Annotated in this window: 42 protein-coding genes and 1 pseudogene (1 of these 43 running past the window's edge); 17 read left to right on the top strand and 26 right to left on the bottom strand. The window is 37.2% G+C overall.

All coding sequences use genetic code 11. The features are described 5' to 3' along the window. On the top strand, positions 1-308 hold the 3' end of the coding sequence (locus tag BLV53_RS12340; RefSeq protein WP_090301314.1) for a histidine phosphatase family protein. Its footprint begins 475 nt before the window's first position; 308 of the gene's 783 nt are visible here — the last part of the coding sequence; its start codon lies off the left edge, out of view; the stop codon is at positions 306-308. 63 nt (positions 309-371) lie between these two features. Here the strand turns inward: BLV53_RS12340 and BLV53_RS12335 are convergent, their stop codons facing one another. The 4 genes from BLV53_RS12335 to BLV53_RS12320 form a co-directional block, all read right to left on the bottom strand. After that, positions 372-4,658: a GH32 C-terminal domain-containing protein gene (locus tag BLV53_RS12335; protein ID WP_090301312.1), complete on the bottom strand. Its 4,287-nt coding sequence runs from the start codon at positions 4,656-4,658 to the stop codon at positions 372-374. Between the two features lie 367 nt (positions 4,659-5,025). Beyond that, a complete protein-coding gene (locus BLV53_RS12330; RefSeq protein ID WP_090301309.1) occupies positions 5,026-7,584 on the bottom strand; it encodes a bifunctional diguanylate cyclase/phosphodiesterase in 2,559 nt (852 codons plus the stop codon). A 252-nt stretch (positions 7,585-7,836) separates the two neighbouring features. After that, positions 7,837-9,228, bottom strand: a complete 1,392-nt coding sequence (locus BLV53_RS12325) for a glycoside hydrolase family 32 protein (RefSeq protein ID WP_090301307.1) — start codon at positions 9,226-9,228, stop codon at positions 7,837-7,839. Positions 9,229-9,242: 14 nt separating this feature from the next. Next, a complete protein-coding gene (locus BLV53_RS12320) occupies positions 9,243-11,108 on the bottom strand; it encodes a PTS sucrose transporter subunit IIABC (RefSeq protein WP_090301305.1) in 1,866 nt (621 codons plus the stop codon). Positions 11,109-11,370: 262 nt separating this feature from the next. On the opposite strand from BLV53_RS12320, the gene BLV53_RS12315 reads away from it, so the two are divergent. Further along, the gene (locus tag BLV53_RS12315; protein WP_090301303.1) at positions 11,371-12,351 is read left to right on the top strand and encodes a LacI family DNA-binding transcriptional regulator; all 981 of its coding nucleotides are present in this window, start codon (positions 11,371-11,373) and stop codon (positions 12,349-12,351) included. A 153-nt stretch (positions 12,352-12,504) separates the two neighbouring features. Further along, the gene (locus BLV53_RS12310) at positions 12,505-13,542 is read left to right on the top strand and encodes an ATP-binding protein (RefSeq protein WP_090301302.1); all 1,038 of its coding nucleotides are present in this window, start codon (positions 12,505-12,507) and stop codon (positions 13,540-13,542) included. Positions 13,543-13,629: 87 nt separating this feature from the next. On the opposite strand, the gene BLV53_RS12305 is transcribed toward BLV53_RS12310, so the two are convergent. From BLV53_RS12305 to BLV53_RS12285, 5 genes are all read right to left on the bottom strand, one after another. Further along, complete coding sequence (locus tag BLV53_RS12305) at positions 13,630-14,496, bottom strand: carbohydrate ABC transporter permease (protein WP_090301300.1); 867 nt, start codon at positions 14,494-14,496, stop codon at positions 13,630-13,632. Beyond that, positions 14,496-15,551, bottom strand: coding sequence for a carbohydrate ABC transporter permease (locus tag BLV53_RS12300; RefSeq protein WP_090301364.1), 1,056 nt, complete (start codon positions 15,549-15,551; stop codon positions 14,496-14,498). The genes BLV53_RS12305 and BLV53_RS12300 overlap by 1 nt, the downstream gene beginning before the upstream one ends. A gap of 88 nt (positions 15,552-15,639) precedes the next feature. Next, positions 15,640-16,944, bottom strand: coding sequence for an ABC transporter substrate-binding protein (locus tag BLV53_RS12295; protein ID WP_090301298.1), 1,305 nt, complete (start codon positions 16,942-16,944; stop codon positions 15,640-15,642). A 54-nt stretch (positions 16,945-16,998) separates the two neighbouring features. After that, entirely contained in the window at positions 16,999-18,666 is a 1,668-nt protein-coding gene (locus BLV53_RS12290) for a glycoside hydrolase family 13 protein (RefSeq protein ID WP_090301296.1), read from the bottom strand. Between the two features lie 123 nt (positions 18,667-18,789). Next, positions 18,790-19,803, bottom strand: a complete 1,014-nt coding sequence (locus BLV53_RS12285; RefSeq protein WP_090301294.1) for a LacI family DNA-binding transcriptional regulator — start codon at positions 19,801-19,803, stop codon at positions 18,790-18,792. A 105-nt stretch (positions 19,804-19,908) separates the two neighbouring features. Between BLV53_RS12285 and BLV53_RS12280 the strand changes: the two genes are divergently transcribed. Continuing rightward, positions 19,909-21,582, top strand: coding sequence for an alpha-glucosidase (locus BLV53_RS12280; protein ID WP_090301292.1), 1,674 nt, complete (start codon positions 19,909-19,911; stop codon positions 21,580-21,582). 79 nt (positions 21,583-21,661) lie between these two features. Here BLV53_RS12280 and BLV53_RS12275 read toward each other — a convergent pair whose 3' ends face one another. Further along, on the bottom strand, positions 21,662-22,639 hold the full coding sequence (locus tag BLV53_RS12275) for a diaminopimelate dehydrogenase (RefSeq protein ID WP_090301291.1): 978 nt from the start codon (positions 22,637-22,639) through the stop codon (positions 21,662-21,664). Between the two features lie 163 nt (positions 22,640-22,802). Here BLV53_RS12275 and BLV53_RS12270 point away from each other — a divergent pair, with 163 nt between their 5' ends. Both BLV53_RS12270 and BLV53_RS12265 read left to right on the top strand, forming a co-directional pair. After that, entirely contained in the window at positions 22,803-24,392 is a 1,590-nt protein-coding gene (locus tag BLV53_RS12270; RefSeq protein WP_090301289.1) for a Y-family DNA polymerase, read from the top strand. Between the two features lie 23 nt (positions 24,393-24,415). Next, positions 24,416-24,622, top strand: a complete 207-nt coding sequence (locus BLV53_RS12265) for a hypothetical protein (protein ID WP_090301287.1) — start codon at positions 24,416-24,418, stop codon at positions 24,620-24,622. A gap of 49 nt (positions 24,623-24,671) precedes the next feature. Here the strand turns inward: BLV53_RS12265 and BLV53_RS12260 are convergent, their stop codons facing one another. The 9 genes from BLV53_RS12260 to BLV53_RS12220 all read right to left on the bottom strand — a co-directional run bounded on the left by BLV53_RS12260 (position 24,672) and on the right by BLV53_RS12220 (position 41,179). Continuing rightward, positions 24,672-26,093, bottom strand: a complete 1,422-nt coding sequence (locus tag BLV53_RS12260) for a response regulator transcription factor (protein ID WP_090301285.1) — start codon at positions 26,091-26,093, stop codon at positions 24,672-24,674. Positions 26,094-26,110: 17 nt separating this feature from the next. After that, positions 26,111-27,928 (bottom strand): sensor histidine kinase, encoded by a 1,818-nt coding sequence (locus BLV53_RS12255; protein ID WP_090301284.1) that lies wholly within the window; start codon positions 27,926-27,928, stop codon positions 26,111-26,113. Beyond that, entirely contained in the window at positions 27,891-29,477 is a 1,587-nt protein-coding gene (locus BLV53_RS12250; RefSeq protein WP_090301281.1) for an extracellular solute-binding protein, read from the bottom strand. The genes BLV53_RS12255 and BLV53_RS12250 overlap by 38 nt, the downstream gene beginning before the upstream one ends. A 75-nt stretch (positions 29,478-29,552) precedes the next feature. Next, positions 29,553-30,380, bottom strand: coding sequence for a carbohydrate ABC transporter permease (locus tag BLV53_RS12245; protein ID WP_090301280.1), 828 nt, complete (start codon positions 30,378-30,380; stop codon positions 29,553-29,555). Positions 30,381-30,383: 3 nt separating this feature from the next. Next, positions 30,384-31,307: a carbohydrate ABC transporter permease gene (locus tag BLV53_RS12240; RefSeq protein ID WP_242879099.1), complete on the bottom strand. Its 924-nt coding sequence runs from the start codon at positions 31,305-31,307 to the stop codon at positions 30,384-30,386. Positions 31,308-31,368: 61 nt separating this feature from the next. After that, complete coding sequence (locus BLV53_RS12235; protein ID WP_090301278.1) at positions 31,369-32,769, bottom strand: ABC transporter substrate-binding protein; 1,401 nt, start codon at positions 32,767-32,769, stop codon at positions 31,369-31,371. A gap of 103 nt (positions 32,770-32,872) precedes the next feature. Beyond that, on the bottom strand, positions 32,873-35,938 hold the full coding sequence (locus BLV53_RS12230; RefSeq protein ID WP_242879098.1) for a hypothetical protein: 3,066 nt from the start codon (positions 35,936-35,938) through the stop codon (positions 32,873-32,875). A gap of 11 nt (positions 35,939-35,949) precedes the next feature. Then, the gene (locus BLV53_RS12225; RefSeq protein WP_090301274.1) at positions 35,950-38,670 is read right to left on the bottom strand and encodes a GH36-type glycosyl hydrolase domain-containing protein; all 2,721 of its coding nucleotides are present in this window, start codon (positions 38,668-38,670) and stop codon (positions 35,950-35,952) included. Between the two features lie 103 nt (positions 38,671-38,773). Then, entirely contained in the window at positions 38,774-41,179 is a 2,406-nt protein-coding gene (locus tag BLV53_RS12220) for a glycoside hydrolase family 3 protein (RefSeq protein ID WP_090301273.1), read from the bottom strand. 300 nt (positions 41,180-41,479) lie between these two features. Here BLV53_RS12220 and BLV53_RS12215 point away from each other — a divergent pair, with 300 nt between their 5' ends. Continuing rightward, positions 41,480-41,695: a DUF6465 family protein gene (locus BLV53_RS12215; RefSeq protein ID WP_090301272.1), complete on the top strand. Its 216-nt coding sequence runs from the start codon at positions 41,480-41,482 to the stop codon at positions 41,693-41,695. Between the two features lie 239 nt (positions 41,696-41,934). Here BLV53_RS12215 and BLV53_RS12210 read toward each other — a convergent pair whose 3' ends face one another. The 4 genes from BLV53_RS12210 to BLV53_RS12195 form a co-directional block, all read right to left on the bottom strand. Next, positions 41,935-43,380: a replication initiation protein gene (locus tag BLV53_RS12210; RefSeq protein ID WP_090301269.1), complete on the bottom strand. Its 1,446-nt coding sequence runs from the start codon at positions 43,378-43,380 to the stop codon at positions 41,935-41,937. Between the two features lie 1,128 nt (positions 43,381-44,508). Then, positions 44,509-45,480, bottom strand: coding sequence for a hypothetical protein (locus BLV53_RS12205; RefSeq protein ID WP_090301267.1), 972 nt, complete (start codon positions 45,478-45,480; stop codon positions 44,509-44,511). 1 nt (position 45,481) lies between these two features. Then, positions 45,482-46,270, bottom strand: coding sequence for a ParA family protein (locus tag BLV53_RS12200; RefSeq protein WP_170830849.1), 789 nt, complete (start codon positions 46,268-46,270; stop codon positions 45,482-45,484). A gap of 331 nt (positions 46,271-46,601) precedes the next feature. After that, positions 46,602-47,240, bottom strand: coding sequence for a hypothetical protein (locus BLV53_RS12195; protein WP_090301263.1), 639 nt, complete (start codon positions 47,238-47,240; stop codon positions 46,602-46,604). 287 nt (positions 47,241-47,527) lie between these two features. Between BLV53_RS12195 and BLV53_RS12190 the strand changes: the two genes are divergently transcribed. Together BLV53_RS12190 and BLV53_RS12185 are read left to right on the top strand one after the other, a co-directional pair. Next, the gene (locus BLV53_RS12190; protein ID WP_090301261.1) at positions 47,528-47,830 is read left to right on the top strand and encodes a Dabb family protein; all 303 of its coding nucleotides are present in this window, start codon (positions 47,528-47,530) and stop codon (positions 47,828-47,830) included. 108 nt (positions 47,831-47,938) lie between these two features. Beyond that, positions 47,939-48,406 (top strand): NUDIX hydrolase, encoded by a 468-nt coding sequence (locus BLV53_RS12185; RefSeq protein ID WP_170830848.1) that lies wholly within the window; start codon positions 47,939-47,941, stop codon positions 48,404-48,406. Positions 48,407-48,453: 47 nt separating this feature from the next. On the opposite strand, the gene BLV53_RS12180 is transcribed toward BLV53_RS12185, so the two are convergent. Then, a complete protein-coding gene (locus BLV53_RS12180) occupies positions 48,454-49,488 on the bottom strand; it encodes an aldo/keto reductase (RefSeq protein ID WP_090301257.1) in 1,035 nt (344 codons plus the stop codon). A gap of 188 nt (positions 49,489-49,676) precedes the next feature. Here BLV53_RS12180 and BLV53_RS12175 point away from each other — a divergent pair, with 188 nt between their 5' ends. From BLV53_RS12175 to BLV53_RS12165, 3 genes are all read left to right on the top strand, one after another. Next, positions 49,677-50,441, top strand: a complete 765-nt coding sequence (locus BLV53_RS12175) for an HD domain-containing protein (RefSeq protein ID WP_090301255.1) — start codon at positions 49,677-49,679, stop codon at positions 50,439-50,441. A gap of 101 nt (positions 50,442-50,542) precedes the next feature. Then, positions 50,543-50,917, top strand: coding sequence for a PH domain-containing protein (locus tag BLV53_RS12170; RefSeq protein ID WP_090301253.1), 375 nt, complete (start codon positions 50,543-50,545; stop codon positions 50,915-50,917). A gap of 300 nt (positions 50,918-51,217) precedes the next feature. After that, positions 51,218-52,999: a sensor domain-containing diguanylate cyclase gene (locus tag BLV53_RS12165; protein ID WP_090301251.1), complete on the top strand. Its 1,782-nt coding sequence runs from the start codon at positions 51,218-51,220 to the stop codon at positions 52,997-52,999. Between the two features lie 23 nt (positions 53,000-53,022). Here the strand turns inward: BLV53_RS12165 and BLV53_RS12160 are convergent, their stop codons facing one another. Further along, positions 53,023-53,643, bottom strand: a complete 621-nt coding sequence (locus BLV53_RS12160; RefSeq protein WP_090301249.1) for a formate/nitrite transporter family protein — start codon at positions 53,641-53,643, stop codon at positions 53,023-53,025. Between the two features lie 147 nt (positions 53,644-53,790). Between BLV53_RS12160 and BLV53_RS17855 the strand changes: the two genes are divergently transcribed. Further along, on the top strand, positions 53,791-54,513 hold the full coding sequence (locus tag BLV53_RS17855) for an AAA family ATPase (protein ID WP_139298961.1): 723 nt from the start codon (positions 53,791-53,793) through the stop codon (positions 54,511-54,513). Here BLV53_RS17855 and BLV53_RS12155 read toward each other — a convergent pair. Beyond that, positions 54,411-54,968, bottom strand: a complete 558-nt coding sequence (locus BLV53_RS12155) for a GNAT family N-acetyltransferase (protein WP_170830847.1) — start codon at positions 54,966-54,968, stop codon at positions 54,411-54,413. The genes BLV53_RS17855 and BLV53_RS12155 overlap by 103 nt on opposite strands. 223 nt (positions 54,969-55,191) lie before the next feature. Between BLV53_RS12155 and BLV53_RS12150 the strand changes: the two genes are divergently transcribed. The 4 genes and pseudogenes from BLV53_RS12150 to BLV53_RS17590 all read left to right on the top strand — a co-directional run. Further along, positions 55,192-56,187 carry a helix-turn-helix transcriptional regulator gene (locus BLV53_RS12150; RefSeq protein ID WP_090301245.1) on the top strand — a complete coding sequence of 332 codons (996 nt, stop codon included), beginning with the start codon at positions 55,192-55,194 and terminating at the stop codon, positions 56,185-56,187. A gap of 106 nt (positions 56,188-56,293) precedes the next feature. Beyond that, positions 56,294-56,944 carry an alpha-L-rhamnosidase-related protein gene (locus BLV53_RS12145; RefSeq protein WP_090301243.1) on the top strand — a complete coding sequence of 217 codons (651 nt, stop codon included), beginning with the start codon at positions 56,294-56,296 and terminating at the stop codon, positions 56,942-56,944. Between the two features lie 136 nt (positions 56,945-57,080). Next, a complete protein-coding gene (locus tag BLV53_RS12140; RefSeq protein ID WP_170830845.1) occupies positions 57,081-57,332 on the top strand; it encodes a hypothetical protein in 252 nt (83 codons plus the stop codon). Positions 57,333-57,433: 101 nt separating this feature from the next. Further along, a pseudogene (locus BLV53_RS17590) lies at positions 57,434-57,671 on the top strand (UPF0236 family protein); the annotation flags it as partial.

Genomic DNA, 57,671 nt, shown 5'->3' with positions numbered 1-57,671 from the left:
AGAAAAATGGTCTAACATATACCGTAAATACGAATAATGAAAAGACCATTGCATTCTTCTGCCATTACGGAATTACCAGTGTACTACTGTCCCATCTATGGAATGTATCACCGTTTGTTCCGCTTCAATTTACAGCATTAGCACCTACATCTATCACAGAAATAGCTACAGAAGAACGCCAGAAAGGGATTGCAATATTTAGAACCCTAAGACTTGGCGACATCAGCCATCTTTCTATAGGAAATGAAGAACCTTCGTTTTCTGCACGTTTCTGTGAGACATATGAGAATATGGAACAGAGGCATTAAAAACAGGAGTGAAATCCACCGATTTCACTCCTATTTTTATTCTTAGCAATATTATTTTTTATATTATCTTCTATTTCTCTTTCTAAGTGATAATGCTGCTACACCGCCGATAACTGCAACACCAATTACAGCTAATACTGCTTTAAGTGGTGAATTTTCATTTGTAGCGGTTGCAACAGATGATTCTACAACAGGAGACTCATCTGCAGACTGTTTGTCTGTGTTTACACCAGCTTTTGGAACGTCGGTATCTTTTATTTCTTCTGATACTGATTCTTCAGCAGGTTCAGCATTTGTTTCTACATTTTCTACCGCTGTTTCTTCTGTTTTTTCAATAGTGCTAGCAGGCTTGCTCTGTTTAGTAGAAGCTTTTGTAACTGATTTGCTTGCTGTGGTTAATCCTGGCAATGCCTGTGGTGTCTGGGAATCAGGTATAGTAACCTGTGCTACACTTTCATTAGCACTTGAAACAGCTGTAGTCTGTGATGGCACTGACTGCGTGCTTGATGATGTACTACTAGAAGTGCCAGTACTTGCAGTAGTTCCTGATTGTGTTTCATTTTTAGCTGGCTCTGTCTTAGTAGGTTGTGCCTTTGGCGAATCCTCCTTTACAGGCTCAGTCTGTTGCTTATCATCTGTTTGATTTGGTGTAGGAACTTCCTTTTTCTGATTTTCTGTAGATGGCTGCTCTGATGGTTTTTCTGCTGGCTCTTCTACATCAGGCTTTTGTGGTGCAGGTTCCTCAGAAGATGGGTTTTCAGCGCCTTCATAATCTACATAGAAAGTCTGTACATTAAGCTCTCCATCCCAAAGTCCTAAACCTACGTAGCCTTCAGCCATGTCTGTAGCTCCATCTATTGTGTACTCAAGGCTGTTTTCATTATCCACCAGAACAGATACGGTTGTGTCTTTCTTTACGATTTCAATGTCGTGATATTTTCCATCACCAATAGCTTTACTCATTCTGCCTCGATACATGTCATCGCGACCAAATCTGAACAATCTTATGTCTAAATTGTCAGGAGCGAACTGGATAGAATAAGCACCTTCACCATCTAGTGGATTCATGTTCTGACCAACTAAGAAAATGTTAATCAATCCCTTTTTAAAGGCGATTTTAGTCTTTAAGGTGTAGTCACCGCTTATCTTGTCTTTGGTCATGTAGTAATCATTCTGAGCAACGTTAGATACAGTAAGTGTTTCATCATCTACTGACCAATTTCCAGAAAGATTTACGAATTCTTTCATGTTAGTTTTGAAATTGTTTTCGTATACTTCGATGTTAAATTCTCTGGTGAGTTCAGGATTTGCCTTGCTTGTGGCAACTACTATAGCCTTTCCCTTCTTTAATGCCTTAATCTTTCCGTTCTGAGATAACTCAATGTAATCCTCGCCAGATTGGATGCTCCATTCTATTTCCTGATTAGCGCTAACTGGTAAAATATATACATCAATCTTTGCTTCTTCGCCACAATTCATCATTGTCTTTTTAGGGAACATTGAATTGATTGCATATGCTTCATCTGTAGACTGCTTGTCACCCCAGATGCTCTCTAATGGATAAATATCTATATCTGCCTTTGCTGCAGCGCCTTCTACAAAGACTTCGAGCCCAAGGCTGAATGGGTTAGGGAAAATCTGAGCGGCACCGCATACCTTATCATCTGAAGAAAATACTTCAACGCTTGCTTTGTCCACATATATGTGTAAATCTACAGTACCATCTTCGTTAAGACTCATATCCTGTGAGCAAACCTCTGCAAATTTGCCGCTTATAATGATACCTGACTTGCTTCTGTCAATATATAGCTTTTGACTAGCTAAATCATAAGCAACTACAGTTTCTTCATCTGCACCTTTTCTCAATTTGAAGCCGACCTTATTTGTGCCTGCTTCTGGTTTAAAGGTAGCGCAAATTTCATAAGTATCGCCACTAAAATCTTTTAATAAGTCACTGTCATCTGTAACCTTTTTATCCTTTAAATGTATGGCACTTGATTTGTCTCTAAGGCTCTTGTATTGTTCTACAGGTGTCTGCGTTAATGAATATGTATCGCCAGTCTTTTCTAAGCCAAGTGCAAGATTTAAATTAAATGTTCCATTGAAATCCTGACCTGTTTTTGCTGCTACTGAATTGCAGTAATCATCCCATGTATTCATCCAGTTTAACTCTACAATTTCTGGAATAACAGGGTTTTCAGCAGTACCAAAATCCTGAACATAATATGTCATTGCAGCGTATGAATCTCTACCGAAATTCATAATTCCATCTCTATCAACGTACTCTGCATCCGGTACATAAGTCCAGTTGCCATCGACATTTACCAAATCACCTACTTTGTAAAAACGACCGCCTCTGGATAAAACCCACTTGAGTGTTCCATCTTCAGCCTCAACAGGGTATAAATCTGGACATTCTGTGTGTAAATCAGGATAAGTTGACTCACATTTCCAATTTAATAAATTGTCAGAAGAGTATATTCTAAGTGGACCACCAGCTACAACCATAAACCATTTATTTTCCCATCTAAACACCTTAGGGTCTCTGAAGTCGCGAGAGTGTAATGGATCATTTGTCCAATCTGCAGCCACTTTGTCAAGCTTCTTCCAGGTTTTTCCTTCATCTTCACTGTAAGCCACCTTGATTCTTTGGCCATTTCCATCGGCAGTTATAAGAGCAACTAAGCCGCCATTTTCAGAGTCGAATAGGCCTGAGCTGTTGTTTGTGTCTGCTACGATACATCCTGAGAACATGGCACCATTAGCATCTGGATAGAAAGCGATTGGTTCATCTGTCCAGTGGATTAAATCCTCACTTGTGGCATGAGCCCAATGCATTGGTCCCCATTTGATGTCATCGAAAAACTGATAGAAAAGGTGATATTTTCCATTGTAATATACAAGTCCATTAGGATCGTTTGCCCAGCCTTCCTTTACCGAGTAGTGATACTGATCTCTGTACACTTCGTTGTAATATTCAATAGCTGGCTTAAGTCTATGGACATTAATTCTATATACTACAGAAGCCTCGTAATCATCATCTTTAACAGTAGATTTCACTGTAAGATAGTTAATACCTTGTTTTACAGGAATGTGTCTACCATCTTCATAGACTGTTCCATTCTCATCTTTGACTTCAATTGTGGCATTTTCGCAAGCCTTTTCAACCTCTACATTTATTTCAGATGCATCATTATCAACATACTGCAACATCATAGGCTCTGTTGAAACAAATCTTGCTTTCTTCTGAACAGTTCCATTGTCGGATGTTATTTTGATATTTTCCAGGATAGGTAAAAAATCATCATTTAATTCTTTGAAATATGTGTTTTGATAAATTACTTTGCTGTTCCAGTTGAGAAGACCAAATACTCCTTCATCAATGTATGTGTCCTGTCCTAAATCACCAGGCTGTAAATAGTAGTCACCAGTGCTTGCAACAAGCTGGTCATTGACATAGTAAAGAATCCATGAATCATAAGCAACTACCTTAAGCTCATATGTTTCGTCCTCAGTAGCTGGAACTGATTTCTCGTCAATCAGCTGAAGTGCATCGTTTCTCTGCCATCTGAAAAATTTGCACTTATGATTTGATGCGTCGATATTTACAACGTAGCTTTCCTTATCATCGGCAGTTCCATTACTTCTGAAAAGTAAAGCAGCAGCGCCTCTATTTTCCAGGAATTTAACCTCTGTTGAATAAACAAAGTTTCTTCCTTTGGTCTTGGAGAATGCAAAGCAATCACCCTTGTCGATGGCATCGCTTAGCATACCATCTTCTGTGGCTTCCCAAGTACCCTCGCCAGCATAAGTTAGTTCACCGATATTATTTTTATAGTTTTCTTCCTTTTTTATTTCTTTCTTTACTTTTTTCTTTTTTGACTTCTCTATAGAATTCTTTTCATCATCGAGATCTTCGTCATCCTCAAGTTCTTCGTCTTCATCAAGCTCCTCGTCGTCTTCGAGTTCTTCCTCATCTTCGAGCGCTTCTTCGTCTTGAAGTTTCTCGTCGTCTTCAAGCTCTTTTTTGTCTTTGATCTCTTTCTCATCTTCGGAGGTCAAATCATCCCCTTTTTCATCGTCCTCCTCAGACTCTGCTTTACTTTCAGGAGCTTTACTCTTTTCAGATTTCTCTTCTTCAGCTGTCTCCTTTTTGTCACTTGTATCTTCCTCATCAGAAGACTCATCGATTCTGAGTTCTTCTATTAGGGCAGAATTCCCTTCATTTGTGATTTCCTCAGATACTACAGATGTGGCAAACACTGTGGCATTGTTTGTTACCACGTTGCAAAATACCAATGATACCCCTAGTACCTTGCACAAAAACCTAACCAATCTTCTCCTATGCATATTCTCTCCTTTTGATAAACATAATTTAGCAATTATGCACTCGGCCGATATTACATATGCACAACCGCTTGTTTGCTGTTCACACAAAAATAGTATGTCATTATGATGCGTATATCAATTATTTTTGTGCAATTAGCACATATTTATGAAAGTGTGCTAATTACCGTTAAGTCTTATTAGCTAATATGCACCATAAATTCTATAATTTTTTGTGCATTTGCACTATTTTTACATTTGCATATCTCCAGTTTTCACGCAAAATAATACACTCCAAGGTTCTCATTTCCTTGGAGTGTATATATAAAATCTGAATTATTTTTTGTATTAAGCTAGATGTTTTTCCAAGCCAAGCACCAACTACTCATACTTAATATTTCATCTGCTTCTTTTTTGCATACATATTACTATCAGCCTCTTCAAACACTTGCTTCATAGGCTTATTTTCTACACCTCTGGCTAGGCCCGCCGCTATGGTTACACCACCACGAACCTTATTTTCATGGTTCTTTGCTTCAATGTATCCCATAGAAAAATCAATATTGCTATATGCATCACCCTGAATTATTACGGAAAATTCATCGCCACCTATCCTGTATACCGGACTATGTGGAAATGCGTCACATATTATTTTGCATCCTGCCTTTATAAATTCATCACCAGCAGCGTGCCCATATGTGTCATTGATATATTTGAGGCCATTCAAATCAAACACAGCTATCGCATACTCATCGACTGAGCCATCCTCAATCTGTGTGCTCAGTTCTTCCTCTGCCTGGGCATAGGCATGCTTGTTCTTAACTCCTGTAAGTTCATCCTTTATGGCTAGTTTTTCGACCATTGAAAGGTTATCTTTATATTCTTTTTCTTTTCTAACCTCTGCGTCGATATTAATCAGACCTACGATGAGCTTTTCTTCATCATTTTCCTTGATTATAATAGCCTTATATCTAAAAAACGTAGGTTTATCATCAATCATCCGCCTATACTCATACGTAAAGCTGCCATTTTTTTCTATGGAATCCAGCACCTTTTTCTTGTTTATTGCTTCAAAAAATCCCTCTTGGTCTTCTTGATAGATTACGCCTTTTCCTACTTTTATTGTCTCCTCGAAAAAATCCTTTCCTATACGATTCATGCCAGCATAATCTACACTCTGATCAGCATTATAAATAGTGTAAGAATTATCTTTTAAATCAATACAATAAACGGCATGAAAATCACCAACCAACGCAGCAATTCTTGAATAATACATCCTTTCTTCCTGAACCTGTTTAAACTTTTCCTGCTGTTTAACCTGGCCATCTACATTATTAATGCCAATAATAATATGCTTTCCATCTTTCCTATCTTTTACAGCTTTAAGGCATACATATTTAACGCCATCACTTTCATTAGCTCTATAGGTTATAGAAAAAGCACCATTCTCTTCGATATTTTTAAGAATGTTCTCCTTTGTAACCATCATATTAAACATGGTACGATCTTCTTCGTAAACCTTTTTATTACTGTCCTTATAGGCTTCAAAAAAGAAATCCTTTCCCTGATGTTCTACTGTAATATCTCTATTTAATCCATCAGATTGATATAATACGTAGCTGTTTGTTTCGATATCAACAAAATACATAGCAACGTAATCCTCTGACAGGGCTCTAGAAATATAGTTATATGAAAGTGATGTAATTTTATTATATTTTTCACCTGTAGATATAATTGCAAACAAAATCGCATATTTTTTAGTTTCCTCATCATATGCTATCTTTTGAAGCATCATATGAACTATTGAGCCCACAGGTGTTCTGTCATCAATAATTAAATCCTCACCTGTCTGAACGCAGTGTTTAATTCGACTAAGAACATACGCACTAGGAAATTCCTTGTGAGAAAGCTGTCTACTCTCATACTTTATCTTAAAGTTTGGAAAATTTTCATACATAAATTGTCTAAAGCTTTGATTAATACGCATGAATCTTACGTTGGAATAATCTATTTCGATAATAGCCATAGGCATACAATTATCATCCAATTCAGATACATTGCTCCTATCTTTAGCAACAGACAACTCATGAAGACTTACTTTATCAACATTATTGTAGTATTCAGCTTCTTTGGGATTTTCAAGTCCCAAAAACTGCTTGCCATCTTTTACAAATTTTTCCAATTGTTTGACAGCAAGGGGTCTGGTAAAGTAATATCCCTGAAGTTTCGCGCAACCAATTTCTTTTAGGAAATCAATCTGTGCCTGATTTTCCACACCTTTTACAATAGTTTCAATGCCCAGAGCATTTGCCATTTTTACAAGTTCTGTGATAAAAATCTTTGCTCTATCATTTACTAATATTTGTCTTGTTAATGACAAATTAATTTTTACAACGTCAAAATGAAGCTGGCTTGACAAAAGAAGTGAGGTGTCACCATTTCCAAAATCATCAAACTCAATTTTATAACCTAGCTTTTGCAGGTGCTCCAATTGGCTAACTGTGTTCTTTTTTTCAACTACTGACGCGTTTTCAGATACCTCAAAGGCAAATCTATCCTTTGAAATACCAGCTTTTGATATTTTGTTATCAATTTCTTTTACAATGTTTCCCTGTTGAAAATCCAGCTGTGAAAAATTTATAGACGTAATAACAATATCTATACCCATCTTTTTTTGAGCTTGAATTTTCTCAATAACTTTATCTAGAATATATAAATCAAGCTGACTTATTAGTCCAGCTTCCTCAAGTATGGAAACAAAATCACAGGCATTAAGAACGCCTAAAACAGGATCATCCCATCTGGCCAAAGCTTCTTCTTCACATACCTTACCTGTGGAAGAGCGTACTACAGGCTGAATATAAACCTCAATCCATTCTTCTTGAAGTGCTCTTTCAAAATTTTCCAGTAAGTATTCTTTTCTACTTTCCAAAAGTATATTTTTCTTCATTTCAAATACCTAAGGTATATCAACAAAAGCCGATTTTCGAAAATACTACACACTACTTCTTTCTTATAGCATATTTTTATTAAAATTTTGTGATAATCTTGGCTAAACGCCTATTCATTTCGTAAATATGTTCTAAATTTGTATAACATAAACTCGTAAACGAAAAAAGAGATGGAAAAATTTCCATCTCTCCTACGACATCCTGGCCTCTCTTTAGTTCCTAATTTCTGATGAAAATCAAGACTCTGTCAACTATTTAATATTTATATTAAAAGGCTTAAGACTGTAGGCTTCTATATTCTCAATACTTCCCTCTAAAGAAATTGTGTTCTCAACTTCCTTTGCCTTGAAATATTTTGTAGTAAAGGTATAAAGACCATCATTTATGAATATCTCAATGCTACATGTATCTATATAAAACCTAATATTTTCAATTTTCTCCCCGTCAGCAAGCTTTAGCTTTCTGGTAGTTCTATTACTTCCTAGCATCTCGTCAGTAAAAGAAAATACCATATCATTAGTTAGCTTGCTGTATTTAATATTAAAGCCTTCGTTGATCTGAATAGTGAAATCACTTTGACCAAACTCCGACAAATATAATTCATATGTATCAATGTCAGCAAGGTTTTTAATATCTATTTTTTTATCTCTTAACTCCTTAATTTCTGCCATTGGCTGTTGGCGCAGCTTTTTCGATTTGCTGTCATAGACTAATTCTCTAGGCAGTGACAGCATATGCTGCCATCCATCCTCTATTGAAGCGTCATGGCCATATTCTGCATCAGGCATGCCCATCCAGGCAATTAGGATTGTTCTGTCTTTTTCATCCACATATGTTTGTGGTGCGTAGAAATCAAAACCATAATCCCACTCTGTAAATTCGTCTAAGCCGTCACCCTCAGCCAACAAATCCTCTTTTGTATTAAAATAACCAGACTGATAAATATTCTGGAATCTATACTCCTGTGCCTCTAGCCCCTGTGGGGATATAGACAAGAACTGTTTGCCATCTACATAAAATAAATCGGGGCATTCCCACATGTAACCAAAGTCTGCCTTTTCAATGAAGTGGCTAAAATCCCAATTAATCTTATCCGCAGATTTAAATACGATAACGCATCCTTCATCCTTTTTGGTTCTTGCTCCAAGCGTCATGTAATAAATGCCATCCTTACACAGTACCTTTGGATCTCTGACGTGAAGAGTAAGATTATCAGGATAATCCTGGCTTCTTAGCAATATTCTTTTTTCACTAGCGTCAACTCCGTTCTCGCTTGTTACTAAAATTGTATTGCTCTCTCTGCCCTCAAGGATGTAGTCATAATCTCCAGCATGCTTCACGTTGCCTGTGTAATAGATATACATTTTATGATCTTCCACATAGGCGCATCCTGAATATACACCACTGGTGTCCTCTGGAAGGTCAGGCTTCATAAATACTCCTGAGAATTCATAGTTGATGAAATCCTTTGTGGAGTAATGTCCCCAGGTCTTTTCACCGCCCTTGGGCTGATCTGGTGAATACTGGAAAAATATGTGATGGATGCCATCAAGCTGGCAAAGACCGTTAGGGTCATTAAGCCAGCCTGACGTAGGAAATAGATGAAATCTAGGAGTTAAATATTTGTTATCTTTTAAACTCATCTAATAAACACCTGTTATTTTGCTACTGCTAAAACCTTTTCACTTAATTCTGTCTCACCCATTTTGATGCTGCTAACATTAGAAAACTTCTGTGTGTTAGAAACAATAACAGGTGTAACAAGTGGATAGCCAGCCTTTGTAATAGCGTCCATATCAAATGTCACAAGAGTCTGTCCACATGTAACCTTTTCGCCCTGAGCAACATGTGCTGTGAAGTGCTCTCCGTTTAACTTAACAGTGTCAAGACCAATGTGAATAAGAACTTCAATCCCATCATCACTTACAAGACCAATAGCATGCTTTGTATCATAAAGCATAGCAACTGTTCCATTGAAAGGAGCAACTACCTTTCCTTCTGAAGGATTGATAGCAATACCTTTTCCAAGTGCCTCGCTTGCGAATACTTTATCAGGTGCCTCTGTAAGAGGAATGATCTGTCCCTTAAGAGGAGCATATACTGAATTTGGCTCTACATTAATGTCAGACTTTGTCTCAACTACAACAGAAGGAGTTTTCTCCTCATCCTTGTAAAGTACCCAAGATACTGCAAATGCAACAACTGAAGCAACTACAAATGAAAGTAAATATCCTGGTAAACAATCAGTTACGATAAGAAGTCCGAATAAACCTGTAATACCATTTGCTGTAGCATAAACGCCCATGATAGAAGCGATACAAGCACCGATTGCACCACCAACCATACCTGCGATAAATGGCTTTCCGTAACGAATATTAACACCGAAGATTGCTGGCTCTGTAATACCCATGAAAGCTGAAAGTGAAGCTGGAAGAGCCATTGAACGTGTCTTCTGGTTCTTTGTCTTTAATGATACTGCAAGAGCAGCTGCACCCTGTGCTACGTTTGCTGCTGTAGCGATTGGCATCCAGACATTCATACCGTTATCTGAAAGCATCATCATTTCGATAGCATTGTACATGTGGTGAGCACCGGCAAGTACTGTTGGTGCATAGAAACCACCCATAAGGAATGCTCCGATACCAAATGGAATTGCGATAAGTGCCTTTGCCCCTGAAAGAACCCATGTCTCAATCTGTGCAAATACAGGTCCTATAAGTGTCATAGCAATGAAACCTGCCGCAAGAACAGAACAAAGTGGTGTTACGAATAAGTCGAACATTTCTGGAACAATCTTGTGTAGCTTTTTCTCGATTGCACACATTAACCAAACAGAAAGAACGATTGGAATAACGTGTCCCTGATAACCTACATTTGCAATGTTCCAAGCCCCGAACCAAGACCAAAGTGTAGATGTCTCAGCACCACTTGCTACTGTCCAAGCATTAACAAGGCTTGGATGAATCATAATCATACCAATTACTGCACCCAGGTAGATATTTCCACCAAAAATCTTAGCTGCTGAAATAGCAATAAGAATTGGTAAGAATGTAAGTGCAGTGTTTGAGAACATATTTACAAGATTATAGAAATACGAATCTGCCATTGAAGGCCAAACCTGTACAAGACCACCAAGTAAACCATTTAAAAGTCCAGTTGCAACAATGGCTGGAATGATTGGGATAAAGATATCACCAAGAGTCTTGATAGCACGCTTCCACCATGGTGCCTTGCTTGCAGCAACCTGCTTGAGCTCTTCCTTTGTAGATGCCTCGATACCTGCTATATCAATAAACTCGTCATAAACCTTGTTGACTGTACCTGTACCGATGATAAGCTGAAGCTGACCAGACGCATCAAACACACCCTTAACCCCGTCTATCTCCTCTAATGCTGATACATTTACCTTGCTGTTATCAGCGATTACTAATCTAAGTCTAGTTGCACAATGGGCAGCTGAGATTAGATTATCCTTTCCACCAATCTGTTCATAGATTTGGCTTGCACACGATCTGTAATCCATGTTGTTTCCTTTCTATTTTCCCTATATTAAATAAATAATGAAATCAATCGTGGTTTATGAAATCGATTTCATATCATGGTGACATTATATTACTGTTAAATCAAAATTCCTATTAGTAATGTGTGATAACGATTTCACATATTTTTTATACGTTTTTCACAAAAAATTTTATAACAGCCTTATTATCGTTACAAAAATTGATTTAACTCCATCTGATTAATATAATAATATTGAAAACGATTTCATTTTTAGGAGTAAACCCATGAATATTAACCAAATAGCAAAGCTTGCGGGAGTATCCCCAGCGGCAGTTTCCAGATATTTAAACAACGGTTACTTAAGTGAGGAAAAGCGACAAGCCATAGCAAAAGTAATAGATGAGACTGGATACATCCCATCTACCCAGGCTCAAACTCTCAGAACTAAAAAGACAAAAATCATCGGGGTCATTATCCCTAAAATAGATTCAGATTCCATTTCACAAGTCGTGGCTGGTATTGGTGAGGTTCTAAATGAAAAAGGCTATAAAATGCTTTTGGCCAACACAGACAACCACGATGAAAAGGAAATAGAATTTATTAATACTTTCAAGCAGAACATAGTTGATGGAATCATCCTGCTTGGAACTGTTCTTACCCCTAAGCACAAAAAAGCCTTGAAGGATCTGACAATTCCATATGTGGTCTTAGGACAGCAGACAGATATTTCCACCTGTATATTCCATGATGATTACACGGCGGCATACGAATTAGCAGATTACATTATAAATAAAGGTCATAAAAATATTGGGTACATCGGCGTTACTGAAAAGGATATAGCTGTGGGTATAAATAGAAAAAAAGGTTTCCTGGATGCCACTGAAAAGCATAATATCAAGCTTTCTGCAGACCACATTAAAACCGGCTCCTTCTACATGGATAATGGCTACGAAAATACTAAGACTCTACTTAGTCAAAATGAAAATATTGATGCCATTCTATGCGCAACGGATACTATAGCTTTAGGGGCCATCAAATATCTAAACGAAAATGGCATTAAAATTCCAGAAGATATAGCTGTTGCTGGCTTCGGAGAGAGCAAACCATCTTCTATTCTTTCCCCTAGCCTTACTACAGTGCATTTTTATTACAGAGAATGCGGCATTGAAGGAGCTACATTCTTGCTTGATAAAATTGCAAAACCTGATATACCTGATAAGGCAATGAAATTAGGCTTTGAAATTATTAAAAATCAATCTGTTTAAGGGGGCACCCTCTCCAGTGCTCTGGTCTCTTCTGGAAACAGCTCCATATTGTTAATACAAAAATGATAAAGAATAATAAACCTTGTTGAAAATGATAAAATATGATAAAATCATATTAAAATGATAAAGAATGATAAAAGGAACAGTTGTGCTATGAAGTCAAATCCATATTCACTTTTATTTGGAAAAGAACCAAAAGAAGCCATTTCTAGAGCAGCTCAGAAATCTGATATAATTGACTCATTTTCTTCAGAGCCTTCTATACAACAGATATATATGATTACCGGTGTAAGGGGATGTGGTAAAACAGTCTTTATGACTGAAATATCAAAAGAGCTTAAAGAATTAGATAATTGGATAATTGTAGAGCTGAGTTCTAATGGTGATATACTAACAGATTTTGCTGCGGCATTAGCTAGTGAAAACTACCTGGCAAAGCTCTTTCAGCAGGCCAGCATCAACCTATCATTTTTTGGATTTGGTCTTGAGGTAAAAGGCTCTGTTCCCATTACCAACGTACAGGTTGCAATAACTAAAATGCTTGAAAGCATCAAAAAAAATGGAAAAAAGGTTCTCATCTGCATCGATGAAGTGACTAACAATTCTTCCATGCAAGCATTTGCCAGTGCCTTTCAGATTTTTGTTCGCCAGGATTTACCTCTATATTTATTAATGACTGGCTTATTCGAAAACATTAACAATTTGCAAAATGAAGAAAATCTAACCTTTTTGTATAGAGCTCCTAAAGTAGAACTAAAACCACTAAACATTACCACCATTTCGAACAATTATAAAAAAACTTTTTCACTGGAGGATGCTTCCTCTCTTGCCATGGCTAAACTTACAAAAGGATATTCATTCGCCTTTCAAGTACTTGGCTATTTCACATGGAAAATGAAGGGTGATTATAAAGCTGCTCTACCAGATTATCAGCAATATCTTGAAGACTATGTATATGAAAAAATATGGTCTGAAATGTCATCAGGCGATAGAAAGCTAGCTTACGGAATTGCAAAATCCAAGACTGGAAAAGCCAGTGAAATTAAAACTATATTAGGTATAGAAAATAATGAATACACACCATACCGCGATAGGCTTATCAAAAGAGGCATTCTTGACGGTAGTGAACACGGTCATCTAAAATTTATTCTTCCTTTATTTGAAAAATATGTTTTGGCAAATTATGAATAAAAAGAGCCGCGGCTCAATTGTCACGGCTCTTCTCTGTCATATAATTATTAAACTACTTAAATAATACTACTAGAATACTTATCTTTCTTACGATTTTATTGCACCATCTACCAATCCACCCATAATCTGCTTCTGTGCAAACAAGAAAAGAATAATCATAGGGATGATTGCCAAAAATGCCGCTGTAAGAATCAAATCCCACTGCTTTACATATGAGCCGATGAAGGCCTGCACAGCAACTGGCAGGGTCTTTACTTTTCCGTTGTGACCAAGCATTAATGATGGAAGCAGGTAGTCATTCCATATCCACATTCCATTAAGGATTGTGACTGTCATAATTGGTGGCTTAAGTAGTGGTAGAATAATGTTAAAATAAATTCGTTCAGGCGAGCAACCATCTATGGCTGCAGCCTCTTCCAATTCATAAGGAATAGTTTTTATAAATCCATTTAAAATAAACACTGTCATTGCGCCACCAAATCCAAGGTATGCAAAAATAATACCTGGAAATGACTGTAGCATGTTAATGCCAAGGAACTTTCCTACATCTCTAAAAGTAGAGATAAGTGGAAGCATTACAACCTGAAAAGGAATAATCATAGAAGCAATAAAGATCATGTAAATAACGAGTGACCATCTTGTTTTGTTTCTACAAATAACCCATGCTGCCATTCCGCCAAACAGTGCCAACAGCAAAAGTGAAAAAATAGTAACTACAGCAGATGTGCCAAATGCTGTCCAAAAACTAAAGTTGCTGTTATTGATAACTGCTGTAAGATTATTAAGCAACTTGGACACTGCCATTCCCGACACACTAACAGGATTCATTACTATATCATTTGCAGTTCTAAATACATTTACCACAATAAGGAAAAATGGAAACAATACAAATATAGCAATTATAGTAACAATTATTCTGATGATAACATCAAGTACAGTAAGCTTTTTTACCATTACATCTCCACCTCCCTCTTATTAGAAACTCTAACCTGAATTATAGATACAATAGAAAGGATAATGAAGAATAGAACGGCCTTTGCCTGTCCCATAGCATAGTTATTCTTTGTGATTGCGGTGTTATAAATGTTGAGTGCAAGCATCTGGCTACCATTTGTTAAATACTGATCCATGAATGTTACTGAACCTGTACCGTTAGTCAAAGCCATGTTTACATCAAACTGCTTAAATGCAGACTGCAACGTCAGGAATGTACAGATAGTTATTGTTGACGCTATCATTGGAAACTTTATCTTAAAGAAAGTCTGAACTGCAGTTGCTCCATCAATTGAAGCTGCTTCAACAACATCTGTAGGTACAGTAGTAAGGCCAGTGATGTAGATCATCATGATGTAGCCTGCATACTGCCAAATGTATACCACGACAATTGCCAAAAATGCTGTATTATATTTTGAAAGCATTGAGCTATTATAATCAAAATATTTTAAGGTCCAACTAAGAACTACATTGTTGAACACGAACTGCCATATGTATCCTAAAACGATACCACCGATAAGGTTTGGAATAAAATATGCAGCCCTGAAAAAGTCAACAAACTTAATATTGCTTGTACATAAAACTGCAAGAGCCAGACCTATAACATTTACTGCAATCATGTTTATGATTACAAACAAAACTGTAAGAATCAATGACCACAGAAAGCTCACTTCTGTAAACATTGCAGCATAGTTTTTTAGTCCCACAAACTGTGTCATTCTTATTCCATTCCAATCTGTGGTGGAATAAAAAAGACCAAGGCCAAATGGAATAACTACTGTCACTGCAAAACAAAATAAAAGCGGAAATAAAAATATAAAGTTAATTATTTTTTTATGATGCTTTTGCGTTGGATATAAATATAATCCACCTAAAAATATGATTGCCCCTATTACCAGTAACTCTCCCCTAAATACTGAGTCACTTCCTGTAAAATCTAAAGCCAAGGCTACAATCAGCGATAATAATCCAAGTGCCAATAACGCAATAGATAAGGGTTTTTGCTTATTTCCCATAGCCATTTCATGTCCCCCTTTTTCAGCAAATATGAGATGGAGCCATACAGCCCCATCTCACCATTTAAATTTCAAAGAATTTTTTAGTCTATTGAGCGTATGCTGCCTCAGTAACCTGCTTAAATGTCTTAATAAATCCATCCTTATCAAGGCTACCTGATGCAAAATCTGCAAATACCTGGCCTACGTAGTTCTGAGCATATCCGTCTGTCATACCAAGCCAATGCCATGCAGATGTCTTGCCTGCTGATGTATAGTCTGTGATTGTCTGTGCAAATGGATCATCAGCAACAACTGTGCATGACTTGTAAGGGCTGATAAATCCAGCTTCCTTTACAAGTACTTCCTGAGCATCTGCCTCTGACATCCACTGTAAGAATGCCTCTGCTTCAGCTACGTTGCCGTCCTTGTAAACTGCCCACCATGAAGGAGAGTTTGTAAGGATTGTATCGATACCTTCCTCAAATGCGTAAGGAATCATACCACACTTAAAGCTGCCTGCTTCCTTGTATGCGTCTGCATCATCGCCTGTGATTGTTGCGCCAATCCATGAACCCTGTGTTACAAATGCATACTTTCCAGATGCAAAGTTAAGAATCTGCTGATCGTATGTACCAGATACAAGTAATGACTGGTCTGAATACTTATTGAAAAGCTCAGCCATATCTGCAAAAGCTGCAAAACGCTTATCATCGAGCTTTCCACCATCATTTAACATATCAATATATGTTGTGTCATCACGGTCTAAGCCTTCATCAAGATATGTTCCAAAAAGATGATTTCCTGTTGACCAATAAAGATTTACTGGTTCTGCGAAGTAACCAATTACAGCTGTAAGTCCAAGCTCATCCTTTTTTGAATCGATAGTTTCAAAAGCCTTTGCCATAGATTCAGGTCCTGTGATTGATGCAGGATCTACGCCAGCTTTCTCTAAGATATCTGCATTATAAGCAAGACCAATTGCCTCTGTGGTATATGGGAAACCAACTGTGCCATCGCTATTTGTAAATGCAGCATCTGTATCAGAAACCCATTTCTGGTCACTCATATCTTGAAGTAAGCCATCCCAATTGTTGAAATCTGCTTCACCACCACATACAAAAATATCTGGCATATTGTCTGACTGGTAGTATGCCTTTAACTCACCCTGGATATCGATTCCACCACCCATTGACTCGATTTCAACATGAGTTCCTGTTTCCTTTTCATACATTTCGGCCAGCTTCTTGAGCTGTGAATCAACTTCGATTTTTCCGTTTACCAAACGGATAGTTTTTCCTGAAGCACTTTCTGATCCACCTCCATCAGATCCGCTACCGGCAGAACTTCCACAAGCCACAAGTCCTGTAGCCATCAAACCCACTAATACCATTGATAATAATTTTTTCTTCATACCAATACCTCTCCTTTTCTTATATATTTTGAGCAAAAGCTCATTGGTATCTAATTAAATCTCATACACCCCTGCAAACCAAGCCGGAAGCTTCATCTGCTGCTTCAATTCAACTGAATCGCAGTTACTTATAACAGTATTTTTTACCCCATTTACGTCTTCAGGAATTGTGTAATCCACCTCTTTGCCAGTCATATTGCAGATTACGATTAATTTCTTTTCATCCAACTGTCTGGTATAAGCAAATACGCTTTCATCATCTTCATCTAGAAGCCTATAGGTGCCATATACTATAATGTCAGACCACTCACTTTTTCTTCTCAGGCTTATGAGTTTTTTATAGTAATTAAATACTGAATTTTCATCCTCAAGCTCAGCCTTGGCATTTATTGTTTTATAGTTTGGATTAACATTTATCCAAGGTGTGCCTGCAGTAAAGCCTGCATTATCACTATCATCCCACTGCATAGGAGTTCTGGCATTATCACGTCCCTTTGCAGCGATGCCTGCTATCATCTGCTCTTTTGTTAATTTTCCAGCATTAATAAGCTCTTTAAAGGCATTTATACTTTCTATATCTCTACATTCATCTATTGAAGTGAAAGGATAGTTTGTCATTCCAAGCTCCTCTCCCTGATAGATGTATGGAGTACCCTGCATCATATGAAGCACTGTAGCGATACATTTTGCAGATAAAGGAGAATCATCACCCAAGCGGGATACGATTCTAGGCTGATCGTGATTGTCCCAATAAAGTGAATTCCATGCTTTATTCTCCAGTTCAACCTGCCATTTGCTAAGATTCTTCTTTAAGTCTGGCAGATACATTCTCTTGGTTGTCCACTTACCATTTTCATCATGGTCCAGGCTTGTGTGCTCAAACTGAAATACCATGTTCAGTTCCTTGTTGTCTAAGCCTGCATATTTCTGAGCCTCCTCGATAGTAACTCCAGCACACTCGCCAACTGTAATTAAATCATATTTTGAAAGGACCCTGTCGCGCATTTCCTGAAGATACTCATGTACCTTTGGACCATTTGTAGTGTTTGATAAATCACCATACAAAGCTCCCTCGTATACCTTTCCATCAGGAAGTCCTGGCACCTTGGAAATCATGGAAATAACGTCCATTCTAAACCCATCGATACCCTTGTCGCACCACCAGGTCATCATGTTAAACACTTCGTCTCTGACCTTTGGATTGTCCCAGTTCAAATCAGGCTGTTTTTTAGAAAAACAGTGGAGATAATACATCTGTGTATTTTCATCCCATTCCCACGCCGAACCTGAAAAGCAGCTGCCCCAGTTATTTGGCTCTTTTCCATCCTTACCTTCGCGCCAAATATAGTAATCTCTCTTAGGATTATCCTTTGACTGTCTGCTTTCGATAAACCATTTATGCTCATCGGAGGTATGATTAACCACCAAATCCATAACTATTTTAATCTGATGCTCATGGGCTTCCTTTAACAGTGCGTCAAAGTCATCCATATTTCCAAAATCATCCATGATATCCTGATAATCTGAAATATCATAGCCCATATCATCATTTGGTGATTTATATATAGGACTGAGCCAAATAACATTAATTCCCAGCTCTTGTAAATAATCTAATTTAGAACGTATTCCATTTAAATCGCCTATGCCGTCACCATTAGAATCACAGAACGACCTAGGATATATTTGGTAGATTACACTCTCTTTCCACCACGCTTTGTTCATTTCATGACCTCCTTAGTTATACGAATAACTATCTAATAAAAAATTAACCCAGTCGGAGGACTGGGTCAAAGGTTATGCACATAACTATGAACTTGTTACATATTTCTCTAATTTGTTTTATGACTATTTCACAATAGCCTTGCAGGAGTCTCTGACAACCAGTTCAACAGGAAGCTTTATGTAATGATCCACTGGCTTTTTGTCAATCATTCTTATCATACTTTCTACTGCTTTTTGAGCTTTCAACTCCATATTTTGTCGAATAGTTGTAAGCTCATTGTCCACAAGAGAAGAATATAAAATATCATCGTAACCTGCGATAGAGATATCTTGGGGAACCAACTTTCCCTTAGATTTTAGGAACTTAATAAGTTTTAATGCCACAAAATCAGAAATACAAAATACAGCTGTTTTATTTTCAATGTCCCGATAGGTCCTTTTAAAACCATCAAGCAGTGGCTCCTCATTTACATTGATGATTATATGCGATTCCTCATCAATTTTAATCCCACTATCTAGATATGCCTGCTCGAAACCACGCCATCTGTGTCTGGTAGCCTCCTCATCATTATCATCTATCATTGCTACATTTTTGTGACCAAGAGATGCAAAATATTTTCCTACCTGATATCCCCCATCATAATCGTCTACAAATATCTGAACCAGCTTATCGTACTCATGTACAAAAGATGCATCTATCATAACGATTGGTCGCATAAACTCCTGGCTTATACACACCATATTCTCTTTTTTATAATTACATAAAATAAGCCCATCCAAATTCCAACGCAACGCATCCTTAACTATTCTCTCTGGAGATTGATCTGGAATAATCAAAATATATTTGTCTTTTTTTCTGAATTCTGCCTGGAGATAAGAAAACAGCACACTAAAATATGGGTCCCCCATTATGTTTTTTTCGGGACAACCATTCATAACCGCAATCCCGATAAGACCTGAACTTTTGCTGACCAAATTCACCGCCATTTGATTAGTAATGTATCCGCTGCTTTCGATTTCTTTTTCAATACGAGCTCTCACCTGGGGCGATACCTTCTCATATTTTCCATGAATTACGTAAGAAACAGTAGCAGTGCTTACCCCACAAGTTTCTGCTATATCTTTTATCCTAACCATAATTCCCCCTCCTTATGATTTTTAGTTATACGCGTAACTTGTTTTACTGTCAACATTTTTATGTTACTCTCTTTTTAGTTAATTTTGTAAATTGGGGGCAAAACTATGAAACATCAATGGTGGCACGAAAAAGTAGCATATCAAATTTATCCAAAAAGTTTTTCAGATAGCAATGGCGATGGCATTGGTGACATCAGGGGAATAATTAACAAACTTGATTATCTCAAGGACCTGGGCATAGACATTCTATGGCTTTCTCCTATATACCAGTCTCCTCTGGCAGACCAGGGCTATGACATATCTGACTATTATAATATTGACCCACGCTTTGGCACTCTTGAAGATTTAGATGAGCTTATAGCAGAAGGCAAAAAACGCGGTATCGGTATAGTCATGGACCTTGTTGTAAACCACTGCTCTGACGAACACGAATGGTTTAAAAAAGCCTGCGAGGACCCTGACGGGTACTACGGAAAATTTTTCTATATAGAGGACCACAAGCCAGGTCAGCCTTTACCATGTAATTGGCGAAGCTATTTTGGCGGCAACTGCTGGGAACCACTACCTGGCCATGAGGATAAGGTGTATCTTCATGTGTTCCACAAAAAACAACCTGACCTGAACTGGGAGAATCCTGAGCTTCGCAAGGAAGTGTACAAGATGATTAACTGGTGGCTTGATAGAGGCATCGCCGGTTTTAGAATCGATGCCATTATTAACATCAAAAAGAAACTCCCATTTAGCAACTATCCTGAAGATAGAGATGATGGTCTTTCTTCAATCAACAATATGCTTGCGGAAGCTACAGGAATCGGAGAATTTCTAGATGAGATGGCGAATGAAACCTTCCGCAAATATAAAGCATTTTCTGTCGGAGAAGTATTTAACGAAAAAGATGAAGAGCTTACTGACTTTATCGGAGATAACGGATATTTTTCTTCCATGTTTGATTTTTCAACCTCTCTTCTAGGTACAAATGAAAATGGATGGATGGACCCTTCATTAATCACAGGGGAAGCTTATAAAAATGCCATATTTGCCGCTCATAAGAGAGTTGAAGGCATCGGATTTTTGTCAAATATTATTGAAAACCACGACCAGCCTCGTGGTGTAAGCAGATATATTCCTGCTTCAGATTTATCTGATAAAAGTAAAAAAATGATAGCTGGTTCTTACTTCTTCATTCCAGGACTACCATTTTTATATCAAGGCCAGGAAATCGGTATGGAAAACTATGCTCATATTTCCTCCTTGAGTGATCTGGACGACTGTGCCAATGCAGATATTTATGATGCATTAATCAAGCACGGTTTCACAGATGAACAGGCATTAGCCCAGCTTGCCTTCCAGTCTCGCGACAACGCGCGCTCTCCTTTTCAATGGTCTGCAAATAAAAATGCAGGTTTCACAGAAGGTGAGCCTTGGCTAATGCTAAACCCAAACTATAAAAAGATTAATCTGCAGTCTCAACAAGCAGATGAGAATTCAGTTTTCCATTTCTACAAGGAAATGATTAAGCTTCGTAAATCCGCTGAGTACTCAAACACACTGGTGTATGGCACATTTGAGCCATACATGCAGGAACAGAAAAATCTTTTAGCCTATACTAGAAAGTTAGATAAGAATATGCTTATCATTGCCAACTATCAAAATGATCCTCAGAAGGTAGTTCTACCTAGTGCTGCAAAGAAAATTCTGTTAAGTAATACTAATCGAAGCCTTGATTTTAATACTACCGTACAATTATCAGGCTATGAATTATTAATTATTGAATTATAATCTTTTACAACAAATAAGGCATCGCCAGTGACTGTTACAAGTCCGGCGATGCCTTTTATTTAAGCAATTATTTTAAATATTAAAGGAAATGTGCTCTAAGCTCATCAGCTGCAACAGGTGAAAGATATGCTGGTGCAATATCGAAAACTGTCTTTGCTCCAGTAACCCCCTCATTGTTGAGACGTGATACGGCTCTTGCATATGCTGTTAAAACAGCACCTGTAAACTCTGGGTTTGAATCAAGGTTCAAGCTGTATTCGATTACATGCTTATTTCCATCAAATCCTGTCTCACCAGTGTAGATTACGCTACCACCATGAGGAAGACCGCTGTGATTCTTCTTAAGCTCTTCAGCTGAGATAAAGTTTACTGTAGTGTCATAGTCAGCGAAATAGTTAGGCATCTCTTTGATTTCCTTTTCAATACGTGCCTTATCAGCACCCTCTTCCACTACTACATAGCACTCTCTTGTGTGCTTCTCTCTAGTTGTAAGCTCTGGATTTTCTCCCTTTCTTACTCGCTCAAGTGCCTCTGGAACTGGTACTGTATACTGTCTTGCATCTACAACACCTTCGATACGACGAATAGCGTCTGAATGTCCCTGGCTTACACCCTTGCCCCAGAATGTATATGCCTCACCCTTTGGTAAAATAGATGTAGCATAAAGACGATTCAATGAGAACATACCTGGATCCCAACCACAAGAAATAAGACCAATCTTTCCAGCAGCCTTTGAAGCCTTTTCTACATTTGCAAAATGCTCTGGAATTCTAGCATGAGTATCAAATGAATCGATTACATTATAAAGAGCAGCATACTTTGGTGTCATTTCTGGTAAATCTGTAGCGCTACCACCACAGATAACAAGCACATCAATATCTTCCTTTCCAGTATCCAAATCATCTGTAGATTTAACTGGTACATTTGTCTTTACTGTAACTGTCTTTGGATCTCTTCTAGTGTAGATAGCTACAAGTTCCATATCCTCGCTAAGTGTTACCGCAGCTTCCACTCCTCTACCTAAATTTCCATATCCTAAAATACCTACTTTTATCATTCTGGTTCCTCCTATAAGTATCCATCTTGTGTAGCCATTATATTGCATTCAATCAATTTTTTCCACCACTCTTGACCAAAAGTATTTTACACTGTATCATAAATTATCATGAGCGAAAGTATGTTCTTATTTTGCCAGCAATACGAAAGGAGTCTAAATCAATATGGAAAAAATCCACACTTACATTGCCATTGATTTAAAGTCCTTTTATGCATCCTGTGAGCTTATGGACAGGGGGCTAGACCCACTCACCACCAATCTTGTAGTAGCTGACTCTTCCCGCACAGAAAAGACCATATGCCTAGCAGTTAGTCCCTCTCTAAAGGCCCACGGTATTTCAGGTAGAGCCAGGCTTTTTGAAGTAGTACAAAAGGTGAAAGAGGTAAACGCCAAACGTTTCAATAAGGCCATGTCTCTAGGGCTTCTTCAACAGGATCCTTCCACTGGAAGATATGGATTTCGTGATTCCTCTGTTAATGCCATTGAACTAGAATCAGACCCTTCACTGGAATTAGACTACATCACAGCGCCACCTCGTATGAAGCGCTATGAGGAGGTTTCCACAAAGATTTTTTCTATCTATCTTAAATATGTTTCAGATGAAGACATCCATGTTTATTCAATCGATGAATGTTTTATCGATGTCACCAGCTATCTAAATACTTACTCCTGTACAGCCAGAGAGCTTGCCATGAAAATGATACTAGATGTGCTAAAAGAAACAAACATTACAGCCACCGCTGGCATAGGCACCAATCTATATCTTGCAAAGGTCGCCATGGACATTGAGGCAAAGCACGTTCAAGCCGATGAAAATGGAGTGCGAATAGCTGAATTAGATGAGAAAAGCTACCGAGAAAAGCTATGGTGTCATGAGCCACTTACAGACTTTTGGAGAGTAGGTGCAGGCATTTCCAAAAGAATGGCAGGCCTTGGTCTATTTACCATGGGTGACATCGCCAGAATGAGTGTCATCAATGAAGATAAACTATATGATACACTTGGGATAAATGCAGAGCTTTTAATAGACCATGCCTGGGGCTGGGAACCTACTGAAATATCAACCATCAAATCCTACAAGCCTCAAACCAACAGTATCTCCAGCGGTCAGGTGCTTATGGAGCCATACGCAGCTGATGATGCAAAGCTCATAGTAAAAGAAATGACCGAACTACTAGTTCTTGATTTAGTGAAAAAGGATTTAGTCACTAAAAAAATAGAGCTGACTATAGGCTATGACAGAGAAAGTCTTGAATACGACCACAAGGGCTTTAGCATAAACGATTCCACTTTCAAAATAAAGGGCACCGACATACGCTACAAAGGAAAAGTTACTACAGACCATTTTGGTCGTCCAATGCCTTATCATGCACATGGCACAGGCAATATCGACCGTTGGACCAGTTCCACATCCCGCATAATGGAAGTCATGGTAGAGCTTTTCGACAGCATCATCGACCCTTCACTTCTAGTCAGAAGAATTACTATAGTGGCCTGCAATCTGATTCCCATCAGTGAAATACCTGCTGATGAACCATTCCAAATGGATTTATTTACTGATTATGATGCTTTGGAAAAGGAAAAAGAAGCCGAGAAAGCAGCTGACGAAAAAGAGCGTAAGTTACAAAAAGCCACCCTTGCCATGCATGAAAAGTTTGGCAAAAACGCTGTATTAAAAGGAATGAATCTCCAGGAGGGTGCTATGACCATGAAACGCAATAAGCAAGTCGGCGGCCATAGCTCTGGAGAATAAATATATATATGGGAGATTAGAATTTGTCTAAAGGAATAACCGGTAACGAACCAGATCCTAGAATTGTATACGCAGATATTATTGATATGCCTCATCATCAATCATTAACGCATCCCCACATGAGTCTTTATGACCGTGCGGCTCAGTTTGCGCCATTTGCTGCACTAACAGGATACGAGGAAATGATTAATGAGGAGGCCAAAAAAGTTAGGGAAAATCCTAAATTATAGTTGTGATAAAAAACAATATGCCAGCCTATACTTCAGGCTGGCATATATTTTATCTCATGGCATTCTTTCTATATTCACTAGGTGAAACTCCGGCATATACCTTAAAGCTTTTCATAAAATGCTTTTCATTGTCATAGCCTACCTTTGCAGATATTTCGTTTACTTTTAAATCAGTCTCAATCAGTAGCTTTTTGGCTTCATTCATACGCAAATCTTTTACATAATTTACAAAATTGGTGCCGGTATAATTTTTGAATTCAGCAGAAAACAGTGAGTAGTTCATAGAAATATGATTGCTGACCACCGCCATATTCAAATCCGTAGCATAATTTTCATTTATATAAGAAACTGCCTCTTGAATCTTAGCTGCAGTAACATCCACATCACTATCATCCTGAATTTTAGTCTGCATCTGAAGCAAAAAGCTCATAAATTTTTCTCTGTAGGAATCAAGGCAATCTATCTTTAAAGGTGAGGCAAGCTCATCTAAAACTTTTAATTTATAGATGTTTGTAAATTCATTTACAAATACATTTATAGCCTCTAAAAATACATCCGGTTCAATTTGTCCCCTTGAAGCAGCTATAAAAAATCCATTCCATTCCTGCTTTAGATCTTTGTCCCTATCGGTTCCCACCAGTTGCACTCTGGCTTTCACAGCACTTTCTTCCGCAAGCTTTAATGCCACTTTTTTCAGTTCTTCTGGAACCTCTGGCAGCTTGCAATCCACTACACTGATATTTTGCATAAAGGCTTCCACCCGTCTTAAAAAGGCCTGCTCATATGCAATCTTTAGCTCCCCTGCTCCAGAGCATTTCTCACTGACACCCATATATCGGGTGTTTTCTATTTCCTCTATGCTTTCAGGAGGCACTATGAAAACATTCCCCCCATGGACAGCATTAAGTGTAATTCCAACAGGTGTTTTAAGCAAAGCATCCTCTGTAGCTACTACCACCATATATTCAGGGCCCACTTCACTATCCAGCTTTTCAGATACCAGTACCACATCCTCAACTGACAAATCCTTGTCCTGAAGCATATATTTCAGAAGCTGATTATCCATGGCCTGAGTCTTTTCTTTATCTTCCATGCGATGGTTTATCTCAGCATCCAGCTTCATAAGTACATCTTTAAGCTTTTCGCGCTCCACTGGTTTTAGAATATACTCTCTGACTCCATGACGCATCATTTCTACTGCATATGAAAAATCATCATACCCCGAAATAGCCACTGTAAGTGGTGGGTTATCCAAATCCTGCACCGCCTGTGCCAGTTCTATTCCATTCATTTTCGGCATGCGGATATCAGTAAACATAACATCCACAGTTTGCTGTGACAAAACATCCAAAGCTGCTATTCCATTACTGCATTCAATAACTTCCTCCACGGCAACACCGCTTCGTTTTATCATAGCAGCTATTCCCTGCCTGATTAGCTTTTCATCTTCTACTACTAAAACCTTTTTCATACATTACCTCAACACCTTTATATCGTATTTACGGTTTGTCTCCTTGGAATTTTGACACTCACCTTTGTATAGCAGCCCTCTTTTGTAGCTACCTCTATTCCATATGTTTCACCAAAGGCCATCCTTAGTCTGTCCTGAACGTTTTTAAGTCCAATTCCATTTCCAGAACCGCCCCCTGTAGTTATTTCGCCTGAAATCTTTTTCTTTAACACATCAAGCTCTTCATCATTCATGCCCCTACCATTATCCGTTATCTCTATCAGGTAATCCTCGTCCTTGATAAGCCCCTTGATATAAATAGTTGTATCCTCGGCTATCTCCTCCACACCATGAATTATCGCATTTTCGATAATAGGTTGTAGCGACATTTTCGGAATTCTCTGACTCATTATCTCCTCTGAAAGATTAAGTGACAAAATTATGTCATAATCAAATCTCAGATTAATCAGCGCCATATAGTTTTTAATATACTCAAGCTCCTCCGAAACAAGCACTGTCTCGGAGGTCCATTTCATACTATATCTTAAAAGCTTACCCAGGCTTGTGATGGAATCCGAAATATCATATTCCTCCTGCATCTCAGCCATCATCTTAATAGATTCCAGTACATTGTATATAAAATGAGCGTTAATCTGATTTTGTAGCGCCTTAATCTGACTATCCTTTGCCAATACCTCTCTATCGATGTTTTGCTTCATTAGAGTCTGGATATTATCAAGCATCCGATTCACCTGATGAGCCAGCTCTCCCATTTCATCCTCGCGGCTGGTTCGAGGTGCTCTTACCGATAAATCACCCTTCCTAACCTGGCGGATTGTGTAAAGCACCTGATAGAAATTCTTTAGCACCTGCTTTACCACCAAATCCACGATAAATGACAGCAGCACCAAAATTACTATCATCCAGGCTACAAAATAATTTCTCTGTCGATACACTTCATTCAAGCTTCCGGAAATATTTTCCACAGACACCAGCGTACCGGAAAGCTCATTGATATACATTCCGGAAATGACACTTTTATCAGTCTTGCTATAATAGGTCTTTATATCTGGCATTTCTCCGGTACTGACCACCTCAGACATTTCATCAGCCAAAGCAATAGCTATATCTCTTACAACTATGTCTGTATTCCCACCAAATATAACCTTGTCATCAGCTGTAACAAAACAGCTTATTTCATTTGGCACATTTTCGTACAAAGACGGAAACATGGTTTTCATTTTCATGTTAGCTTCGATGATACCCAGCTCTCCGTATTTACGATTTCGCATAGGTGTAATCAGAGCCATCATAGGGGTATTGTCACTGTCTGAAAACAGATTGTCAGTGTAATCAAATATCCATCCCCCTTCATCTGCCATGTTTTTCCACTGTTGCCTTTGCATTCTTGATGCAGTATACATGACAGGCATCATTTCCTGAACATTGTCTGTTGATGCATAATATCTGGCACCACCTAATACAGGGTTTGTATTTATCAATCGCTCCAGGGCGGCCACATCATTATGATATATCTGCATCCATTCTTTAGTGGTGTAGGTTCCGTCCCCCTTTGCATTTATCAGCACCCTGTTCATAGTCTCATCTGACAGGAAAAACTGAGTAGTCATATTTATAGAATCAATGTTATTTTTGATACTGTCCTGCCTTCGGGCCATTGTAGACGACAGGTATGAGACATTCTCCTTTATGGTTGACTGCTCCATGTTGTAAAACATGACACCGCTAAGGAGAGCTATTGGTATGACTACAAAGAATAGAATGATGGCCGTCAATTTTCTATTTAGTTTTAAGCCTTTAATCGATCCCCAACTTTTTCTTTGCTTTAGTAACATACTGATAACGTTTCTCCTGAAGCTGCTCATATCCCAGTGCAGTTCTCTCTTTTTTATACTCCTCTAAAATCTTGTCAAATTCCTCATCACTTTCGCAGGTTAACAACTCCTGTAGAGTCTCACTCCATAGACTGTTAATCTGACCATCTATAAATGCATCCTCCGTATCCGCAGGGAAAATAATATCGTACTGACCTGTGTATTTAGCATATGGGTATGTCCATTCCTCCAGCTGGGTGGTTGGTGATATGTTATCTGTCTTCCATTTCAGCTGCATTACATTGTCCTGAAGCATCCAGTATGCATCATCGGCACCATATATCTTGTCATAGGTGGCGCGGTCTGTATTCAAAAGCTTCAGAACATCAGGCTTTATAACGGGCTTTCCATCCACCATGTCATAGGTAATCCCCTCCACGCCCAGATACACCAGCTTCTGACCTTCCTCTGAAATCAAATAATCTATAAACTGTATTGCTCTGTCCGGATTCTTACAGTTTTTTGAAATCATGGTAATGGTCCATCCGCTTGCTGTATTTGTAGGCAATACATAGTCATCCCCATTATGATTTTTCGGTCCATCCACAGCTATATAGATGCTATTTGGATTGGTGGCGTAGCGTGTTTTCTGCTGAGCAGCCATATCTGTATACTGATACAGCATGCAAAAATAGCGCCCCTCAGCAATTTTTTCTTCCATTTGGGTTCTTTGGTCTATAAATATATCCGTTGACAGATAGCCACCCTCATTTAGTCTCCTGAACATTTTAAGCCACTCTATATATTCAGGGTCTGTATTTCTATCATATAGCTTGCCATCCTTCTCATAGGGTACAGCCAAAAAGTTTTGAATGTACTGATCAAAGGATACATTTCCCGAATCATCAAACAGATGGGCGCCTATAGGAATCAGCGGTTTCCCACCAATCTCAGGAAACATTTGCTTTGCCTTTTTCACCGCACGCTCAAAGCCCGATATAGTAGTCATATCAGGACTTCCTATGGCCTCATAAATATCTTTTCGCACCAGAAATGTTTGGTTTGAACCGATATTATCATTATTTTCCACATCCTGAGGTGTTACCGATGAGCAGGGATAACCATATATGTTTCCATCTGGTTGGGTGTACCAGTTTACAGCCTGCTTGTCACAGACCTGATAAAAATATGAGTCATAATCATCCGCCAATTTATTGATGGCATATACCATATCCTTTTGAATTATTTCGTTGACCTGAGGCTCCCACCAGCCCAATGTAATCAAATCTGGCAATGACCCAGACTCAATCAGGGCATTCAGCTTTTCCTCTTCATTACCCTGTGGGGTTATAAAATTGATATTTACACCGGTATTTTCAGTGATAGTTCTAGAGACTACATTACTTCCCCATCTGGTGTTAAACCAGGAATAATTGATGTACCAATCCAGCGTGACTGTATCCTTATCTCCTATAGTCTGTTTCTCAGTTTCCACACCACACCCTACAAGTGTTGAAAAAACAAGGGTAATACTTATTATTTTTTTGATTGCATCCAATTTAGTTTTCATTTTTCCATTATACAGGTTGTGCCCCTGCCTTTCAACGAATTAAGGACTGCCACTAAGAGTGCCAGTCCGATTCTTTTATTCTTTTACACTACCAGCTGAAATACTGCTGATGATATATCTAGAGCAGAATGCAAAAACAATCATGATAGGTACAACTGAAATTGCTACGCCTAAATAAATAGCACCTTGATTCTTCTGTAAATCTGTTGCTGCATTAAGTGTCGAAATCATTACAGGAAGAGTCATTTTTCTTGGGGTATTTAACAGTATCAATGGCATGAGATATGAATTCCAGTTTCCAATAAATGCTCCGATTGACATTGTTGCGATACCAGGTGCCATAATTGGTAAAACTATTTTATGGAATGTATGTAATTCTGATGCGCCATCAATTCTTGCTGCTTCAAGCAGTGCCTTTGACAATGTAGATTTTACATACTGTCTTAAGAAGAATACGATTCCAGGTGCTGCAATTGCAGGAACGATAAGTGGCACATAAGAGTCTACAAGTCTAAGCTTTTGACATAAGTTGTAGAAACCAATCAATGAAAGCTGCGCCGGTATCATCATAAACACTACGATGACTTTAAACAAAAGGCTGTTGCCCTTCCACTCATACATGGCCATCGCATATGCTGTAATAGCTGAAAAATATGCTGTAAGGAGAGTTGCCGGCACAGCCACTTTGATACTGTTGAAGAAACCTGTGAATAAATTTACGTAGGCAAAAAGTACTACCCAGTTATCCTTGAGGCTGTGCCCCGGCAAAAATGAAAAAGCGTGAGTTATCTCAACGCCAGATCTGGTTGAGTTTACAATCATCAGCCAGAAAGGAAGCAGGCAGCCAAGAGCCAAAACAATTAATGCTATGTAAAGTACTACTTTTTTAATTTTTGTTGCCATAGCTTAATCCTCCTTTCCACCAATGAACTTAAACTCTAGAACTGAAACGATAAGAATTATGATAAACAGTGTATAAGCTATTGCTGATGCAAAGCCTACCTGGTGAGTTTCAAAACCAAATTTGTACATGTACATAACCACTGTCTGAAGTGTTCCACCTGGTTCTCCGGCTGTGGAAGCACCTGCCACTCCGTTGATAAGGAATGGTAAATCAAATAACTGTAAACCACCGATAAGAGATGTAACAGCTACATATAAAAGAATAGGTCTAAGTAATGGTAATGTAATTTTTCCAAAAGTCTTCCATCTTCCTGCACCATCGATAGCAGCTGCCTCGAAATAATCCTGAGGAATACCCTGCACGCCAGCCATTAACATAATGAAAGAATTACCAAACCACATCCAGGCCTGTATTACTGATACCACGGCCCATGCTGTTGAGCGCTGTCCCAACCAGTTGATTTGCTGTTCGATTACTCCAATAGCTAAAAGCATTTGATTAAATGAACCATATTTCCAATCCAAAAGTGTTTTAAAAAGGAATGCTACTGATGTAGCTGCTATAAGATTTGGTAGATAATAAACTGCTCTAAACACTGGAAGTCCGGTAATCTTATATTTGATATCCGAAAATACGATAGTAAGCAAAAATGCAAGACCAAGCTGTAAAACAATGTTTAATCCCCACATCTTAACGGTGTTATAAAGTGAACGCCAGAAGAATTTATCTCCCAAAACTCTTTTATAGTTATCAAAGCCTATAATTGTAGGCTCACCATATCCCTTATATTCTGTAAAGCTTAAGTAAAGTGTTCTGAATACAGGGTATACGCTAAAAATTAAAAAAACGATGACGAATGGGAGCACAAACAGATATGCTGCATTATTCCTATTCTTCATCACATTCTTTATAGAAAAAGCTTTCATCCTTTCCTCCCTTTTAATTTTGGGGCTAGCAGAGCTAGCCCCATTTTCATCATCTGAAATTTTATCTTTCAACTGTGATATCAGGATATGTTGACTCAACTACATCATAGAACTCAGCGATGGCGTCATCTTTGCTCTTTTCACCAGTCTTGATTGCTGTGATAGCTGCTCCCCAAGCATCGTTAATAACCTTGTCATAACGTGTTACCTTAGAATAATCAATATCCTCTGCCTGTGACTGCCAGAATGAGTACATGTGCTCATTGCCGTATACTGGATTCTCATCATCTTTGTGCTTTTCAAGAACTGAAACAAGTGAAACAGTGTCACCCTCAGACTTCTCAATCCACCACTCTGCTGTATCCTCATCAAGTGTTACCCACTTTAAGAAATCCCATGCAAGATCCTTGTGCTCTGACTGTGCTGAGATACCGATGAATGTACCACCACCAAAACCAGAAGCAGGTCCTGAGCAAACGCCCCACTTACCAGATGTCTCACCTACGTTGTCTCTAAGTGTAAGAACGCCCCAGCTTGGAAGACCAAATGCAAATACTTCTGTCTTATCAAGATCCTTTGTAGCTTCTTCAAACTGCTCTGCATCCCATACGTTTACTGAATCATCAGCATAGTTCTGAATATCTGCTGTAAGGATAGGTACCTCGCCAGCCATAGCCTGATACCATGGTGTAGACCACTGGTTCGCATATGCGGTATAGTCGTTCTGATACAAATCAATTACAAGGTCCATGTAATCAAGACGTGCCTGATTTACATTAAGCTTTCCATCTACAACCCAAGCGCTGTCACCTGAGAAGTAGTTAATCTCTGCATCTGAAGCGAAGATTCTGTAACCTGCATCCTTAAGTGTCTTTGCTGTCTTAAGTACTGTGTCATAATCAGCGAAAAGCTTTCCGATTTCATCTGGATCTTCTGTTCCAAATACCTTCTCAGCTATATCTCTACGATAGTAGATACCTGCTGGTGTAATCTGGTAAGAAATAGCACGCTGGATACCTTCTGAATCCTGGCCAACCTTCCACACATAATCAACAATCTGGTCTGCATAGTCCTGAGCGTTGTATGGTTCCTGATTTAAGTCCTCAAAATACTCAGCATCATAGAAATCCTCAAGCATCTGTGGCTCACCAACGATGATATCTGGTGTTGTCTGGCCACCATTAAGAGCTGTCTGAACCTTTGTCACATAATCAGCTGGCTCAATTACAACTGTTTCAATCTGAACATTGTGATCTTCAGCATACTTCTCTGCAAATGTCTGCAAATCCTTTGCCAAAGTCCAGATAACCAGCTTTTCTCCGTCTTCACTACCTACTGTTTCTGAATTAACATTTTCTCCCTCTAGTGTTGCACTACCATCGCTGCCATCACTACCACAGGCAACCATAGAAAGTGTAATTGCACCAACTAAAAGTGTTGCTAAGAATTTTTTTAGCTTCATTCTTTCATCCTCCCAACTTTATTTGGTTTTTTATGTAACCCCTTGGTTACTTGCTATGATTGAATTATAGGTTTCACCAGCCTCTGAAAAAATGACACTTTTTTTATTTAGGTGTCATTTTTATAGTCACTGATTTTGCACACCTGTCACGTATCTTTAATGCACTATCAGCTGCGATAGTATCGCCCTCTACAGATACACTGGTACCATCATTGAATTCCACGTCAATACCTGTAATATCGTATTCTCCAGGTATATAATCCCTCTTATCGCTAAACTCTAAACACATTTTTGTAAATCCAAGCATAGTTGTTTCCACAAAATATTTTCCATCCTCTTCCGCGATTAAATATTCTGGAATAGCTGGTCTTGGTGTGAATGCAAATTCTCCATCATTTTCAGTAAATAAACTCTTACCAAAGAATAGCAGCTTCCAGATGCTTATAAATTCAATGGTCGAGCCACTTAGTCTTGCAACAAAGCCTTTTCCATGAATTCTTTCGTTTGGATTCTTCGAGCTGGCAATAAATGATGAATTTTCAAGTGTACTACGGCCATAAACATTCTTATCTAAAAATGGTATAGCTGCCTTCTTGAAGTCCTCAAAAAATTCCTGATACAACCCACTTCTAAGAAGCTCTAATAAATATTTGTATTCCATATGAAGCCAGATAGATTCATTTTCAAGCCAACCAGGCGTAAAGGCTCTGCATCTACCAAGCTCAAAGCTTGCCTCACTTAATGAAGCATTCACCTTGTACATAGAAAGCTTTTCATCGTATAAATCGCTATTTTTGATTTTTTCATACATCTCTCTTTTGCCTGACACATCGCTATCAAGCTTAAAATAGCGCACTGGACCTTCTAAGAAATAAGGCACTAATACCTGCTTGAAATGCTTAGGGACAAGACCTTCTTCATTTTTCTCGAAGTCATCCACTTCATATGTAAAATATGCTGGTGCGATACCATCTCCAATTTCTACGGCCTTTTTCACTGAATCCTCCATAACCGATATAAATAGATATAATATTTCTTTAACCTTAGCTGCATCAATGGTCTTTTCCTCTCCCGAGAAATCGTCATATACGTATTTACGATATGCTTCTTTTGCATCATTCTTTTTGTTCCATTTGTCTAGACTATCTGATGTAGTTTTTTCAATATCGTATATACGTAAAACGAAATCGGCTACTTCCTCAGGAAGTGTCACGTCCTTTTCAAATCTGTCAGCCCACTTCTTGGTGGCCTCTATCATTCTAGCCAGCTCATATGTCTCATTCATTGAAGATCCAAGCATTCCTGGCATACCATTTAGCGCATCATACCAGCCTGGTTTTCCGCCCTCCATCTCAACACCAAGTCCATGGGCATCGAGAGTTGCAAGCTTTGCGGCAGACATAAATATCAGTTTTCCTATTAGGCTCATCTGTATTTCATTTCCAACTGCATCAACAGCAAAACTTGGATTTTGCTTTGTATTTGCCCTATCTTCCAAATAGAAATACTGTCTTATACCATTTTCTGTCTCGGCATAGCGCTTAAATCTTGGAAGTAGTTTTTTCTTTGCATCAAATGATTTTATCGAAGTATCATATAGCAGTTTTTCTGCCTTCTCTGGATATACCTCCAAATAATCCTCAATCAAATCCAGATTATACGTCCAGTGGTCGCTCCAATAACCTTCGCCAAAATCTCCATTTACAGTTTCAATAGCATCTGCCATGATTTCTTCGAATAGCTCTTCTTCCGCAAGTCCAAATTCTCCACCTGCTCTATCCATTATGGCTGCAGCCAGCTCACCTGGTGTAAATGCCTGCTTTACTCCAAGCTTTTGTGCTGCATCAGACTCATAGCGCAACTGCTCTATTTTCAGTGGATTATATCCATCCAGCTGAATAAGTGAATAGAACATTTTAATATTGTTCTCTTCAACAATAGAACTGAAGAATGTGTCACATCTTCTATTTTGATTTACGTCTCTGAAATTGCCGTTTCCCTGAGAATAGAATTCTGGAGACATTGAAAAATAGTTGTAATCTCGCTCCAAATCCCCATGCTTTCTAGAATATACATAATATGTATGTTTATTCCCAAGCTTTATAGGAGTACCGCCTCGTAGCACATTATCCATGTAGTTGTAGCGTGTGTAGTTATCAAACATCTCATTAGCTGTCTTGGTAGCCACACTTGCAGTTAATTCTTCTGCTAGATTTACAGCCTCTGCAAATTTATTTTCAAAATACGCTCCATCCAATGTGTTCTTAAGATACTTTTTTAATACTTCCTTATTTCTTACCTGGCCTATCATCTCATTAATACGAAGTGTCTCACCTGGCTTCAGCGTTTTCTTGGCTGCAAAAAATGCACATGGCAATTCATTTGAAATATTTTGGTGCTTTCCTATGAACTCATCTATTCCAGCTTCCTCGAATCCCACTGCTCTATCAAGTGACAAGTCGTAATCAAATACCACACGTGGATCTACTATTACAGGTAGGCTATCCCCATCATTAAATCTAGCTGTAGCGAAATTTCCTCCATCCACTTTTTTAACCTCGGCAGAATCTTCCATGCTAACTCTTACACGGTAATATGGACAGCCCGTCTCTACATCCTCTACCTGCATCCAGGCTTTTGTAGTCTGAGCCATCATCTTAAGGCTGTCCTGACCTACTCCATATGGAATCAATGCAGGCATTCCATCTAATACTTCAAAGGTTCTTTCTTCATCTGCAGTGTTTGTAATCTCAACCACGCGCATAAGTGCCGCAATTTTTTCACCAGGCAGAGTACTATAGTTCACAGAAACCTTAATGCCATTAATCTCATCATTATCTTCAACCTTCATAGCATTCATATATACAGTCATTTTGTTATTTTCTTTATACTGCTTGAAGGCTTCCAGATATTTACCATCCACCTTCAAAAAAGTACGAAATCCTGTACGTTCTACCATTTGATAAGCAGTATGTGCAGGATAGAATTCCATTATGCCGTGATCCTTATCCTGTACACCAAAACTTACAACTGCTTGACCTCTATTAACGTAGTAACACCACATCGGTATGCCCTTTAAACCTGCGATTCCAGGCAAAAAGCTTGAAAATTCACTTTTTCTGGCATAGTCTTCTATGACATCCTTAACCCTTGTCTTTATTTCCATCATTATCCTCCAATTTATTTAAGCTTTATTTCTATCAAATGTTCCTTTTCATTCCATGAATCAATTTGTTTTTCTGGAATGCTTACCAGATTATGTTGGCTTTCTATCACACAGGTGCCATCAACTAAAACCTCGCCAATAGAATATTCTCCATAGCTTTTTTTCTTCGGATTTGCATAAACTACGGTAAATTCATGGCCCCTGAAAGGTAACTTAATGCTTGCAAAGCCTTTATCATCAAACTGTTCCTTCACAAGCTTTGGCTCAATATGTAAATCTCCAGCACTACCTCTCACGCCAAACGCCTCCGTAACCATTGTCATCAGATACCAGCTGGCAGCACCAGTAAGATAGCAATAGAGGCCGCGTCCCTCGCCATTGAAATATTCAGGAATTCCAGGATATATTCTGCTTGTCTCAAAATCCTTTGACGTATCAAACAATGACTGCAAAGCCTTATAACCTTCATTCACATAGCCTCTTTTATACAGGGCATTGCCGTACATAACAGCCATGTGTGAAAATACTGCTCCATTTTCTTTGTCACCATATGAAAATCCAAACATTCTACCTAAGTCCGTTTTGATTTCATTAAAATTCGTATTTAGTCTGTAACCACCTACATCCTTTTTATATAAGTACTTATCCGCAGCCTTAATTATGGAATCTATAGCATCCTTTTTAGCAGTTCCGCTCATGATGGCAAACACCTGGCTGGTTAACATCATTCTTACACTGCCGTCTATGAGCCCCTCTACCTTTCGTTTGTTGTTATCGTAATATCCGTTGTACCAACTATTACCTTCGCCATCAGACACCACTTCATTCGTTCTTATTTGTTTCATAAGATATTCAGCTTTGTGCTCAAGTAGAGCTGCTATGCTTTCAATATCTACTGCTAACTTTTCTCCAGACAATCCCGTGGTGTTTAATACTTCCATATACTCATCCAATACCTGTCTGCGCTGCTTAGGATGTGAAAATACATTTACTGAATCTTCTTCTAAAAGTGGTAATAATTCCTTTGCAAGACTTACCTGAGACTGTTTTGCTTTTACCATCAATATTCGTAAATACGTAGCAATATCCTTCAGATTTCCTGCATATGCACTTGTAAATGCAACGCTCTCTCCATTTTCTGGCGCCATATCCAAAGCATCATTCCAGTCCGCATTTCTGAGCCTTATTTCATTATGAGCACCCACATCATAAAATGCGGTTATATTTTCTAATAGGATATGCTCCAAAACTGTGCCTTTATAAATTTCTCCCCCCAATGTCTTTTGAATTAAATCATTTGCATCTTTAAGGTTACCATCCTGCTTTTCACCCCTATGGGTCAGCATATCCTTGAAATAAGAAACCTCTTCGTTTAATATTTCCAAATCTCCTGTTTGATCTATATAAAGTCTTACTGTCAAAAATGGCCAGAACCCATGGTCCATCCAAACTCTCGGGATTCCATTTCTATCGCCTTTAAATTCACCTGGCTTGTCTCCGATTATGGTGGCGTTTGTACCATCCATTCGCACACCTTTGAAATTATCAATCAGCATTTGTCTTACACCACTTGGATCTGTCAAAAGAAGTGCCAGGCAATCCTGCCACAAATCTCTCCAGCCTCTGCCGCCTCTACCATAATCATGATGAGGTAAAAATGAACAGCCAAAAATTCTTCTCAGCTCTGGTTGAAATGAAACCCACTCCATAAAGCCATCAAAATTTTCATTACCTGTCCAAAAATGAATAGGGGTTTTATTCACCCAGTATTTCTTTATCTGCTCAAAATTTTCTTCTACCGTATTTACGGATTTTATCTCACTTCGTACCTTATCAATCTCATCTAGATTTTCTGTAACTGCCATTCCTATGGCAACCTGATAGTTTCTTTCCTCTCCCGCATTTAGCGTATATTTCTCAAATCTAAGAACAGCTGTGCATTCTTTGCCTTCGATTCTATCCCCTGGTTTCTTCCAGCTGTCAGCCTTTCCTTTTCCATCGAGTAGACTCTTTGGACGCAGATAAGTTCCACCTTCTCCTAGATAGGCATCGGTATCAGCCATAAATTTGATAGGTGCCACTCCTTCCTCATCCGCCCCAAACACATAATAGGTAGTGTCGTTAAGCTGATGTCCTCTTTCATCAAAGGACAGTGTAGGCTTCATTACGACTCCATCCTCTGTGATAATCGCTCTATTCAATAATGAAGTAACGTGTCTATGGTCCCTTAGATTATCTGCGCTTCTTCCATATAAAGGTATTGAAGCCACAGCCTCAAAGCTGACATCCTCATCACCTTCATTTTTAATATTGATGCTCATTATTTCAGCATTTTCATTCAAGAGATTGAAAATCCTAGTTTCAGCCACAATATTTTTATTTCTATTTTTTCTTACAACCTTTTGCCACATTCTGCCTGCGGTAAGCTTTTCCTCATCCTCCGCATCTGTAAATCTGACTGCTTCCTGGGCTGCAGAAACTCCAGTGACCGACCAAAGCTCATCTGGAAAAACTAAAAAGAAATTTCTCGTATCTCTATCGGAGCTTAAGTTCATTATGCTTTTAGGTGCTACTAAAAAATGATTCTGGTCTGTTTTTGCATCACCTCCAAAATCAGGCGCTACTGCACTTTTTAATCCACCTCTGCTTGCAAGAGGCATATATAACCCACTTGTATGCTGTGGATTCTTTAATTCAAATGTTCCATTTTCATCAATAAATCGTATCTTACTCATAATTCTCCTTTCTCCCCATTAATCTTTTTTTATCATAGGAAAGAGAGGCCACTAAAAAAAGGACACCTTTTTTATATAGGTGTCCTTTTTTCAATCATTACTTCTAATCGAATTTTAGTATTGTATTTAAGATGCGTTTTGCACTTATTTTTAATTGCTCGTTATCCAAAGCCCCTAATTTATCAGCCTCTTTCAAACGTTCTGGATATCCATTTCCCATTTTTAAATCATTTCCAGCATTAACTTCCTTGTAGTGCTCGCCTCTGGTCCACCAATCCGATGTAACCATTCCTTCAAAGCCCCACTCTTCACGTAAAATTCCAGTTAATAAATCATGGCTTTCTGATGCTCTTTCTCCATTAATGGCGTTGTAGGCACTCATGATGGTGTAAGGCTTAGCATTTTTTACTACTATCTCAAATGCCTTGAGGTAGATTTCTCTTAGAGCACGCTCTGATACTCTGGAATCGCTGTGTTTTCTGTTTGTTTCTTTATTATTGCAAGCGAAATGTTTTACAGATGCTCCCACATTGTTACTCTGTATACCTTTCACCATTGCAGTTGCTATGCGACCAGCCACGATAGGATCTTCGGAATAATACTCAAAATTTCTGCCGCAAAGTGGGCTTCTATGAATATTTATAGCAGGTGTAAGCCATACTGCAAGATTATTTTCCTTTAACTCTGCGCCTCCTGCTTTTCCTACTTGGGCTATCAGATGAGTATTCCAGGTACAAGCCAAAAGTGTAGCACATGGAAATGCGGTTGTAAGAATTCCTGTTTCAGGAGCAATTCTAACACCAGCAGGGCCGTCAGCAGTCATGGCACTTGGAACTCCATATTCTAACAGATTTCCGAAACCAAAAGTATTTGCCACGCCTGTATTTGGCTGGCCACCTACAAGATGCATCAGCTCATCCTGTGATAACTGATTGATAAACTCATCTAGTGATATCTTACCTTCTGCCACCTCTGCAAAGATATGCGCATCCTTTTTATAAGGATTTGTCAGATAATATCTCTCTCGTCCCACTACCTCTGGAGTTAATGCCTCCTCAGTTCCCGGCTCCATCTTTGTTATGACACTTTCATTAATATCTTTATGATTTCCCTGTGGCAACTCTTCAAATTGTCCATCAGAAAGCATTCTTTTTGGAAGTTCAACAGGTGCTAATTTATGTGTTAACTCTTTTACAATTAAATCTTCCTCGTTTGCCCATTTGAAAGCTTCTTCATTAATATCTAGCGAATTATCTCCCAGACAGAATTTGTACTCACCCTTTTCAAGAACATAGGCTGCATCCTTCAACTTACCTAAATCATCATAGGATGACATAATATATTTACCTATAGAAAGTGTTAATACCTGACTTTCCTCTGGCTCCAACACTTTCGTTTTAGCAAAATCTCCCAGCTCAACAGCTGGCTTCCCTAATTTTCCTTGTGGCGCACTATAGTACAGCTGAACTACATCCTTACCTGGTATGTCACCTGTGTTAGTCACCTTTACTGTGAAATAAAATGCATCATCACATTCTGTCATGCTTACAATTTTCTTATCAAATTTTGTATAGCTTAAACCATATCCAAATGGATATACTATTTTATCCTTTGCCCCAGGGATAGTCAGGAAATATCTATAACCTACATATATATCTTCAATATAATTTACATAATCAAAGGACTCATGAAATCCCTCTGTAGATGGATAGTCTTCAAGCTTTCCTGCAAAAGTGTCTACAAGTCTTCCTGAAGGATTCACATTGCCCACAATCACATTTGCGGCTGCATCTGCGCCTTCCATTCCTCCTTGTCCCATGTATATCGCAGCATTTATTCCAGCTTCTTTAAGCCATCTAAGATCTATTACTCCACCTATATTTAAAACCGCTATTACTTTCTTGAAATTGTCCTTTACAATATTAATCAGCTCAGTCTCTTCATCTGTAAGATAAAAATCACCTTTAGGAAAAATTTCTCCGGCAATCTTTGGCATACTTGTCTCTGATTCCCATGGATTAAATTCATTATTGCATTCTATGTCACTTCTATCCCAGCCTTCTCCGGAAAAGCGGTTAATCACAATAAATGCTGTATCTGTATATTCTGAAGCATCCTTTACTACTTCATCTGAAAGCCTTGGCTCTGATGTCATTCCAGGAACTCTACCTTTTGAATACTGCTCCTTCAGATTATTTCTATAAAATTCTACTAAAGGCTCATAAATATCAAATCCTTTTGACTTCAGCCCATCATATAAATTATGAACATATTTACAATATACATCACCTGAGCCACCGCCACCTTTTACATAATCGATACTTGCTTTTCCAAATAAAGCCACCTTTGTGTTTTTTGATAGAGGCAATATTCCATCATTTTCCAGAAGCACTATTCCTTCCTCTGCTGTTCTCCTTGACAGATTTATATGTTCATCACAGCCTGTTACTCTCTTTTCACCATTCAATGGCAACGCTGGCTGATATAATAATCTAGACCATTTTTGCATAGTAACCTCCCATTGTTTTTTTCTTTATCTTATATTTCAAGAATCTAAATTTAAAGTGTTTTATTATTATTTTGGTATCCTTTTTTACACCTAATTATTTTAAATATTCTACTCATAAAAGAATTTTTCAAGACAATTTGCATTTTCTCTCTTAAATGATTATAATTATCTCCAAAATGATTGATATGTGTATTTCAAGCAAATATTATTCATTTTTTATCATGACATTTATGGCTATTTCTTAAATAAGCTATGAGTAGTCTCAAAATTTTGTATTAAGTTACAGGGAGGATTAGAAAAATGGCAGAAACAAAAAAAACAGTAAAAAACACATCAGTAGTTCAGTATCAGGGATTAGAGTTTGCAGAATCTGATTGCATCAAAAAAGCAGAATCAGCATTCAAGAACGCTTACAAGGATGTTGAACTTGAGAAGCTTGATGTATATATCAAGCCAGAAGAGCATAAGATTTATTATGTTGGCAATTCTAATTGTGTAGGTTATGTAGAATTATAATATTTATTTATTCTTTTAAATGCAAAACAGGTAATAGAGTCAATTATGGCTTTGTTGCCTGTTTTCTTTTATTTACAACCTTTTCTTTGTCTTGTTTATACATGCTTCAACAAAATTTACATCTTATTTTTTCTGAAATTATTCATACTTTTATAATATTTGCAAGATTTAATGCATTATTTTACGTTTTTCCCTAAAAAAATAGCCCTGAATTAACAGGGCTATTCTAAACTACTATTCTAAGACAACAACTTTTTTTCTAATTCATCAATATCATATTCTCTCTGTGCGAAATTTGTAAATGAATTCTTTTTAGGTGCTACTTTCTTTTCACTTTCAATTGGAGACGAAACTCCATTTTCTATCATACTGCAAATATATCTTAAACTATCTTCTACAGGATTTAAGCTATCATTATTAACTCTATTTTTATATGCTGCTATGATACTAAACATATCTCCAACTGACTTTGAATTTCTCTTTGCACAGTTGCAAATGTTTAGAACATCACTTTCCGAAAAACCAAGCTCAGCTACGTCAAGAACTGTTTTCATTTGAGTATAGAATGTATCCTCAACGATTGTAGCCTGTTTCTTTTGCTCAGCTATGGCCTTCTTTTCTCTTATTAAGAATTTTACTCCTTCAATCTTATTTCCATATCGAAGAATCTCATACTCGAAAGTAAAATCACATTCATTTATAGAATTGATACTCTCGTAAGCTGGCTTAATCAATCTTCTTTCTATATCATTTGGCTTGATTGTCGCTGGCATTGAAAACTGATGCTTTATTTCATCGACTGTCATATCAAAAATACCCGGCGTAGCCTGAGGATATGCCTTATATCTTTTTCGATTTTCCAAAAACCAATACAGCGCAATAGTATATTTTCCTCTTAGCTGAGATGTAACCTCTAGTGAACCATATGCACCATGAACCAGTTGAGAACAAAGAGCTAAGTCCTTAAAGAAATCTGATGGTCTAAACTCTATATATGCCGGTTCTGAACCCTTTTTCTTATGATATCTAAGGATATCAAACCAAGGAACGATAATATCGTCATCCCCATCTGGTCCAAGCCCTTCAAATACCAAATGCCTTTGTGTCAACTTTTCTGTACCAGATTTAAACTGCTTATAAACAGTGTTATCACTCTGGTATTTCATATATTTTTCAAAAGCCTTTGGCTCTATTCTATATATCTCATTCTCTGGAAAAGATGACATCACACCTAATATTGCATCAAAAACTATATTTTCCGCAGCATCAAAAGACATCTTACAATGCATAATCAATGCATCAGTCCTATAAGCAATACTTATACCACCCTTTTTCAAAGGATGCTTATTATCCTGAAGAGCAAGTAATTTCAATAAAGTAGTATGGGAATTTACATGAAAGGTCTCCATCAACTGATCCACAGATATAGATTCCTTAATATAGCATTCCAGCTCCTCTATATCCTGAGATACAACTGCCATTCCATTTTCATCTACCACTTCAGGGATAAACTCATCCGGATCAACAACTCGACCATATGTGGTTGCCACCGTCTGATGTTCTATTTGATTTGCCCTTGATGAATTAATCACCGCTTCCTCAGAATAAACTTCATCAATAAACCGACCGGTAGCATTATCTACTTCCCTATAAATACCATTTTCATCAGTTCTTCTTATACTCATATTATTCTCCACGTTATATCAACTAATGAAAGTTTAACAAACACTTCTACGTTTTTCAATCACTTTTGTCGCAACTACGACAACATAATATTAATTGCGCAGTTTCAATTACTTTATCTACGACATTTTGGCTAGTGAACTGCGTCAATTTGGCTAGTAAAACCACTTATTTTTATATCCCGTTTTGTCGTAGCTACGATTATCTTAACTTGAAACTACGTCAATTTGACTAGTTGCCTACGGCATTTTGGCTAGTATACTACGACAAATAGAGTTTTTTACGCAGTTTATATCCCATTTTGTCGCAGCTGCCTTGAAATCCAGTAAATCAACCATTTTCTCAATGTTTTTTATCCAATTTATTTCCTTTAATGCTACAAATTATTTCTTAAAAACTCAATAACTGCGTCAATTTGGCTAATAGACTACGACAGATTGACTAGTAATCTACGACAAGCTCACTACATTTGCGCAGTTCATATCCCATTTTGTCGCAGCTCTTTATGACCTAAATAGTGTTCAAAATATATTAACTAGACACTTTCACTTTTATCACATGCCTATTATTGCTATAAAACATCTACTACGTCAAAATGGCTAGTAACTTTTCCCCATTTTATCTTTAGTTATTCCAAACTGCGTCAATTTGACTAGTAATCTACGACAAATTGGCTACAACTACGCAGTCCATATCCCATTTTGTCGTAATTCGTCACAATATCCCTCAAATACTGGGTTTCTTAACCCCAATTTACATATTCCAGAACTATTACTACGTCAAAATGGCTAATAAACTTTCATCATCTACGGCATTTTGGCTACTAACCTACGACAAAACTACTCTTTTTACGCAATTCATATCCTATTTTGACGCAGTTACTAGTCATTCCAACGCAGTTTTATCCCGTATTTCCGCAGTTTACCCGCCATTTTGTCGCTATTTACACTCCGTTTTGTCGCAGCAAAACTCCGATTTTTCTTGGTTTTAGGGGATTTCTTTACATCCTGCTATACAATCTATACATACTATACTTATATCTATACTCTATCTATGATAACAAGACTAGAAAAAAAGAATCTCACTATTCATATAATGAGATTCTTCAATATACATACCTATATAATTAATTATTTATAAGCTTCAATAATATCTTCTATATTATTTTTTAATTCTTCAGCTTCTCTTAATATCAGATCTTTCTTCTCCTCATTCACTACAATAATTCCATCATCATCATATTCCACTGACAATAAAGCTTTATATTGTTTCAGAATCTGATTTACTTTAATAGTTGTGTCTTTAGTTTTCTTGGTATTAACACCCTTCACAATGCTATCGAACAGCTGTTCGAGTCTAGCGGAACTCATTTCTTCACCATCACTCATAACTGTGTTAAATGCTGATGCAAATTCTGCTGCTTTATCTTCAGGAATTTTTGGTATAACCTTATCAATCATTGCTATATAAGGAATGTCTTTTTGAGGGTATTTGAATAATAATTGTAATTCATCATTAAGATTTAAAATTCTCTTATATCGCTGAATGTTTCTTGCTGGCATTGAAAATGCTTTTTCTAATTCCTTATTTCTTATGTCACCACGTACGCCTTTTCTATTTAATCCTTTTTCATATTCTGCAATGTTTCGTGCAATATAAAGAGGTCTATCTTGACGTCCTTGATTCATTGCCAATCTTCTTTTATGTTTTTCAAATTCATCTTCTGGCTCTGGACCTGTTACAATAACCAGCAATTCTTTTTCTTTACGCTCTCTAGCGACCTTTAATCTTGTATTACCAGACCACACCAGATAGTGCCCATTTTTTCTCTCATATACATGAATACCACCATTGTCATCATTTTCTTCAAAACTATTTCGAAGAGTAGCGATGTCATCATATCCATTAAGATATTCATTATTTTCATCTTCATCTAATAAATCAATAGAGATTACTTTACTTTCAAGACCACTTTCGGTTTGGACCTTGGCAGGTATATCATTTTTCTTTTCCTTTGTGGATTCTCCTACAATATTATTAAAAACATTTCCTAATCCAATTCCATTAACATCAAGTCCACTTCCGCTTGCTTGTCTTGCCATGTTATGCTCCCTCTCCTTCTAAGAATTCTTCTACAAACGCTTTGTAGTCTATTGAACTATTACACCATGGTTTTACTTTAACTACAGCATCCTGTGAATCTATGGCTCTTTTTCCATCAGCACAGGATCTGATATATTGCTTGTAAAGCTTTGTGCCAATCTGATCAGCTATTGCTTTTGCATTATCATAATGATTTTTTTCAGCTTTTCTGTTTGTTGTATAATCAGTTACTACAAAACCATTTATTTTTAGATTTGGATTTAATGGGTTCTCACCATCTGTTAAATTTCTAATTAACTTGTATTGATTAGCTAGACCTTGAACGGAATAAGAATCTCCAACCATAGGAATAAGTGCTTCATCTACTGATGCTAAAACGGATTTGTTGATTAAGCCTGTTAAATCGGGTGGACAGTCGCAAAGAATATAATCATAGTCTTCAAGTTTAGAAAATACTTTTGTTTTCAAAGATGTTAGTTCAAGAGAACTTGCTGGGTCTAAGACTTTTGAGTTTAGCTCTGCTAATAGCGTATCCGATACAATAATGTCACCTAAATCTGTGTGCTGGATGCACTCAGCTGGTTCTAAAGGTCGTCTTTCTTCTACCCAGCAATCATATAAAGTGGCATCATCTAATCGCGCCTTGAATGTGAGAGAGGCATTAGCTTGGGTATCACAATCCAGAACCAATACCTTATATCCTTTTTCTTTTAATAAATAGGCCATATTTACAGTGAGGCTTGTCTTCCACTGACCGCCTTTCCCTATACAAATAGCAATAGATTTCATTATTTCTCCTCCTTTATGCTTCGCCAACTTGGCATAGTTTGTTAAAAAATTAACCATCACTGCCAATTTGGCGAGATATAATATGAAATTCATCTGTAATTCTTTGGATAAATTAAATAGAATATTAAAATAAAATGAAATATAAAAGAATAAATAGTGCAATGTCTTTTACAATAATAAATTATAATATTTTATAAAAACAATAACTAGACATATTAGTACTAAAATTTAATTATTTTTTTGTTGAATTAGTAGATTAACAAATGATTAACGTCAAATTAAAAAGATAAAAAGAAACATTATTGCCATATTGGCGTAGCTTGTTAATAATTTAACAATTGTCGCCAAGTTGGCGAGAACGCCTATTTAATATATCTGAAAGATAATCTGTTTTGGCAAGTATATCAGAATTACCAGAATTAGAATGAGTCTGTTCCCAATCCCTAAGTGAAAAGTGTGACAAATCATTTTCTTGCTTATCCAAGAGAGAACCCTCTTTTAATATTTCCTGAGTAGTAGCTGAAATAGTAAATTCTGCTTCATCAGCTAATGGTTTTTCTGTATTTTTAGTTACAGAAATAGATGATTCAAAACAAATTCCTTTGGGTAAAATCGAATAATCAAGAGCATTTAAAAATAACAATCTAGTATAACTAGGACATTTATTTGTCTGATTACACCAGTTTTCTACTGTTCGAATTGGAACACAAAATCTATGAGAAAATGATGCTTTAGTAAAACCATAATCATTAATCATAGATCTTAAAGAATAATGTGCGGCACTATGAATTGATTTCAAGATATCATAAAGTTGATTGGTAGAGATATTATATTTCTGCATATTAATATATGATTGGGAAGATGGTGCGGTAATCAGCGCGTAAAATTCATCAAAGGAATCTATATCACAGGCATGATCCCATAGCTTATGAAAAATCTTATCAGGTAAAATAATTTTTTTACGAACCATAAGTAGTCTCCGTGAAACATTAAAAATTTATTGGTAGATATATTTTTGCCACCGAATCAGTGGTGATTATAAAAATATAATATTAGAGAAATGTTGAAAAATCAACATTTATACGAATTATTAAGAGTTATTAAAACTAACAAGTAGAGGCGTGAAACTAATAGATGAAAGTTTATTATCATAAAAGATAAAACTAAAAGATGACATGCGCAAAACAAAAGTGGAAGAAACTAAAAAAAAGTGTTACACTATTACCCATAAGAGATAGAAATCGGAGAGTAATACAAATGGTAAAGCAAGTAACAATATGGAAACTTCAGGATAAATGCTTTGGTCCCAACCTTGGAGAAATCAAAGGAAATATTAAGTCGAACTTTGAACAACTCAAGGGAAAGGTTCCGGGACTTGAACATATAGAGGTTACTGTAGATTGCATGAGCTCTTCAAACGGTGATGTTATCATGACTGCCGAATTTGAAGACGAAATTTCATTAAAGCAGCGCCAAAGTAACGAATATTGGGGAGCAGCTTTAAAGCAGACAGTAGTTCCATTTGTAGATGAGACCACACATGTTGAATTTGTGGTTTAATTATTTAAAAAATACAGTGCATCTTTCAAGAAAGTTAGATAATAGAGTCTAACTTTCTTTTGTTGTAAAGAAATATTTAAATGGCAAGGTAAAATGGAGGTTAGGGAAATGGGGTACATTGAAAATCTAAGAAAATCATATGGTCATGACATGATTATGACTGTTGGTTGCGGAGTTTTAATTGAAAATGAAAAAGGTCAATTACTATTACAGAAACGAAGTGATAATGGTCAGTGGTGTGTGCCTGGAGGTGCATTAGAGCCACTTGAAACATACACACAGGCAGCTATCCGAGAGTTAAGGGAGGAAGTAGGTATTGAAGTCAAAGACTTAAAACTATTTGGCCTCTACTCTGGTGATGACAGATTAATTAAATATCCTAATAATGATGTAGTATATTCCCTTTCGGTTATTTTCATTACAAGAACTTATAACGGACAAATTTCCGATGATGATAGCGAAGTATTAGAACATCGTTTCTTCAATAGAGACGAAATTCCAAATGATTTATTTGCACCTGATGCTCGACCAATTCTAGATTGGAAAGCAGGGAGAATGGATGTGACAGTAGATTAAATATCATACAAAAAGGTTAGCTCAAAACGAGCTAACCTTTTGAAATACTAAACCGTACGGTTACCAGATAAAACCTCCCTATAATCTTCGAGATTTTTCTTCAATAATTCAGGTATATTCAATTCATAAGGGCAACGTGGTAAGCAAGCTCCGCAATTTACACAGTCATCAATCTTTTTCATTTCAGCCTGCCAATGCTTATCAAGCCAATCTGCGCTTTGTGCTCGTCGAAGCATAAGTGACATTCGATTACACTGATTAATTTGAATACCAACAGTACATGGCATACAATACCCACATCCTCGACAAAAATCACCCATAAGTTCACTTCGTTCAGAATCAATAAAGGCCTTTATATCGTCATTCATTACAGGAGTTTCATCCATGTAAGAAAGCCATTCGTCAAGCTCACTTTCTTTTTGCACACCCCAAATAGGTACAGCTCCATCAAATTGATTAATAAATGCCATGGCAGCTTTTGAGTTGGTAATCAATCCACCAGCCAAACCTTTCATTCCGATAAATCCTACATTATTATCGTTACACAGTTTAATTAATTCTATTTCCTTATCTGTTGCAAGATAACTCATAGGATATTGAACTGTCTCGTATAATCCAGAATTAATCAGCTCTTTTGCTACACCTAATTTGTGCGCAGTTCCGCCAATATGGCGTACAAGGCCTTTAGACTTGGCTTCTTCCATACATTCATACATACCACTACCATCACCAGGCTTCCAGCATTGTCCCATCAGATGAAACTGATAAATATCGATATAATCTGTCTTAAGATTTTTAAGGGAAGTGTCTAAATCTATCCAAAAATCTTCAGGATTTTTAGCTGCAGTTTTAGTGGCAATAATAATAGAATTTCTATCAATTTTGCCATCACCAAACGCCTTTCCGAGCTTAATTTCACTATCACTATAAGCTCTTGCGGTATCGAAAAATCTTATACCCCCGTCATAAGCCTTATGTAAAATATTAGCTGCCGCCTCAACCGAAACTCTTTGTATAGGTAAAGCGCCGAATCCATTCTGTGGTACAGTTATACCTGTTCTACCAAGTGTTACTTGCTTCATAAATGACTCCTTTATACATATCAATTGTTAATGAATAAAAATATTATACTTCATAAATTGTTATTAGATTAATCTAACATATAAATCCTACGTTTACCTCCCATTTGTATAGTTCTGATTTGTAAGCTATAATTGAAAATCGAATTGCGCTATGATAAATAGCGACAACCCTTTGGAGGTTTCCATAAATGATTAATGAACAAAAAGTAAAGCAATTATTTGAAGAATATACAAAGACATATAATCCAGATGATCCTAAAATTTCCTTGAAAATCACACACACCTACAAGGTAGCTGAAAACTCAAAGGCTATAGCTCAAAGCCTTAACCTTTCACAGGATGATATAGAGATAGCCTGGCTAATAGGTATGCTTCACGATATAGGCAGATTTGAGCAGATTAAAAGATATCAAACCTTTAATGATGTAAAATCTGTAGATCACGCAGAGTTTGGTGCGGATTTACTTTTCAAAGCGCCGCTTCTTATAAATGATTTTATAGAAACCAGAGAATATGATGTCATCATTGAAACTGCAGTACGCCAACATAATAAATTCCGTATCTCTGAAGATTTAGATGAAAGAACCGCAATGTTTTCCAATATAATAAGGGACGCTGATAAAATTGATATTTTCAGAGTACAGGTAGAAGAACCAATAGAGGGAATATATGGTGTTCCATTTGAGTACATAAAGGCACAGAATATTTCAAAAGAAGTATTTGAGCAATTTAAGGAGCATCATTCAATCCTTCGAAGCACAAAAGTAACACATATGGATTATTACGTGGGACATTTTTCTTTGGCATTTGAGCTGGTTTTTCCTTATAGCAGAAAGCTTACAATTGATCAGGGCTATCTAACAAAGCTTCTTACATTGCAGACTGACAACAAAGAGACTCAAAAAAAAATAGATTTCATAAAAGAGGAAATTAACAAATGTCTGCTGGAATAAAGTTTTCCATATGTAAGCATATAGATTGTAGTAATGATTCTACTCGGATATAATAAAACTGTCTAATAGGATATAATGCATTTTTGATATAGGAGGGGATTATGGCAAATATTTTATGGCATGACAGGAAAAGACATCTTGGTTTACCAATAAGTTTTACAAAATACAGTATGAGTGAAGATAGACTATTTGTAGAAACAGGTCTTCTCAATCTTACACAAAACGAGGTTAGATTATACAGAATCCTTGATCTTCAGCTAAAGCGCAGCATTGGACAAAGAATATTTGGTGTAGGGTCTATTATTGTAAGTTCTTCGGATAAAAGTCTTGGAACTTTTGAAATTAAAAATATTAAGCATTCTGCAAATGTAAAAGAAATGCTTTCAGTACAGGTAGAGCAACAGCGTGAAGAGAAGAGAGTCTACAGCCGTGAAAATATGCTGGATGATGTAGATGATGCGGACATGCGTATGTAGCCGTTTAAATAATCAAACTAATAAGAATCGCCCCGAAGCTTTTTCGGAGCGATTCTTTAATATATAGGGAGAAAATAAATGAAAAAGAAAAAACAAATTGTTTTGTTTTTTGTAAGTAAATAATATCATGGCAAATATCACATAACTATCACACATTGCATGAATATTTAGATTACTTATATCAACGCAAATGGTCTTCAATATAATTGACGAAAACCGTTTAACCATAGATATTTAACAGTTTATATACATTTTTTTGGCATAATAAAATTGTTTTAAAATTGTCTAGAGGATTCAGTTATGAAACAGTACAGATACATTTTGGATTATGATTTGAGTATGCCTGAAATGATAGGGCAGATAAGACGTACTCCTGAGTATGTAAACGGAATGAAGGGTGTGCTCCAATTAGTCGAGCCAGGTTGCGATGAAAATATCATTCAGGAGGACTTGGATATCCTTTCCGCAGGTATACCTGAAAACATTATGGTATATGGTATGACAAGCCATGGCGCTCTAAGTAGAGAGACGCATTCTGTAGAATATAGGGTGTGTTCTGTCATGTTTTTTGACGAGGCCACATTTTCAGTAGATGTATTTGATTGTTCCAAAAATCTAACTCCATCTACAGCAGGAGACAAATTTAAAGAAATATTAGCAGAAAAAGAAGACATAAAAGGTATTCTCATGATGTCTTCGGATTTCGCACTTTGTCCTGAAAAATTCATAGACAAAATAAACAATTATGATAAAAACATAGTAGTATTCGGCGCTCTAGCAGGCACGCAGACGATGGGCGATGATAAATCAAAAATATTCGTAGGCAGAACAATCTATGATAGAGGAATTCTTGCTATTACTTTTTGCGGCAAAGATTTACATATAGATCACTACTATAATCTAGGCTTCAAACCTTTAGGCAAAGAGCTTGTAGTCACAAAGTCAGACGAGTATGGAATAGTCTATGAGATTAATAATAAACCTGCATTTTCTGTTTATAGCGAGCACCTAGGAATAGGAATGAATCCGTACTTCTTTGAAAATACCTGTGCATTTCCATTCTATTTAAAGGAAAATGGAATAGGTCTTGCGAGAGTTGCCTTAGACTATCATAAAGATGGAGCCCTTGCATTTGCCACAGAGATTCCTGTAGGCAGCGCGGTAAGCTTAAGCTATTCCACCACTGACTTATTGCTAGAAGAATCAGCAAATAATGCCATAAAAATGGCTGATTTTTGTCCGGAGGCCATTTTAATATACGCCTGCATGAGCCGTAGAATGCTTATGGGGGATGATATGGCCGAACTGGAATTTGATTTTTATGAAAATATAATTCAAAGTACTACCTGGGCTCATGGATATGGCGAAATTCTACATGCAGATGGAGTACGAGGATTTTTAAATGCATCATTTGTTGTAGTTGGCATGAGAGAGGGCGAAGCACCTGAGATAAAAAATCGACCTGTATACAATTTCGATAGCAGACACTTTGTCGAATTCAAAGAGGAAAGAGGAGATGGCTATGTTCCGCTACCTATTAGACTGGTAAATTTTCTTGAGTCCACAACTAAAGACTTAAATGAAGCTATCGGACAACTGTTTAAAGTAGCAAGCTTGGATGAATTGACACAAGTATATAATAGACGCGCCTTAAATCATTTCATGACACAATTTGTTGAAAATAGAACTCGTTATTCTGACATAGCTGTTATCATGGTAGATGTAGACCATTTTAAGATGGTAAATGATAAATTTGGACATGACGTAGGTGATTTGGTTCTACGAGATGGTGTTGGAAAAGTGAAATACTTATTTAACCAGGCGGATATTATAGGTCGATGGGGTGGTGAAGAATTTATAGGCATAAAGCCCAATATGTCACTAGAAGAAGCAAAAGAATTTTGTGAGCAGGTTCGTATGCGTGTTCAAGATATTGAATTCCCAACTGTGGGTCATATCACCATAAGCATAGGCCTTACAATGGTAAAAGAATCAGATAATAGTGATTCTGTATTCAAACGAGTGGATGAAGCACTATATGAGGCAAAATCTGCAGGACGAAATAGAGTAGCAGTTAAATGATTAAAAAATCGCCTAAACAATGCTTAGGCGATTTTTTGTGCAAAGAAATTTGAACATATACCACCGATGGTGTTACCTAAGGTGATAATAAGTAGACGCATTACCATGTCAACTGAGTAAAACTGAGCCACATTATAATAAAACATATCTGCTACACAGTGTTCAGTACCGGACAGTATAAATCCCATTACACAAAGGAAAATGGCAAGATATTTTCCAAGTACATGTTCATTCTTTTTAAATTCATCTACGGCTAGGAAAATAAAAATATTACATAAAAAGCCAAGCCAGAAGAGACTCAAATAGGAATCTGTATTCTTAATTTGACAGACAGCCAAAGCTTTGTCCTTAATACCACTTCCTGACCGAGTATTTAATATTATGAGGGATAATATCATTGTTCCCAAAAAGTTTCCACACCAAGTGATGATAACATTTATAATATTGCGTTTCCTTTCTCTTACAAGCACGTAGCATATTTTCCCGGTGAAAAGGCTGAGATTATATGTTAAAACAACAAACAATCCAATGCTAAATAGTGCAGAGCCAACAATTTTATTGTCTACTGATAGATAAATCATCCCGCCAATTCCTATAAGAAAACCAGCCAGGACGGCTGTTAAAAATGTTTTTGAGTATTTCATTGATTCTCCCTTTGAAACTGTAGTTAGTTAATGCTAACACATTATAACACACAATTCATCTGGTTAGAGAAAAAATTATTTATTTGCGAAATTTATTTCACAGAAAAGATTACTGAAGTTATCTAGTTTATTAAGCAACAATAAACTATGAGAATGCTATATCACGAACTATCTGATATTATCATTAAATGTATACGAAAAACGCTTTCATTAACTTACGAAGAAATAATAAACACTTTAGGCAATGATAGTGAATACGCTCTATCTTACTTAATTGAAAGTCATAAAATTGAGCGTATAGGTGATTTAGGAAAGGATAATGCTGCCAAATCAAAGACTCAGTCCCAATATGTTCGCAAGACCTTGATTGACAATGTCCGAGAGTATTCCAATGGCGAACCTGCCTTTAGATATTTTACAAGGAAAATCACTGAGAATGGTATTTTTATTTTAGATGAGCCGGAGAACAGTTTATCTCCAGAGATGCAGCTAGAGCTTGTTAATTCCTTAGAGCAATCTGTTAGAGGATTTAAGTGCCAGTTTAGAATAGCAACTCATTCACCTTTTATCTTATCAATTAAAGATGCGTTAGTTTATGATTTGGATAAAAGCCCTGCAGGCCCAAGTGATTGGTATCAGCTTAAAAATGTACAGACATATTATAAGTTCTTTATGGATAGGAAAGCGGAGTTTAAAGAGTTTTTTTTAATGATAGAGTTAAGTATAGATTTGGCGGAGCTTAGGCTCCGCCATTGTGTTTTTTATACTTATAGCTTTCTATACATTGTTATCTCATCGATAGGAGTGCCATCGTCTAATATAAAGGCTTCTGGGAGACGGCCCCATTCAGTGAAGCCCATTTTCTTGTAAAGTCCTTGGGCTATGATGTTATCGGAAAGGACTCCTAATTCCATGGATTTGTAACCGGCTTCCTTAGCAAAATTTATTGCATAATCCATGAGGATAGAGCCAAGTCCCAAGCCGTGGTATTCCTTGCGGATGCCAAGGCCTATGCTACAACGATGTGCAGTTTTTCTATGACAACATACCTGACGAACAGCTATATTTCCAATAATTCTATTACCATCAAATATAGAGAACATCCCCTGAATATCACTGTCTTGAAGAGTTTTTTGGCGCTCCTTTTCTGCTTGAATAGCAGCTTCATCTAATTTAACTTCATCGCCATACCTAGACATAAAATGAGTATCGCAAGATACTTGATGCATAAAATCTAAGAATTGTCCTGCGTTGTCAGGCCCAATAGAGACAAGTCGAAATTCTTTTCCAGTTTTGCTAGTAATAGTTGTAGAATCAAGTATCATGTTGTTCTCCCTTCTGTCATTGGTTGCTAAATAATAATTAAACAACATCATACAACAGTATGAGGAGAAGATAAACATGTTTTAGGCCATTATTTTATCTTTACGATTATTGGATTGTTCCATATAAGATAACCACTCCAAAACAAATTATATTGTCCAATAATATACCCTTCTGTGTTATACTAAGCTTAGTTTAGTTCGTATATACGGAGGGGTTATTTTTATGCCAAAAGGATCAAATCAAAAATTAAAGTTAAGCTATCTTTGTAAAATCATGCAGGAGAAGACTGATGATGAACACAGCCTTACTCTTCAACAGATAATGCATGAGCTTGAAGAATTGGGAATTACTGCAGAACGAAAGAGTCTTTATGATGATTTTTCTGTTATGAATGACAAGCTTGGAATTGAAGTTATCAAGGAGCAGATAGGCAGGGAAACCTATTATCATGTGGGTGGTAGAGAATTTGAGCTTGCAGAGGTTAAGCTTTTAATAGAGGCTATTCAGTCATCAAAGTTTATCACTAAGAATAAGTCTACCCAGCTTATCAGGAAGATGAAGAATTTTGTAAGTGAATACCAAGCTAAGCAGCTGCAGCGTCAGGTCTATGTAAATGATCGTATCAAAAATATGAATGAGTCTATCTACTATACAGTTGATGGAATTCATACAGCTATAGAGCAGAACAAACAGATTAAATTTCAGTATTGCGTATGGAATACTAATAAGGAACTAGTGCCAAAGAAGGATGGAGCGTTTTACAAAGTAAGCCCTTGGTTCCTTGCAATGGAAGATGAGAACTACTATTTAGTAGCCTATGATAGTGAGGCTGGAAAGATTAAGCATTATAGAGTTGACAAGATGCTTAAGATATCTATTACTGATAATCTTCGTGAAGGAAAAGAGTTATTTAAAAATCTTGATATGGGTGAATACGTGGTAGAAAACTTCTCCATGTTTCATGGGGAGAAAAGAAGAGTACATATCGAATTCCCTGATGATAAGGTGAGCATATTTATCGATAGATTCGGAAAAGATGTGACAATAAGACCTGCAGAAAACGGTCGGAGTTTTGTTGCTGTTGATGTGGCTGTATCTCAGCAGTTTTTTGGATGGGTGTTCGGACTTGGTGCTGATGTAAAAATTACCAGCCCTGAAGATGTAGTTTCTGATTTTAAGAAGCAGTTAGAAGAGCATTTGGCTGAACTAATGTCTTAGACCAGAGAGATGAAGTAAGTGCAGACTATAGATAGGTTAAAAGTTATGGCACTTGCAGCCTTTTTATCCGAAATATCAATATTATTATTATAAAGGACATCTTTGATTGCATAGATGCCTTTTTTTCTGTGCAGATTTAGGATATCATTTCTTGTTTAATGAGGGATTCCCTAGTTGGTTGTATTGTATAAATTTAGGTGCTACTACAATTTGGGAGAGATGGAATACAGTTCTTGAGGATGGAACTATTTCTAAGATGGGCATGAATTCACTTAACCACCATTCATATGGAACTATCGTGCAGTTTATGTATGAATATATTGGCGGAATAAAGCCAGCTGAGCCAGGATTTAAGGTGGCCAATATTGCGCCAGTACCATCTATGAGATTTAGATATTTCAATTCAGCCATAACAACAGCTGCAGGAAAATATGTATCGAACTGGAAAATAGCAGAAGATGGAAAGCTAACAGTTGAGTTAGAAGTCCCATTCAATGGAGCTGCAAATGTTGCACTTCCAAGATTTTCAAGAGAGAGGCTTAATATTACAGGTGGCAATGTAGATATCACAGATGATGGCAAGGCAACTTTACCAGCAGGCCATTATGAAATTTCATATATGCCAGCTCAAGATTTTAGAAATATCTATAGCCCTCAGACCAGGCTTGCAGAGCTACCATATTTATTCTATCTGGGAGGTACACCTGAAACTGTGCTTCCTGTAACAGAGCAGATCATTGCCTTAAAACGCTGGTAGCTTAATAGAAGGACGGCAAACTATATTTAAACATATCCTGTACTTGATGACGATTTGATATTTATAACTGTAGTTAGCAAAGCCTATTTATAAAGAGATGCTTGAAAAGTGTGAGGACATAGGTTATGACAATCCAATGGCTAGTAATATCTACATGTGCTTTGTTTTTCTTGCAATATGGAAGGCTGCTGACGGAGCAATAGATTACGATGGATATAGAAAAGTAATCAAAAACTTTATGACTACGCCTCCAGTAAGTAAGTTTATGAGTTCTGGAGATTTAAATGATTCTGCAACCCTTAAAAAGGGATGTTGCAGATGTGAAATTGTGGTTTATTCATTACCTTATGAAATGTCACGTAGACCACAGAAAAGTTCGCTAGAGTAAAAATTTTCTCGGAAAATATACACAAATAATAAAAGAACATCCTTCTTTGTGATAAGGTATTGGTTTGCGAAAACTATACACACAAGGGAGGATGTTCTTTTATGGAAGACATTATAAATTATTTAGCGGAATATTTCATTCCAAAATTATTCGAGTTAAAGCTGGAGTATTATAAAAATCCAACAAGTCTGGCTGATTTTGCCATCGCAACAAAAGAAGAAACAGATAAGTTGGGAAGAGAGATTTTGCAGACATCCATAGAAGAAATGGATCGGTTAATCAAATCGTTACCAGCTAGAAAAAGGAAATGGGTTGTGGAGCATAAGGCTGATGGAAGGC

It is taken from the genome of Pseudobutyrivibrio sp. ACV-2 (assembly GCF_900107545.1).
GTDB lineage: Bacteria > Bacillota > Clostridia > Lachnospirales > Lachnospiraceae > Pseudobutyrivibrio.
The sequence above is the reverse complement of the archived record's forward strand: the minus strand, read 5'-3'. Positions and strand labels throughout refer to the sequence as shown.

Excerpts from the sequence above, each read along its gene's own strand:
- BLV53_RS12335 (WP_090301312.1), bottom strand. The coding sequence starts at position 4,658 with ATGCATAGGAGAAGATTGGTTAGGTTTTTGTGCAAGGTACTAGGGGTA.
- BLV53_RS12330 (WP_090301309.1), bottom strand. The coding sequence starts at position 7,584 with ATGAAGAAAAATATACTTTTGGAAAGTAGAAAAGAATACTTACTGGAA.
- BLV53_RS12325 (WP_090301307.1), bottom strand. The coding sequence starts at position 9,228 with ATGAGTTTAAAAGATAACAAATATTTAACTCCTAGATTTCATCTATTT.
- BLV53_RS12320 (WP_090301305.1), bottom strand. The coding sequence starts at position 11,108 with ATGGATTACAGATCGTGTGCAAGCCAAATCTATGAACAGATTGGTGGA.
- BLV53_RS12315 (WP_090301303.1), top strand. The coding sequence starts at position 11,371 with ATGAATATTAACCAAATAGCAAAGCTTGCGGGAGTATCCCCAGCGGCA.
- BLV53_RS12310 (WP_090301302.1), top strand. The coding sequence starts at position 12,505 with ATGAAGTCAAATCCATATTCACTTTTATTTGGAAAAGAACCAAAAGAA.
- BLV53_RS12305 (WP_090301300.1), bottom strand. The coding sequence starts at position 14,496 with ATGGTAAAAAAGCTTACTGTACTTGATGTTATCATCAGAATAATTGTT.
- BLV53_RS12300 (WP_090301364.1), bottom strand. The coding sequence starts at position 15,551 with ATGGGAAATAAGCAAAAACCCTTATCTATTGCGTTATTGGCACTTGGA.
- BLV53_RS12295 (WP_090301298.1), bottom strand. The coding sequence starts at position 16,944 with ATGAAGAAAAAATTATTATCAATGGTATTAGTGGGTTTGATGGCTACA.
- BLV53_RS12290 (WP_090301296.1), bottom strand. The coding sequence starts at position 18,666 with ATGAACAAAGCGTGGTGGAAAGAGAGTGTAATCTACCAAATATATCCT.
- BLV53_RS12285 (WP_090301294.1), bottom strand. The coding sequence starts at position 19,803 with ATGGTTAGGATAAAAGATATAGCAGAAACTTGTGGGGTAAGCACTGCT.
- BLV53_RS12280 (WP_090301292.1), top strand. The coding sequence starts at position 19,909 with ATGAAACATCAATGGTGGCACGAAAAAGTAGCATATCAAATTTATCCA.
- BLV53_RS12275 (WP_090301291.1), bottom strand. The coding sequence starts at position 22,639 with ATGATAAAAGTAGGTATTTTAGGATATGGAAATTTAGGTAGAGGAGTG.
- BLV53_RS12270 (WP_090301289.1), top strand. The coding sequence starts at position 22,803 with ATGGAAAAAATCCACACTTACATTGCCATTGATTTAAAGTCCTTTTAT.
- BLV53_RS12260 (WP_090301285.1), bottom strand. The coding sequence starts at position 26,093 with ATGAAAAAGGTTTTAGTAGTAGAAGATGAAAAGCTAATCAGGCAGGGA.
- BLV53_RS12255 (WP_090301284.1), bottom strand. The coding sequence starts at position 27,928 with ATGTTACTAAAGCAAAGAAAAAGTTGGGGATCGATTAAAGGCTTAAAA.
- BLV53_RS12250 (WP_090301281.1), bottom strand. The coding sequence starts at position 29,477 with ATGAAAACTAAATTGGATGCAATCAAAAAAATAATAAGTATTACCCTT.
- BLV53_RS12245 (WP_090301280.1), bottom strand. The coding sequence starts at position 30,380 with ATGGCAACAAAAATTAAAAAAGTAGTACTTTACATAGCATTAATTGTT.
- BLV53_RS12240 (WP_242879099.1), bottom strand. The coding sequence starts at position 31,307 with ATGAAAGCTTTTTCTATAAAGAATGTGATGAAGAATAGGAATAATGCA.
- BLV53_RS12235 (WP_090301278.1), bottom strand. The coding sequence starts at position 32,769 with ATGAAGCTAAAAAAATTCTTAGCAACACTTTTAGTTGGTGCAATTACA.
- BLV53_RS12230 (WP_242879098.1), bottom strand. The coding sequence starts at position 35,938 with ATGATGGAAATAAAGACAAGGGTTAAGGATGTCATAGAAGACTATGCC.
- BLV53_RS12225 (WP_090301274.1), bottom strand. The coding sequence starts at position 38,670 with ATGAGTAAGATACGATTTATTGATGAAAATGGAACATTTGAATTAAAG.
- BLV53_RS12220 (WP_090301273.1), bottom strand. The coding sequence starts at position 41,179 with ATGCAAAAATGGTCTAGATTATTATATCAGCCAGCGTTGCCATTGAAT.
- BLV53_RS12215 (WP_090301272.1), top strand. The coding sequence starts at position 41,480 with ATGGCAGAAACAAAAAAAACAGTAAAAAACACATCAGTAGTTCAGTAT.
- BLV53_RS12210 (WP_090301269.1), bottom strand. The coding sequence starts at position 43,380 with ATGAGTATAAGAAGAACTGATGAAAATGGTATTTATAGGGAAGTAGAT.
- BLV53_RS12205 (WP_090301267.1), bottom strand. The coding sequence starts at position 45,480 with ATGGCAAGACAAGCAAGCGGAAGTGGACTTGATGTTAATGGAATTGGA.
- BLV53_RS12200 (WP_170830849.1), bottom strand. The coding sequence starts at position 46,270 with ATGAAATCTATTGCTATTTGTATAGGGAAAGGCGGTCAGTGGAAGACA.
- BLV53_RS12195 (WP_090301263.1), bottom strand. The coding sequence starts at position 47,240 with ATGGTTCGTAAAAAAATTATTTTACCTGATAAGATTTTTCATAAGCTA.
- BLV53_RS12190 (WP_090301261.1), top strand. The coding sequence starts at position 47,528 with ATGGTAAAGCAAGTAACAATATGGAAACTTCAGGATAAATGCTTTGGT.
- BLV53_RS12185 (WP_170830848.1), top strand. The coding sequence starts at position 47,939 with ATGGGGTACATTGAAAATCTAAGAAAATCATATGGTCATGACATGATT.
- BLV53_RS12180 (WP_090301257.1), bottom strand. The coding sequence starts at position 49,488 with ATGAAGCAAGTAACACTTGGTAGAACAGGTATAACTGTACCACAGAAT.
- BLV53_RS12175 (WP_090301255.1), top strand. The coding sequence starts at position 49,677 with ATGATTAATGAACAAAAAGTAAAGCAATTATTTGAAGAATATACAAAG.
- BLV53_RS12170 (WP_090301253.1), top strand. The coding sequence starts at position 50,543 with ATGGCAAATATTTTATGGCATGACAGGAAAAGACATCTTGGTTTACCA.
- BLV53_RS12165 (WP_090301251.1), top strand. The coding sequence starts at position 51,218 with ATGAAACAGTACAGATACATTTTGGATTATGATTTGAGTATGCCTGAA.
- BLV53_RS12160 (WP_090301249.1), bottom strand. The coding sequence starts at position 53,643 with ATGAAATACTCAAAAACATTTTTAACAGCCGTCCTGGCTGGTTTTCTT.
- BLV53_RS17855 (WP_139298961.1), top strand. The coding sequence starts at position 53,791 with ATGAGAATGCTATATCACGAACTATCTGATATTATCATTAAATGTATA.
- BLV53_RS12155 (WP_170830847.1), bottom strand. The coding sequence starts at position 54,968 with ATGATACTTGATTCTACAACTATTACTAGCAAAACTGGAAAAGAATTT.
- BLV53_RS12150 (WP_090301245.1), top strand. The coding sequence starts at position 55,192 with ATGCCAAAAGGATCAAATCAAAAATTAAAGTTAAGCTATCTTTGTAAA.
- BLV53_RS12140 (WP_170830845.1), top strand. The coding sequence starts at position 57,081 with ATGGCTAGTAATATCTACATGTGCTTTGTTTTTCTTGCAATATGGAAG.